Source organism: Sporosarcina saromensis (assembly GCF_054901285.1).
Genome location: NZ_CM142738.1, coordinates 1,667,844 through 1,725,514 on the forward strand (window position 1 = coordinate 1,667,844; position 57,671 = coordinate 1,725,514).

The window sequence follows — 57,671 nt, forward strand, 5'->3', positions numbered from 1 at the left end:
CCTCGGATGACTTGATCATCCTCTAATTGAATCTCGACTTTGCAACCAATCAGTTGTCGAAGGCGAAAGTTCAAGCCGTCTTGCAATCCGCCTAAACGGAGTCTGAAGTCATCATCGCAAATAAATCTTCTACATGAATGACGGTGGCAGCAAACACATCGGCATTGGTGGCGATGATGCTTGCATGAGGAATCGTGACAGCCTTTACAACAACGATCTTGATGGCAACATTTACAAGAATGACAGCTAGTAGCTTGGCAACCTCTGCAACTACAATCATCATGGTGACCTTTACAGTGGCACCCAGAATCATGCTGGTGGCAAGAATGACACTGTTCGTCGTCATCCTTTTCAGATGCGTAAGCACCCTCATAACCATTTTGATAAGTACGGTCGTGCATTTTATCTCTCCTTTCTGTAGTTTTATGAAAATGAAACGCTGGACAAGAATTGAGTTTTTGTTTGAATCATTACATTATATGAATAAATGTTTGAAACCCGTGGACAAAACGACTAGTATCAGATGATTTACCGGTTTTCCTTAATGCTTGTAGGAGAGCGGGTGTCTCGCTTCACGCGAGAGTGGATAACTTTTTCTTGCTGCGACGGATGAGCATTTGTTCTATTCTTTATTGTATGAAAACTTACTAGCATTAGTGGTAGAATAGGGAAAACCAATGCTTGAGGCATGTGCAAAAAACATTGCTATTCATCTAACCGATGTGAATGGTGATAGATTGCATTAGTGGATATGTATACTTCTTGAAGACTTGATTTCCCTTGGGAAGTAGGGGCTATTTGCTGCGTTGAGTTTGGAAGTAAACGATAAAAGGGGAGGAAACGTTTTGACTTTATTATTAAAAAATGTACGTTTGGAAACAGGGTATTTGTATGATGAAGCGTTTGTTACAGCTACGGAAACGAAGATCGTTGATGTTTTGATTGAAGATGGAAAGTTTGTTGAAATAGCGCCAACGATTGAGGCAAGCGGTGCAGTAGTGATAGATGCCAACAAGCAATTACTCGTTCCGTCGTTCAAAGAAATGCATATACATATCGACAAAACATACTTCGGTGGTGAGTGGAAAGCGCCAACTCCCGCAACAGAAGGGATTTTTACGCGTTTAAAAGAAGAAGCAACACTGTTACCGAAACAATTGGATGTAGCGGAAGAGCGAGCTCACGCAATGGTGCAGCATTATATACAAAATGGACATACACATATTCGTACGCATGTGAATGTTGACCCGCACATTGAGACGAAACATATGGACATCACGAAGCGTGTGTTAGACAGTTATAAAGCGCAAATTACGTATGAAATCGTTGCATTCCCGCAACATGGCGTATTGCGGAATGGCCCAGCATTTTTATCAATCTTTGAGAAAGCATTGCAAATGGGAGCGACGCATATTGGAGGGGTAGACCCCGCTTTAGTCGATCGGAATAGCGGAGAAGTGTTGAGAACAACTTTTGACTTAGCCGAAAAATACGACTTGGCCATCGACATTCATTTGCATGAACGCAATACATTAGGGGAATTTCAGATCTACCAAATCCTCAATGAAATGAAACAAAGGTCTTTCAACAAGGAAGTAACCCTCAGTCACGCATTCGCATTTGCAGACTTGCCGCAACAAGCATTAGACCATTTGATCGAGCAAGTGGCGGCAAATCATGTTGATGTGACAACAACGGTTCCAATTGGGGCAGCTCCGATTACCATCCCTGTGAAATATATGTATGATCGCGGCATAAACGTTTCATTTGGACACGATAGCTTAATTGACCATTGGTCGCCTTTTGGAAGCGGGGATACGATTCGAAAACTAAACCAGTTTGTTCAACGTTTTGGTTATATTGACGAGTGGCATATCGGCCAGTCGTTGAAATATGCGACAGGCGGATTAACGCCATTAACGGACACTGGCGAGCAACAGTGGCCAAAAGTTGGGGATGCAGCAAATGCACTACTCGTCGATGCCGTTAGCTCTGCGCATCTAATTGCGAGACAATGCCCGATTTCGACAGTCATTTCAAAAGGGACCATCATTCATGAAGAAGAGATCGAGCTAAAGGGGGAATTCCGATGAGCACATGGCTACGAAACGTTCGACTGGAAATTGGGGAAACAACATATGAAGATGGCAGTATTCAAACCGTAACCGATTTGTTTCATATCCAAGTGGTAGAGGGAAGCATTCAGACGATCATTCCCGCAACTGAAAATGTGCCAGATGAAGATGCAGTGGATATGGAAGGGAAATTGGCGCTTCCTGCATTCAAAGATCTACATAATCATTTGGATAAAACCTATCTCTCAATCGGATGGAGAGCTTGTCGCCCCGTAAAGAGTTTAGCTGAGCGATTGGCCCTGGAAGCGGCTGAGTTAGAGGAACTTGCTGAAACAGCGGAACAAAGAGCATCTGCCATGATTGAACTCCATTTGAGCAATGGTGTGAATCATATACGCACGCATGTCAATATTGATCCTTTCATTCAATTAAAAAATTTAGAAGGCGTTAAAAAAGCACTGAAAGCTTATGAGCAATACGTAACCTATGAAATTGTTGCGTTTCCTCAACATGGCTTGCTAGCGCATGAAGAAATGCCGGACTTATTAAGACAAGCATTGGCATCTGGTGCAACAATCTTAGGGGCACTTGACCCAGCTGGCATTGATAAGGACATCGAAAAGTCCTTGCAAGTTACGATGGATATTGCGAAAGAGTACAATGTCGATGTCGACATGCATCTGCACGACAGAGGACAAGTAGGTTTTTATACGATGGATAAATGGCTGGACATGGTGCAAGAACAAGACTATAAAGGAACCACTGCTTTTAGTCATGCATTTGGTTTAAGTGCCTTGACGCCTCCTATGCAAAAGCAATTTGCAAAAAAATTAAGCGAGCATAACGTGGAGATTATGTCTACCATCCCTATTTCTATAAACTCTCAGCTCATTCCGATCGATATACTGCGAGAGGAAGGCGTTAAAGTTGCATTAGGCTGTGATGGCTTTTTTGACTCTTGGAGCCCTTATGTTCCTGGAGATGTTCTGGAGAAAGTTCATAATTTCTGTGACTACACAGGGAAATCAAGCGAACGGTCGTTACGCGAAAGTTTAAGTTTGATTACACAAGGCGTAACCCCTTTGAATCGTGAAGGTGAACAAGTGTGGCCAAAGGTTGGCGATGAGGCTAGTTTTGTATTTGTAGATGCAAGCTGCAGCGCAGAAGCCGTTGCAAGACTACCGAAGAACAGACAGTTGATGCATAAAGGGAAGTTGTATAAATAGATTGTAGTGTATGAACTGAATTAAGTTACACGCAGGTGTCTGTTGCAAGTACTTTTTAGAAGGTATTACTTTTCAACATACTATGGGGGTTATTACTTGAAAGTATTGGTCATTGGTGGAACATCATTTATCGGTCGACATATTGTTGAGGAGTTGTTACTCAACGAACATGAAGTAGTTCTATTCAATCGCGGAAAAACAAATCCAGATTTATTTCCAACGTGCCGTCGCATTGTGGGGGATCGTCGTACGGATATGGATCAGGCTGCCCTCGAACATTGGGATGCTGTCATTGATACAAGTGGTTATACGCCGAATGATGTAAAACCTGTTATTGAGGCACTGAGAGAAAAGAGCGATCATTATACATTTATTTCAACGATTTCCGTTTATGATGATTTTTCAAAAGGCGATGTAAATGAGCATGGCACGATTATTACACATACTGTCGAGACGGATGAAGTGACGGGTGTAACGTACGGTCCGCTAAAGGTAATGTGCGAAAATGAAGTGAAGAATGGTTTAGGCGAAAAAGCTCTTATTGTTAGACCTTGCATTGTCGTTGGTCCGGATGACCCAACAGATAGATTCACCTATTGGGCTTTGCGAACTGTGGAGGAAGGGCCAATTGCCATACCGGGAGGAAACAGGAAAGTACAATGGATTGATGTACGTGATTTGGCAAAATGGATTGTCACCATGATTGAGGGGAAGAAAACAGGGACTTTTAATGCTGCTTCCGAACCTGTTGCATTCGAATCATTCATTGATGCATTAATTGCTAAACAAGGAATTGAGACAATCGCCATTTCGGATACGATTGTGGCAAAGATAGAGACGGATGCAAAACATCGTTTCCCATTGTGGATGCCTATTTCGGAACAGTTTCCACAAGGCTTTTTTATTGTAGATGCATCTAAAGCTGTGCAAGAAGGGCTTTCGATTCGTCCCCTTCATGACACTGCTGAGGACACAAGGAAATGGGCAGTGCATCTTAAATCCGAAACATGCAAAGTTGGTCCAACGACCGAAATCGAGAAATTATTACTTGAAACTGCTGCGAGAGACGGAATGTCAAATTGAAGACTGATTGTTTCGGTGCCTATGTGAGAAACATTCATGTTTATTCAACCAATATGTATGGTAATTTGGAAGAAATGAATTAGCCTAATCCCTATAACTTCGTGTTTGTATTCACATGTAATTGTAGTGTATTAACTGAATTGAGTTTTGTATAGGTACCTGTTGCAAGGCTTTGAGGGAATTAAACAGTTGACTGTATTGACGACCATTGAATATCAGGAATGGCATCTTGCTTTAAACCCTTTCGTCATCCAGACGAAAGGGTTTTTAAACAGCTGCCATTCAAGCATTTTTAACGTTTTGTCCCAGCCTTCTTCAAACTCGATTCATGTGTAAATACAAATAATTATTAATCACATGAATCGAAAATACAAATCTCTTGTTCTTTCATTTGCTCATCAATAAAATCTTTAAATTCTTTTAATGCTACTTCTAGATTTTCCATGTGTTCTTGTCTTTCAGTGTCTGTTCCTGCATCAACAAAAAAAAGAAACTCTTTATCCGTTGCAGACTCAAGAACTACAAAGTCATCTTGTGGAACTTGGGAGGTTAACATACTTCGCACCGAACCAGAGTGTTTAGAGATAACTGGATAAAGTTCAGTAATTGTTTTTAGCATGTTTTCTTTTTCCGAGCTATTCGTTTCGGCTATATATTTCTTTTCAATGTCTACGATTTTTTGATAGTTATCAATTAGTCCATAAACGCTCATGAAAAAGGATTCATTGTAAACAGTTAATTTATGGTTCTGTTCTTTTATTATAATTATTGAAATTAGGTTGGTCAGAACTAAGAGCGCAACTAGTATTTTTAAAAAACCTATCTTTTTCAATTAAATCATTCCTTTCATTTACATCTAAAGATACTATTCCGCGCTTTCCACAGATACAGGTTTAGTAACTATAGCTTGAGTTTCTTCTGAAAAGACTCCAACCACAAGCAACAAACCGACCCAAAAACAACTATTCCTTGTAGTATACATTTTTAAACACAGGATAATTTTAACTTGTATAGCGAGTAAAGTAAATAGATGGTTTTGTGAATTCATCAAAAACATTTTTATTGAATTAATGATATTAATATCAAAATATACTAGTGTTACTTTCAAAATAGATAATATTTGTAAGTACATACTCTTCAAAATTCTATTAATATAAAAATGAAACTTTTTAGTTTATTATCACGACTAATCGGTATAAGGGAGGGAAGGTCGATGAAAATAAGAAAAATCGCCATGGTTTTACTCGTCGCTCTTAGTTTAGCTGCTTGTGAAAATCAACAGGTAGTCGATGAAATCGGAGACATTAAACCAAATTATGAAGGTGCATATACAGCTCCTACCATCAATAATTTTGCTGGAATAGTAAACGGTGGAACTGCAAGATATGCAACTGGAAATGTATTTACAAGACACTCGCTCCAAGGAAGAATGAACCGGGCCATTGAGGTATATCCTGGATCTACATACGTACCAGATCTCCCGAAACTGCAGAAAGGCTATTATGCGGAAATCCTTTTTGAAGAGGTGAATAAACACGGAGAAAAACCAAAAGAGCTGTACGCCATAACGACGAGAGATCCAGAAGAAGCGAAAGTAGATATACCGGATAAGCCAGGTAAGCTTTTTCGCTATACCCTTACAATTCGAGATGAAAATGATGAATTTAAAGATCGCCGTTATGACCCTTTGTTCACAACATTTGAAGACTATAATTTTGTTATGAATGTCCGAAAACCTGTTTATAATCAGTATGAAAAAATCACTTTAAACATTGAAAATTGGGGACCCAATTATCTTTCTATTAGTAAGGATTGGAAATTATTCAAACTAGAAAGCGATGAGTGGATGGAAGTTGAATTTCTTATAAAAAATAAGACTGTTGGAGAACCAGCGATTGAGCCATCGGCATGGAATATGGATTATCTTGCTATTGGCCCAGATGCTGAATTGCTAGTAGCAGACACAGATAAAACTTTTGTGTTCAATCATGTTCATTTGCAAAAAGGCCTATATAAGATCCAAGGTAAAATGGGTTCTGCTGAGCATGTCTTTTATTTGGAGGATTCGTTTGAGGTTAGATAGGGTGTTAGAGCATAAGAACATGGGCAGATTCCCAACGTGGTCATAGTCTTTTGTATAATTTTATAGTTATTATAAATAAAGATATTGTACAGAGGACAGACTTCTGGACAATATCTTTTTCTCTAGTGGAAATTAGCTGCCTTGTTTTAACTACCTCTACATGCGGCACTCTATTAAAGCTTATCTTTCTCATAATCACTTGATACTTTTAACAAGTTCAATAAACAGATCAATCATCGGTGAACGGGCTTCTACATTCCAGGCAATGCAGTTCTTCATAGTAATATCACAGTTTTTTATAGGGAGGAATACTACTTCTTCTCGGTTGAAGTAGTTGACCAGCTCAGGAACTATCGCAATGCCCATATTGGCTGCGATTAGCGGGATGATGGTCTGTAGTTCATGTGTCCTTTTGCTGATGTGCGGATGGAAGCCTGCAGTATTGCAGATATTAATAATAGTGTCGTAATAAGCCGGACCGATTTCTCGTGGTGTCATGATGAAGTTTTCATCTTTCACTTGCTGTAAATCGATTCCTAAGACTTCTTTGGCTAACGGATGGCTAATAGGGAGAGCCACCTTGTATGGATACTCCGCTACCACATTCGACTCAATGTTCTTCTTTTTGATTGGTCCAGGAAGTAGCCCGATATGAATTTCTTTTTTCTCAAGTGCCATTAATTGTTCTGCTGTTGGCATTTGTTCCAATTGCAATTGAACATTAGGATGGTGCTGTTCATAAATTTTTAGAATTTTGGTCAACGTCCCATAGTCAGGACCAAATCCAATCTTTAAGGTTCCTAACATTCCATTATCTATCAGTTTCGTATTTTGTATGATTGAATGCAAGTTACGATTGATTTTTACGGATTCCTTGTAAAAATAGTGACCCGCTTCTGTCAGAACTACTTTCCGCTTCGTACGGTGAAACAGTTTCACTTCCAAATATTCCTCTAATTTAAAGATTTGTTGACTAAGAGGTGGCTGTGTCATACCTAGTCTCTTAGCCGCTCTTCCAAAATGAAGCTCCTCTGCTACTGCAATGAAATACATTAGTTGTCGAATTTCCATCATTTTCTCCTATTAATTCTTTTTACATATTAGTAGTTAACAAAAATCGTATTGGTAATATTTATTAGTATACCGTAAACTAAGTTTTATGAATAGTACGCAATCCATTATTATTATATGGAAGCGCATACAAAGGGGGGCATGTAATGGAAATGGAATTTAACCCGAATTTATTATGGTATGTGATCGGGTATGGCGTCTTCATGATTGTTCTGGGGATTATGTATTCCAAAAAAGTATCAACAAGTGATGATTTCATTTTGGCAGGAAAATCGCTAGGACCTGTCGTTTTGATGGGGACATTGCTAGCGACATGGGTCGGCAGTGGGACGGTCACTGGAGGACCTAATTCTCTTGCGTATTCTTATGGTCTCTGGCCAGCCGTAGGATATGTGTTGCCGTCTTTAATTGGGATTTTTGTTCTGTTTTTGATGTCATCTAAAATCAGGAATTACGGCAAGTACACAATTTCAGAAATTCTTGAAGTGAAATATGGGAAATTTGCAAGCATGGCAGCCGCTATTATCATTATCTTGGCTTATGTCGGAATTGTTTCCTATCAATTTAAAGGGGTCGGTTTCATCCTTCACGTATCTACAGGTGTTTCTGTAGAAACCGGTACACTAATAGGCGCGGTTATTATTATCTTCCTTGCTACGATTGGCGGACTGATGTCTGTTGCGCCTACTGATGCATTTAGCGCATTTTTGGTCTTGATTGGTTTGATTGTTGCAGTGCCTATCGTCATTTCAGTTGGAGGGGGCTGGGATGAGATTATAGCTACAGTACCTAGTGAAAATTTAGATTTATTAGGGAGTCTGACACCACTTCAATTTCTAGGATTCTATATCCCAGTCCTGTTCCTCTTGCTTGGGGATCAAAATATGTATCAGCGGATTGCTGCTTCGAAAAGTGACAGCACAACAAAAGTCGGTACAGCTGGCTGGATTATTGGCATGCTAATTTCAACTCCTCTAGTCGCTGTCATCGCTTTTAGCGCACGAGCGATTTTTCCAGAGATCGATCCGGGAATGGCCCTAATAGCTACAACGCTTGTTATACCGACATTTGTAGGTGGCTTGTTAATATCTGCCGTTACCGCCTTCATTGTCACAACTGGGAACTCGTACTTGTTATCAGCTTCAACGAATATCACATACGACATATACGGAAAGTACATTAATAAGAATGCAAATGATAAACAAAAATTGATTTTTACAAAGGTACTGATCCCGGTACTCGGAATCATTGCATATGTATTAACAACTTTCTTCCCATCTGTGCTTTCAATACAGATGTATTCTTATACGGTTTATGGTGCTGGTATTACGCCTGCACTACTCGCTGTTTTAATATGGCCAAGTGTCACGAAGCAGGCTGGAATCGCTTCTATGTTAGTAGGGATTGCGACAACATTAGGGTGGGAGCTTGCAGGAAATCCATTCAGCATTAATAGTGCTATAATTTCCATTCCAATAGCTATTATTGTGTTAATCATTGTTACTTTAGCGACTAAACAAAAGCAGTACAACGTTTCCATTTAATTTAGAAAGGATGATTTCATGAACCACAGAATTCAGACACTTCGGAGCGACTTTTCTTCAATAGGAATTGACGCTGCGATCATTATGAACTTCGAGAACCAATTCTACTATTCAGGACTAAAAGCAATCACATATTCGCGTCCCATTGTTCTTGGTATCGATCAAAATGAAACGCATTTAATTATCCCCTCTTTAGAGGAGGAACATGCTAAAGACAAGACTGATGTTGATAAATTGTATGTGTATCATGAAACAAAATTGGAGTCGAGTAGAGGGGAATCCTACCTAGATTACTTCGTACAGATGCTTGCCCAGTTCTCCCCAAATGCTCGTATTGGAATCGAATATTCATCCTGTCCAGTTATATTACGAAACATTTTAGCCGATAAAGGTTTTACGTTACTCAATGTGGATTCATACATCGCTGAAAAAAGGTTTATCAAAGATGATGTGGAACTCAATCTTATTAAAGAATCAGGTAGACTTGTCAGCTTAGCGTTAAAACACTCTCTTGAAAACGCGAAGGCTGGAATAACAGAAATTGAATTGGACCAATATGGGAATTCTGCTCTTTTCGATGAAGTGGCCAGGACACATCCGAACTCGACGTTAGATTTTTTTGTCATGTCTCCTTCAGGCGTCAAACGGACAAATATGCCACATGTATTCTCCAATACTAGAAAACTAGAAAATAACGATATTATTATCCATAGTAGACAAGTTGGTTTCAATGGATATCGGGCAGAGTGCGAAAGAACCTTCTTCATTGGAGAGCCGACAGCTGAGCAAAGGAAAGTATTTTCTGTTGCCGTCGAAGCACAATTGAAAGCCTTAGAGGAAATTAAAATAGGTATGAGAGCCAGTGAGGTAAACGAAATCGCACGACAGATCATTGCAGATGCGGGATACGAGAAATATATGAAACACCGGACTGGCCATGGAATTGGAATTGGTTTACACGAGGAGCCATCTCTACGTTTTGACAATGAACTAGTCCTACAAAAAGGAATGGTCTTCTGTGTTGAACCAGGTATTTATGTTCCTGGCATTGGCGGGTTCCGTCACTCAGATACAGTCATACTTTCGGATAAAGGAACTGAATTGATCACACAGTATCCTTATTCAATAGAAGAATTGATAATCGAAAAGCGGTGATATATAGAATGGTAGTGTGTCGGTGTGAGGAACATTCGTGTTAATTTAACCAAAACAAATGGTTATACGTAAGAGATTAATAAACCTAATATTTACCAAAAAACAGGTACCTGTGTACGTACATGCGATTAATTAACTAAATTAATTTCAACACACAGGTACCTGTTATTTTTCATATTTTAAATCTATTGTTCAAATTTTCTAGTAAAGTATATTTGTCATATTTTCACTGATACGCAGCACAAGTGCGCGTGATTCGAATGTCTTACTGCCTCTAATTTCAGCCTCTGCAACTCATTTTTGAACTATTTGGACAAAATACACGGAATTTAACTAAACACCCCTCACAAATACCGATCCAAAAACTCCCGTATAGCACGAAACCCAGTAACCTGATTCTCCCGCTTCGTAAATCCATGCCCTTCATCTTCAAAAATAATATACTCCACTGGTACGCCGTTTTCTTTCACTTTTTCTACAATGTCGTCGGACTCGGCTTGTAGGACGCGTGGGTCGTTTGCGCCTTGTAGGACGATGAGTGGTTTGTTGATGTTTTCGGCATAAAAGAGTGGCGAGATGCTGCGGATGTAGTCCGTTTGTGTGTAGGGATCGCCGATTTTTTTGTAGAGCAGGTCACGACTTGCTTCCCACCATGGCGGAATGCTTTTTAGTGTGCGTTCCCAGTTGGATACGCCGAATATGTTAACGCCGACATTGAATGCATCCGGTTGGAAGGTGAGGGCTGCAAGTGTCATGTAGCCGCCGTAACTTCCGCCGATGATGCCAATCCGGTTTTCATCGATTTTGCCGGTTTCAGTTAAGAATGTCTTCCCCTCAATACAATCCGCTAGGTCGACATCGCCGTGCTTTAAGTCAGCTGCCTTGAAAAAAGTCTTCCCATATCCTGAACTCCCTCGGTTGTTCACAGCGAGTACAGCATACCCGTGATTGACCAAATACTGGATCATCGGATTGAAATCGACGGTCGATTGGCCACCAGGTCCGCCGTGTACCCAGATGAGCGCAGGTGCTTTTTCTCCGTCTTCCAAGTGTGGTTCATAGTAAATGGCAGGTATGTCAAGGCCGTCGAAAGAAGGGAAGTGAACAACTTTTGCATGGACTAAATCGTTCTCGTCAATTTCAGGGTTCAGTGTGTTTGTTAAGCAATTTAGCGTTTTTGATTCAAACTCATATACATACAAGTTTGCAGGAGCTGTTGACCGGTTTACTAAAAACACCATATATTTCTCACTCTTTGAAATGGCTAAACCGCTAATTTGCCCTTCAGGAAAATCAGTAATTTCAACCGCTTTGCCTGTTGCTGTTTCTAGCACCTTTACTTCCGTTTTTCCGTCATGATTTACATAGTAATACAAGTATTTATGAGTAGGAGAGAAACGAGCGGCTACAATTCCCCAGTCTTCTTTCGCTACAACTTCTGTCTTGCCGGAAGTTAAACAAAGCCGCTTCAAGTATAAGAACTCATGCTCTTCGTCCGTTAAAAAGTATAAGAATTTGGAATCCAAATCGAATGCGACAGGTTGATAGTGAACGTCGCCGTCATGTTCTGACATGTACTTCACGCCGTCTTCTTTCGTATAAATAATCATATCGGAATCATTTGCTGTCCGTGGCTTGTGTAACGCAACGTATTTTTTGTCATGAGAAATCGCGGCAACGTAATAACCGTCTTCATTTGTAAACAGCAAAGTCGGTTCCAATGTGTCGATATTCATTTCATACAAATCCATATACCGAGGATCGCGCTTATTGGATTCATAGAAAAAGGAGTTCTCATCCAGACTCCATCGATGAAACTCGGCTTTCTCTTCTGTACCAGGTGTCAAATCGATCTGTTTTCCATCTTCCTTTTGCATATACAGATGCGTAATTTCATTCCCACCTTGGTCGCTGCTGAACAGAAACTTGCGGCCATCCGGGAAATACCCCTTCGGAATAATAAAATTGTCATCTGAGCTTGTCAGCTGCTCGACCTTGTCGCCCGAACGGGAAAACGCATACGTATTGTACACACCCGAACGGTTACTGCCTACTAGAATTTTTCCATCATCAGGAGAAATCGATACCCCTATCAAACTCTCGCAATTCACAAATTGCTCAATCGAATACTTCTTCTTCACACGAATCATTTCTTTAGCCCCTTCCTTTTTCCATACACCCACTTAAAATTTTATAGTATTTCGACTGTTTAAACAAATATTATTGAAAAAATAACCTAATATTTAATGAACATGGGAAATAATATTAACCAGCAAGGCAAGATAGTAATTATACAAAGCCATCTATCACTATTTTTACAAGTTGAAGTATAGTGTTATCGGAAAACAAGCATATTCTTTATAGACCAAACTACTAATAAAACAACAACCTAGCTTCTGTAACGTAAGCTACCATCGAAAAGAAGCATGATTGTCCACTTAGGAGATTCATGCTTCTTTTTTTGAATACAGGTTTATTCATGAATTCTGTCTCCGATTTCCCGCGGCTTGGCAAACAGCCGGTTTAATTTGACATTAGTAATTGCGAAAAGGGTATACAAGTGGAAAGGGAAAAACAAACATTTTCATCAAAGCTATGGTATAATTGACGTAATTAATAGACAGGCTTGCACATATACATACGTAAAAGGATGTGATATGTGTGTGCAATCGGGAGGGGAAAGATATGGCAATAAATATCAAAGAAGTGTATAAAGATACAGACGATAAGTTGATTGTTGATGCTAAAAAATACAATTCAAAAGTTCCCCGGATTGAAGTGGTTGACGGCAAAGTTAAAATAGACCTTAATGATCCTCTTCAAAAGAAATGGTTTGAGGAGTTCGAAAAGTAATTAATGGAATTAAAAATTGGCGATATCTTCTGGTTAAATTATATTAATCCTAGAAATAACGAACATGATAGGAGACCAGTAGTTGTCTGGGCATTTGAAGATGAACGTTTTCTAATAGCAGCTTTTGCAACAATTACTACATCAGAGATAGAGGACTTTGATGGTAAGTATGATAAATGGAAATCTCCTATTTTTAGATGGCGTGATGCGGGGTTGTACAAGGAATCTTATGTTAAGGCAAATTGTATAGCTAGTGTGGACAAAACAGCATTTATTTCTGAAGATTATATTGGTGAAATGGCTAGGGTTGATTTGAATAATGCTCAATCAAAAATAAAAGAATTTATCAATTCAGATGAAGAACCTTGGTAAGCATCCTCCATGGGTGCTTTTGTTTTGTAGATTAATAACATTATTATCCTAAAGTAAACAAGCGTCAATAGCCAAACCCAACACTAAATCAAGCACAATTTTTCGTCCGTGGAGATTGTGGATGCAGTTTACTCACACAACTCTAACCCCTATAATCTTTGAAAAGGGGGATTAACATGATCCGTTTATTAACTAAAAGAAATACGAAACAAGCTGCCACACTACTCGCGATGGCTTATCCAGGGATGCAAATCGCGGGTGAGGAAGCTCAACAAGCATTTATTGAACGACTCAACTTGGAAATTGAAACCGAAAATAACTTAAGCTTCTACGGGCTATTTACTGAACAAAACGAGTTAGTAGGCACATACAAACTTCATGATCTTCAAGGGAATGTAAATGGGAAGATTGTTCGTGTCTGGGGAATCGGCACTGTAGGCGTGCACTTTTTCCATAAAAAAGAAGGAATTGCGAAACGATTGCTGCAGCATTTTCATGAGGTGGCTAGAAGTGAAAATGTCGGGATCGTAGCGCTTTACCCATTCAACACGACTTTTTATCAAAAGATGGGGTACGGGTATGGACCGACACGCTATCAATATAAACTGAAGCCTGCAAGTTTTCCGAGCAGTGGCGATCGAAAAAAAGTGATCATGCTGTCTCCCGAAAATGAGGAAGAGATTGTTGCCGTGTACAATAAATTCGCATCGCTGCATCATGGCATGATTGAACGGACTTGGCATGAACGGAATTTGATTAAGAAAAAAGCGACATATTATGCGGGTGTTTATGAAGGCGATGAGTTGGTTGGCGCGCTTGCCTATGCATTGCTGCCTGTGAAAGATAGTCATTTTCTACATCATGAGATGACGATTTTTGAGTGGGTATGGACGAAGCCAAGTGCTTTCATGGACTTGTGTGCGTGGATTCATTCACAACAGGATCAAGTCGAACGTGTCATCGTTCGGACGCATGACGAGTCACTCATTTATCAACTGGAAGATCCCCGAAACGATAGCAATCATCTGATTCCGAGTGTTTATCATGAAATCGGAACGGTTGGCATTGGGCTCATGTATAGAATCAGCTCGATCGAGTCATTTGTCCAGCAAACTAATTTTCATTCCTTGGAGCGACCTGATCACCCTGCAACGATTTCTTTGTTCGTCCAAGATACATTTATTCCCCAGCAAAATGGGAGTTACCATTTGTCATTCAGCCAAGATCGTTGGAGCATAGAAAAGTCATCAGATTCTTTGGAAGAAGTCGATTTGAGCATTGCGATTTCAGATTTAAGTTCGTGGTGGATGGGGTGTGTCAGCATGGAACAGCTAGTTCACTATGGAAAAGTGAATGTGGATAAATTGTCGGCTAGGCAGTTGGATCGATGGTTTAAGCCTGAAGTGAAACCTGTTTGTTTGACTTCGTTTTGAAGAAGCTGTGAACATCCTAGTTCCATACCTTCCAGCAAACCATACTCACCTTTTCCGGAAAGTTATTGCCTGTTACCTCATTTATAAGCAGTGAAGCACAAATTCTTACCTTCGAGAATCTGTGCTTCTTTTTGTGATAGCAAGATATATCTTTCAAAGTCGTCGTAATTATCGTATAATTAACTTAATATGTATGTATCGACAAATCAAGGTAAGCAGTCCTGAAAATCATGGAAAGTAGTTTGAAGTGCTATTTTACGTAAAGGAGGTGTAAGACGAATGGTGAAAAAGCTGCTAGGCATTCTTGCGATAATTGGATTAATTGCAGCATGTAGTAACGAGGTTAATCAAACAAATAATAATCTTGAAGAAGAAGTGGAAAAAGAAATTCCAGAAAATGATAAAAATCAATCGAATTCAAAAGATGATGTGGTTGAAGAGAATGAATCCAGCATGGAAATTCATACAGGCTCTACAGAAACAATTAGTAGAAAGACTGAAGGTCAGGATCAGGAGATTAATGTTATTAATTATCATATAACACCATATGGGATTGCCTATCAATTAGACGAGGTATTTGGTGTTCCTGAAGTGGTCAACAACCAAATATATTACACATCTCAAAACTCTGGCTATAAGATTACATTAGAAATAATCGAACACACAAATCTCGAAAAAGCTGTATCGAACCTGCAAGAAAGATTTGAAAGCGAAGGATATGAAGAAAGTTTTGAAGACGGTTATGAATTGAAAAGCACGCCGGTTGAAGAAAATGGTTTGATAGGAAAAACACAATTATATGGCGATCATCCAATGACAGGATTTGTTGCATATGAGATTGATGAACATGCACTCGTGGTTACTTTTCAATATCAAGTAGAAGGTGCAGATGCGATGAACCCACTCTTAGAAGACTTACGAAAATCGATTCATATGCAATAATTATTTCACCAACAAAGCACGTTTTATCAATACTATCCATTTGCGTGCACGCCGAATGAAAAAGGGTAAAGTGAATGCTTTATCCTTTTTTTTAACCCCATTCATGTGGATTTTTTATTTTTAAAATCTTATTCGATCTTTATTTGTCGGAATTCCATTATTTACTTTTTCCCATTTGCCGTTGTTAAATCGTTCGTACTGTTTAAAAGCAAAAGGTAATCCATTTGCAGTAGCGATGTCACTACTGTTCCTCGTGTGATGAATGATTGTCCAATCTGATAGGATAGGTAAGTGAGAGGGGTGTTACTCATGGAACTAAGCAAAATTCCGTACTATGAAAAAGAGTCACTGAAATTTCAACCTATGAAACATATGCAAGGAAGGATTCAAGAAATGGAGCAGGCATCGAGTGAAGGAGCAGATGTTGCTAATCGCTGAAAAGACATTGTCGAGCAGCTTAAAGACGAAGTATATCCGGTAGTTCACCCGATCGGGCGGGAGACATTTTCGCTGTTTGCTGAGTTTCCGTCTGGGATCTTTGAGTATGCGCTGGATATTGACGAGGCTACTTCAATAATTAAGAGGAATCAGCTTAAACCGTTCATGTTTCAGCCTTCATCGGTTATAGAGTCGGTGGATGTGGGCAATGTCAACACAGACACGAGCAACATAAAAACAAACCACAAAAATCCTATCATGGTTCTTCAAAGTCAATATGTAACTGAGGGAAAACCTTATTGTATTAATGGAAACCACCGCATCACGGAAGCATTTAAAAAACAAGCGGATCACATTGGTGTATTTGTCTTTCGTGATTTGGAATTTGTCCCGTTTTTTTATGACAATCTGAGCAAGGCTATTTATTATTTGGAGATTGATTACCACAATGTCGTCAAGAATGAACGGCAGCTGTTGGCGGAACAGCAGACTGCGTTTGTATATGAATTCTAAATGATAAATGTTTGATGTAATCACGCTTACGATGTCGGAAAGCCGTTTAAACATATGACGGTGACTGATAGAATGAAGAAGCAAGTATAATAGATTTGATATTCTTATTGTGGAGGTGAAGTGAAGACATGGAATCGCTTTTTTCCGATATTGGCTATTATTTCATGCCGATATTAGCAATTGTTTTTTGTCTTAACCTAGTAGCCATCATAAAAAAAGCAAAGAACGACCAAACTACTACTTTAAATACATTTTTAATGACAACATCTTTTGTATTTATCGTATGGACCATTGCTTATCTCACTATGAATCGTAATTAATCGAATCAGATACGAGCGACAATCAACCATGCAATATGACGCGAAAAATTAGGAAGAATATACCGAAATGCTGGAAGATTATTGGCGGAAAGAGAAGCTGTTTGCTATTCGGCAAATTTACGGTTTCTTTGTCCGATCTTCACAGCATTCGCGTGATACAGATTTTTCGGTACATCGCTATGACTTTTTGGTTTTCGTTTTTCCATTCCTTGCTTCGCGTAGGAAGCTTGAATTGTTTTTCCATTTCGGCTTTTAGACCGGCTAACAGTATATCCTTTTTCGGTTGGTCGAAAAAAATGATTCGTTCATATTCTTTTTGGTAATCCGCTAGTGACTTACCTGTCATGTTATTGCCACCTTTTTTTGCAGTTAGGAAAAGATCAAATCTTTTGCAGTATTATCAACAACAAGGTTAAGACATCGTTTTTTCATCTAAGCAAGATCCAAGCAATTAGTGGTGCCAGTATGGAGCTCAGCAGGGCATTGAGTGACATGGAGACGGAGCCCATGGAAAATGCCAGCTCTCCATATTCGACAGCTTTTGCTGTTCCGAGTGCGTGCGAGGCGCTTCCGAGAGCGATTCCCCTTCCAACCGGGCTATGCACTTTCGCCCAATTTAAAAGGAGAGGCGCTAAGATTGAACCGAATATGCCGGCAATCATGACGGCGACGACTGCCATCGAAGCATTGCCGCCTATCCCATCTGTAATTGCGATTGCAACAGGTGTCGTGACGGATTTGGGAAGGATGGAAAGACTCAATGTATGGCCCAAGTTTGTTACTTTAGCAAGAATGGCGACGCTCAGCATTCCGATCGTTCCAGCGAAAGTGACACTGACAAAGATAACCACTGCATGCTTACGCAAGAACCTTCGTTGCTTATAAAGCGGATAGGCAAGTGCTACAACTGCCGGTCCAAGTAGCGAATTGATCCATTGACCGCCCTGCATATAGCTTTCGTAAGGGATTTGAAAGGCAACAAGGATAACGATAATTAATATTGTCGATGTCAACACAGGAAGTAAAAATGAGTAGTGGAATCGACTATAAAGTTTTGTCATAAAAAAATAACTGATGACTGTTAACAGAATCATGAGTGCTGCGAATAGGATTAGTTGCATTCGGATGCCTCCTTCTTCTTTTCTGTCCTTTTCTCCAAACGTTGGGTGAAAATACCTGAGATAACGATTGTAATCGCCGTACTTACTACGACAATTCCAAGTAGCAGCAATCCTTGCCACGATAGCAGGGAAGGGTAGTTCATGATGCCGACCGTCATCGGGACGAACAAAAGCGTTAAAATACCAAGTAAAAACCCTGCACCATCTTCAATCAATTCAACAGGAATCACCTTCAAGGTTAGGCAAATGAATAATAGGATTAACCCGATGATGCTCCCTGGAATAATGAGATGAAAAAGGTTTTGGATAATAGTACCGATATAAGAAAATATGAAAAGTATGCCGATTTGTAGGCAAATACGTATAACTTTCATCTTTACACTGTCTCTAAAGAGACAACTTCCTTCTTTCTGTATAAGAGTTGTTCCTTGTATGGTTATTTGCATGAAGTGAATGTAGTAGCAAGGATTTAGAGATTATATCACTAGTAAGTGTGAGGTTCAATGATACGAATGTCTGTGGCGGTATGAAAATGTGTCGGTGCCTGTGTGAGAAACATTCATGTTTATTCAACCAATATGTATGGTTATTCGGAACAAATCAATTAGATTAATCTCTATAACTTCTCATTTGTATTAACATGCAATTGTAGTGTATGAACTGAATTAATTTCATGCAGATGCCTAACAAAATATTACAATTAATAGTAGAAAATAGAATCAGATAGGAGCGACAATAAACTATGCAATATGACGCGAAAAATTATGAAGAATATATCGAGATGCTGGAAGAAGATTGGCGGAAAGAGAAGCTGCTTGCGATTCGGCACATGATTTTGGAGTATGCCCCTGAATTGGAGGAAGTGATTCGCTATAAGATGTTGAATTACGGGAAAGACGATCACTATATCTTTGCTCTTAACGCGCAGAAGCATTATGTAAGCCTTTATGTTGGGACCGTCGAGAAAGTGGAAAACTCTGAAACTTTATTAGCGGGTTATAATTATGGTAAGGGCTGCATTCGTGTGAAGAAGACGATTAAGATGGAAAATACCGGATTGGAGCAGTTTATCCACAAAACGATTGATATGTGGCGTGCTGGGGAGGATACGGATTGTTGATGGGCAAGACTTTGTCAGGATACATTGATAGTTTTTAGTATGTGAACTTTTTCGTTACATGAAAAAACAGGAAAATGGAGTTTGTATAGTGAAGAAAAATAAATTAATGAGCATCGTAACCTTATTAGCAATTGTGTTGGTAGGAACGTCAGCATGTGCCAATACCTCAAACGAGGCGCCAATCGAAGCAAATCCGTCAAAGTCTGGTGCAGTGGAAGGCAACAATGATGGTTCGGTCGATGCTTCTGCGAGCGCTGACGATGAAGAACTGGATACTACAAGTTCAGAGCAAAATGCGAGTGAACAGAAAACGCAAAAGAATGAAAGTGTAAATCCACTTTCTCAGTATTCGAATGAACACATTGAATACGCGCGTGTTTGGCTACAACTTGGACCGAATCAGGATATCGATGAATTAAATGTTCGCCATATTCCAGCTGGCGAACCGATAAACCCTGATGATGATGATACGAGTGCTGACTACCCAGAAGACGTTATTCAGTTAGCGGGGAGCCGCTTAGTAGATGGTTCCGTTACGTACAGTGGAAATGGCGATGGTACAATTACTGTTTATAATGTTCCATTAAGATGGGATGGAAACTATCCTGCTGGCGAAGATTTTTACAGAGATTTAATCAAAAATACCAAACTGGTGTCTATTGATCCACACGAGGATGAAAAAGTGATAGCGCTAATCAAATTGATAAATGTGCAGCAAAATTAGATGCGTTTAAAGAAAAAAAAGTAACTACCTTGCTAACTGGCCAGTAAGCAAGGTAGTTATTCATTCGTGCAATGATGGACCGCACTTCATGCGGACATCTGGTGGGTCGACTGGATGTTCGTTTACCCGGTCTTCTTAGGAAAATGTACGTTTATCTTGCCTCAACATTGCTTGGATTTCTTCTTTTGAGTAGTAAAATACTTACCCCTTGAGCAATAAACATGATGTAAATTAATAAAATCATATAATCCCTGTAAACGTCTATAGTGATATTATCAAAGAAACGATAATAAATTTCTATGAGTAACCATCCAATTGGGAAGACGGCCGCCGAATACTGATAAGATTTCAAAAGGATTTTTTTCTCTTGCTCGTCTTTTGCCTTACTCGCATATCTAAACGTTAACGATAAAAATAGCAAAAAGACAGGGATTAAAAATAGGATGATAGAAGATAGTATAGTCAATGTTTTCCTCCAATCTAAATGAGTTGTGGTTCTATATTCCCTATATATCAACTTAAATGTAAAATAATTATAGTTTAATTCAAGTGAAAAGTAAAGATTGTTTAAATATTATAGACTTGCGTGATAATTAGCTGTGCAATAAATAGTGAAGTAGGTTGAAGATGTTTGTGAACGTAATACATGATTCAACGGATACAAACAGGCGTGATAAATTCTTTTCAGATAGCTCCATGAAAGTTGGAGTCCATGGTTGAAGTCCGAACAATACTCGCGCTTACTTACCGACGACATAGAAAGTCGATAATGCAGGCTCATTCGTTAATGTACTGTAAAGTAAAGCACCCGTAAATCAGGTGATTTATGATCTTACTCTCACCAGTGAACTTGCAGTTTATTGCCACTTGGGTCGTAAAAGTGGAAAAAGGCATGGCCATTATCTTCTTTTATTGCCTCGACCTTTACTTGATGATCTGTTAAGTGTTGGTGAAACTTAGCTAATTCTGGACTTGTAAAGCCGATGCTAAATTCGGGTTCGTTCTCAATGGTGAAATGTGAGAATGTTTCATCCTTAGTAGGAACTAAAATTAGTAAAAAAGGTCCTTCATTTACTTTTACGATTGCACGTTCCTCCGTATGGGTTAGTAACTGAAACCCTAATACATCTCGATACCATTGCACAGATTCCTCCAAATCCTTTACAGGAATTCGAATGTAATGTACTTGATCGATGAATGATGGACGCATTGTTTTCACTCCTCGTTTGAGTTGGATTTTCGAATCGCCATTCCCTTTCCTCTAATTACACGGAAAATTTAGGTAATCATAGTTTAGCATAAGTTTTGTTAGTTGTGTCCGTACCTGTGCAAGAAACATTCACGTTTATTCAACCCAAATGTGTAGTTATACAACTAAAAAAGATGAATCTACTACATACGCATTTGTCTTTTATAAAACATGCAATTGTAGTGAATTGACTGAATTCAACCATGCACAGGCACCGTCACATTATCTGGTTACAAAGCCTACCGGGTACAAGCTAAATCTCGACAATAAATGAAAACAGAATTTGAAATAAATTCATTGAAACGCCGGCCACCTCCAAACAGGTGTCTGGCGTTTTGCTTGCTAGTAGACAATACAGCAATGCCATATAAATCGATTTTATCATTCCGTGCAAGTCAAAGAAACTACTCGACACGCTTACAACCGTGAATCATACTTTCTCTGAATGAGCACCGTCCACTACATGTCACAATTTTCCTGCCGACCGTTAGTAGGTTTCTTCTTTCGGGTATGCTAAACTTTGAAACGTTCAAGAGGTAATGAAGAAGGTGGAATTTAGATGAAAAGAACGGAGCATCAGCAGCAACAAAAACGCAAGAGGGCGGAAAAGAAAGGGACGATCATGAAAAGGGTTATCCGCATCTTATTCGCTGGAATTCTACTTGCGACGATTTGTAGCGTTATTATCATCAATCTATTAATTGCAACGAGTGATGTGAGTAAACTAGAAGAACCTGAACCAAGACCGACTTTTATTTATGATCAAAACGGGGAGGTTGTCAGTAAAATCTCTCATTCCAATATAGAAGGAGTTTCGCTGGACGACATTCCGAAAGAGTTGATTGAAGCGGTTATTTCTGTGGAGGATCAGCGATTTTACAAACATCATGGGATTAATTATGTCGGGGTTGCACGCGCTTTTATCAATAACTTGTTCGAAGGTGAGGTCGTTGCAGGTGGGAGTACCATTACACAACAGCTCACCAAGAATGTGTTTTTATCGCAGGAGCGGACGTATTCACGTAAGTTTAAAGAATTGATTCTTTCAAAGAAGATTGAGCGAACGTATTCGAAAGATGACATACTGGAACGTTACCTCAACCAAATCTATTTCGGTGAAGGGGCATGGGGTGTGCAACGAGCTGCGCACATCTATTTTGGGAAAGATGTCAGTGAGTTAACGTTGAGTGAAAGTGCGACGTTAGCTGGATTAATTAAGGCGCCTACTCATTTATCCCCTTATAAAAACTTGGAGAAGTCGGTGGAACGACGCAATGTTGTTTTATCGTTAATGAAAAGTGAAAAATACATTAGCCAAGCCGAGTTCGATAAAGCGATTGGACAAGAAATTGTTTTAGCGGATGCAACCATGACAAATTATAAAGGGAAATACCCCTATTATATTGACCAGGTTGTTGACGAGGCGATTCACACGTACAAACTAACGAAAAATGAAGTGCTAGCTGGCGGGTTACATATTTACACGGAAATTAATCCCGTCATTCAAGATGCGCTGGAAGAAGTGTATGCGGATGACCAATATTTCCCCGAAAGTCAGGCAGATCAACTCCTGCAAAGTGCGTCGGTTTTCTTGAATCCTAAAACGGGTGGCATTTCGGCATTGGTCGGGGGGAGAGGTGAGTACACATATGGGCGCTTTAATCATGCGACCGAGCTCATTCGGCAACCGGGGTCGACGTTAAAACCTCTGGCCGTCTACACAGCTGCGTTGGAAGAGGGCTATCAAATGGCGGATTTGCTTGTTGACGAACCGATCAACATAGATGGGTATTCCCCAAGAAATTTCGATCGCAAATATCGAGGGCAAGTGACCATGTACGATGCCGTCGCTCACTCGTATAACATCCCTCCCGTCTGGCTGTTGCAGCAAATTGGCATTGAAAATGGAGTACGCACGGTTGAACGGTTCGGCATTCCTTTGGCAGAAGAAGATCATAATCTAGGGCTCGCCTTAGGAGGCTTGCATAAAGGGACATCACCGTTGCGAATGGCACAAGCTTTTTCGGCATTTCCGAATGATGGCGTTATGATACAAGCTCATGCAATTGTAGAAATAAAAGATTCAGAAGGCAAAGTCCTTGGAAAGTGGCAGGAACAGTCAGTAGAAGTGACAGAAGCAGAAGTTGCCCAGCAAATGACGTATATGCTGCAAGGTGCAGTCGAAGAAGGTACGGCAAAGAAAGCACAAATTGCAGGTGTTGACGTAGCGGGTAAAACAGGTACGACCCAGCTCCCATTCGAAGGCGTGGACGGGTCAAAAGATCATTGGTTTGTCGGTTACACACCGGACATTGTTGGGGCAGTTTGGCTCGGGTATGATCAAACGGATACGACCCACTATTTAACGTCAACGAGTAGTTTCACAGCTCCGCCCATTTTCGCCGAAGTCCTATCAAAATCAAAAAGTGAATTGCCGACCAAGCAATTCGACTTACCATTACTCGCAAAAGCTAAAAAAGAGCTAGAGAAACAGCAGGATAATCAACAACGAAAGCAAGAAAAAGAGAAGAAGAAAAAGGAAAAGAAAGAAGAAAAAGAACGGAAAAAGCGGGAGAAGAAAGAAGAGAAGGAAAGGAAGAAGCGAGAGAAGAAAGAGGAGAGAGAAAAAAAGAAACGGGAGAAAAAGAAAGAGGAAGAAGAGGAAGAGGAAGAGGATTAGAAAATTTCGATAGTACATGACGATGAAGAATGTGAGGTGCTTTGATAAGTTGTTGCCAGACCAAAGCGGCATAGCACACGTGCTCTTAGCGAGTCGTCCTACTGATCACTTCATGAGCGATAAAGCATTTGGCTTTATCGCTCTTTTTGGGTTACTTTATAGGCTCACGGAAACCGTTCGCCTAAAGGCCATCTACTGTAAAGTAATCTCCTCCGAAGGACTTAATCTGTTAAAATACGAAACTTTATGAATAATAGAGCGTACAAGAGAGAAGGAATCGGGGAAGGAGATCAATCATTGGTAACTAGTCTATTCATGTTGTTCATACTCATCGTTTTACCGATAGTTACCATCTGGATGTTAGCGAGAGCAACCTATAAAACGAAGTTGGAATGGCTCCTCGATGCAGTAAAAACGGTAGCGTTGGTCGCGTGGCTAGTCCATACGCAGCCGTGGGACTGGATTGGCTATTATATCCGTTATCTATTGGTCATTTTGCTTGTTGTTGCGCTTTTCCTCTCATGGAAAAAGGTCAATGCGTTACCGTTTCGCGAAAATTATACGATGAAACGTACAAATACAATGGGTCTCAATATCGTGCTCATTGTCTTTTTTGGAGCAATTACTGTATCAAGTATCTTCAGCTATTCAGTCAAAGACAAAGCGATTGAACTAGCATTTCCGATGCACGAGGGCACTTATTATGTTGGTCATGGAGGAAATCACACGTCGATGAACTATCATCATGCATATGATGATCAGAAATATGCGCTCGATATTGTAAAGTTAAACAAAATCGGTACACGAGCAAATGGCCTTCAACCGAAGGAGTTAACCAAATACGAAATTTTCGGTGATGAACTGCTTAGTCCGTGCAATGGAAAAGTAAGCGAAGTGAGAGATGGTCTTCAAGACATGACACCTCCTAAAATGGATCGCGAACATCCGGAAGGTAATTTTGTAGCACTTTTTTGCGAGCAACATGACGCTACAATCTACATGGCGCATATGAAAGAAGGAAGTGTTGCTGTCGCAAAAGGGGATACAGTGACAACCGGGCAGCTGTTAGGGAAAGTCGGCAACTCGGGAAATACAAGCGAACCGCATTTGCATATCCATGCTGAACTGGATGGCAAAGGGGTGCCGCTGACGTTTGACGGAAGGTTTTTAGTGAGGAATCAGTTGGTGAAGACAGGGGGGAAGTGAAGGTTTGATTACCATACAGTTGAAGTGATTATGCGGGCGTTTGTCAAATAAGCTTGCAATGCTGTTGACGTATCGTACGTTAAATGGAAGCACTATTGTTGACAGTAAATCAAACAAAAGAGATGTAGAGTTTGCCTCTACACCTCTTTTGCTTGAATGGTATTTTTCTTCTTGTTATTGTATCCGAGAAGATCCAACAGCTCATTATTCTTTCGAGCCAATTCCCTTAATTGTAAATCCTTTGTAGCGCGTGTTAAATGTTGTGGGGTCGAACCAATGTATTTAATAATTTCCTTAGCCATTATACATCCCTCCCAAAATGTCTACCGCTAAATCGAATTGTTCTCTTTCATCCATTATAGCACTCAGTACTTGTCTTTCATAGTGCTCTACCCTTCTGCTGCTCCAGTTTTCGCCAAGTTGAAAATGACAAGTTAGGATAAGTTCTCCTCTTTTCTTTGCAAGGTAAACCATTTGCTTGCTTTCTGAATAGAATATGTGCTCTGTTTCGGGAGTGTTTTTCCGATATGTTGCTGACACGAAGGAATCTTCATCGTTTAAATGATAATATTCATCAGGCGTAATCGCACCAATGAACCCCAATAATTCAAAGTTGTCACTTATTCTTTTGTATAATGTGATGCCCAAGCAATTTGAAATAGTAGTTAGAGGTTTATCAATATATGCACTTGCGTTCTTTTGGATTTCACCGCCGGACAAATAGCCACTTAATGTTTTCAGAAACAATTTTAAGTTTAACTCTCCATTTTGGATACATTGCAAAAATAATGGTACAGATTCCTTATATGCAGTTAGTTGTTGAAATGCAGCAAGACGTTCTTTCACCTCATACTGTTGGTTAAAGAACGGCGCAACTTCCTGCAAAATTTTACTCAATGATTCTTTTACGAATTTACAAATCATTTCGGGGTCTTGAATCGTATAGTCGTATGTCCACGTATTTTGCCCATACACATCAAAAATAAATGACCAAATAAAGTCATCTACCCCAGATTCCTGAATTCTTTTATGCAAAGGGGAGTTTGTCATACTTAATTCACTTAACAGTTCACTCACAATTTCAGTTGTATACTCGGGTTCACTGTCATACAAGGATCTATACGTTTCGTATTTTTCCGTTATCAAGTCTTTTAAATGTTCTCTGTAGAAACTAAAAATATCCGTATCAATAACTGGGATAATGATTTTGTTAGTTTGTACAGCGGTTGCATATTCTGCATACGTAACAGTGATGTTCGGGTCTTTTTGTGTGAATGAACCAGCCTTATTTGAAATCAATAAAATAAAAACATCGCATTGTCTAACCTTTTTTAAACAATCTTCAATCGAATCTGGAGAATAAATACCGAAGCCGTTGTCCTCGAATAATAAAGGATTATGCCCAGCTTCTTTAAGAGACTCATGAAGTTTTTCCCTAACAATACGAAGTTCAGGCTGAGAAGAAGAACTAACAAATATTTTGGATGAATTATTCACTTACTACCCCCCATATCTTTTACTCGAAAGCGTCGCCGATCGTTACAACTATAGTAAAACAAATGTTCGTAATTATCAAGCTTGTAATCATTGGTTGGAGTCAAAATGTAGTGAACCGAGCTGCACGTATTGTCCGAATCGGCCAGAAACGCCGCTACCGAAGGGGTGAAAGCAGCTCATTAAAGATTGAAGGATATTGGAATTGGCTATGCATAATGGAAAGGTGGAGCACTCATGATTGTATGGTTTCGACATTTGCCGCAAATACGCTTGGAAGGGGCAGCATGGCAGCCTTTCATTCAACACGAATGGTTGCGTAAGCATTTTATGAAGATTGTTTATGGATTAATGGTCGCTTTTATTATATTGCCCTTTGTGTCTGGAGGGAGTCTTACTCCTGTGAAAAACTTCCCCCTCCTGTTCATCATTGTTGGCGTATTTGTCATTCACGAGGCGTTGCATATGCTTGTTATCCACAAGAAAGGCGACATGAGCTTAACGTTCAAGGGGATTTATTTTTGGATACATACAAATGCCATCCTCTCGAAAAAGAGGTATTGGGTTTTCATGACGTTACCCTTCATCAGTTTAACGATACTCCCGGCAATTGTGTCGTTTTTTGTTACGGGTGAACTGCAAGCACTCTTGTTGTTCATCGCTTGGTACAACTTAATAATCTCTGCAGCTGATATTGTGAATTCGATTTTGATTTTATTGAAACCGAATCGGACCGAATTTTGTAGGGGCTATTATCGGAAGAGAAGTCGGGAGGAAGTTGGCATGAAGGTTGTTGGGTGAGGTGTAGAATATGGAGGCGAAACTATAGAAGGATGAAATGAATTTCGATTAGCGACTGCTGTTCGTGAAGTTGGAGTTTAATCACGGAAGGGGACGAACGAAATGAATCTTAACAAGCCAATTGCTACAGGAAATACAGCAGAGATTTTTTTGTGCGAAAATACGATTGTAAAACTTTTCAAAGATTATCTTCCTGAAACCGAATCGTCTTATGAAGCAGCTAAGCAGAAGATTGCCTACGAGCTCGGCCTTCCGGTTCCGAAGATACTGGATGTTATAAAGGTTAACGGGAAGCAAGCGATTATCATGGAATATATAAAGGGAAAGACATTAGGGGAACAGTTTCTTGAAAATAGGGAGCAAGGAGAGTATTTTATCGAACTATCCATTGATATGCAACGAAGAATACATAGTTTGAAGGTAGAAAATCTTGAACCAATGGCTTCAAAATTACGCCGTCAGATTGAATCAGTCCATCGTCTTGATGAAAGACAAAAGTTCATGCTCTTGCAGAAGTTAGATTCATTCTCATTCGAAAATAGACTCTGTCATGGAGACTTTCATTTATTTAATCTTGTAGAATCAGATGATAACGTTACGGTCATAGACTGGGTTGACGCCAGTTCTGGAGATATACGTGCCGACGTTTGCCGCTCATATTTACTGTATAAGCAGTTTTCCGAAGATTTGGCAGAAATATATATAAGTATTTATTGCGAGAAGAGTGGATTGGCTAAAGACGAGATTGTGGAATGGGAGCCTATCCTGGCTGCTGCTAGGTTGGCGGAGAGAGTGGAGTCCGAAGTGGAAAATCAGCTAGTCAATATTGTGAATCATTACTATCCGCTAAATAAGTCCTAGAAAATGGAGGCGATCCCATTGGAGAATGAAGTGGAATTTCGATTAGCAATTGAGCAAGATTTGGAACGAATTGTTGAAATGCTGGCCGATGACAAGCTGGGTGCCACACGAGAGCAATTCGAATTGCCATTACCAGACGTGTATCGTGAAGCATTTCGTGCAATTGAAGCAGATCCTAATATCGAACTCGTCGTTGCCTGTCTTGGAAATAATGTTATTGGCGTCCAACAAATCACATTCACCCCCCATCTAACTCGACAAGGTGGATGGCGTGCAACAATCGAAGGAGTCAGGACTTACTCAAGCGTTCGCGGAAAAGGGATGGGAACAGAATTGATAAAGTGGGCCATTCAACGGGCAAAAGATCGCGGTTGCCATCTGATCCAGTTAACAACGGATAAAGAGCGGAAAGACGCCATCCGTTTTTATGAACGATTAGGGTTTCAAGCATCTCATGAAGGGATGAAGATGACATTGCATTAAAAAAGGGACTTGGATGAACGGACTGATTTCATCAATCCTTATACGTGTTCACGTCTTTTAGTAAATTGCCATTCATAAAATGCACATTTCTAATCGGACTTTCGTAGGCTACTAATAAATGAGCATAGCAATGGCATAAAGGAAGTGAATGGATGGATGATGGACATAAACAGCAACAAGACCAGTCTCCTGTTTCCTCTGAAGTGTATGCGGCGAGAATAGCGTTTCTCGGTTCGGTCCTGTCCGCATTAGGAGATGGACTTTCTGTAATCGCGGCGGGCATGGCGCTTCAACAAGCGGAAAGCCAAAGCGCACAAGAATCACCATATCCAGACGAACAAACAAAACAAATTGAATCCATGCAAAAGCAAATTGAACAATTGACTAAAAGAATTGAAAGCATGGAGAAAAGAGAAAGTTGACTATCACTCCGAACCATTGTCAGCTTCCGTCTCTGCTAACGATTGTGCGGTCATTTTTTTAGGAGCGCAATTTTTGAATGAACGTGCGTCAAATCACTGAAATGAGGCAATCAGACAGTACGAGCGCGGGTAAGAACTTTGGTTCTTCAGTAAACAGGGGGCATGCGTCTACAAGCCGCACCATTTATTTGCATTGTTGTTTTTTAGGCGGAAAATAAGGGAACGTCTAATTTGGACGTTCCCGTTCTTATTCCGTTTATGAAACAAGGTTACCAGTGTACTTGTAGTTTATTACCATTTGGGTCGTAAAAATGGAAAAAGGCATGACCATTATCTTCTTTTATATCCTCGACCTTAACTTGATGATCCTTTAAGTGTTGATGAAATTCTGGTAATTCTGGACTTGTGAAGCCAATGCTAAATTCTTGTTCGTTATTAATTGTAAAATGTGCAAACGTTTCATCCTCGGTAGGAACTAAGATAAGTAAAAAAGGTCCTTCATTTACTTTTATTATTGCACGTTCCTCAGTCTGATTTAGTAACTGGAGCCCTAAAACATTTCTATACCATTGTGCAGATAGTTCCAAATCCTTTACAGGAATTCTAATATAATGAACTTGTTCAATAAATGATTTACTCAAAGCCTTCTCTCCTTTAATCAATTCGGTATATGATATAGTTCGCTTCCTTTATCCCTTTTTCCTTCCGAGTCTTTAATGAACCAGCCCTGGTACATTAAAGCATGGTTAATGTCCCGCTCTCCTCGAATTTCTTCACTAACGGTACATTAAAGCACGTTTAATGTACTGCTGGCATCGATTTTCCTCGCTAACGGTACAATAAAGCACGTTTAATGTCCCGCTCTCCTCGAATTTCTTCACTAACGGTACAATAAAGGACGTTTAATGTCCCGCTGGCATCGATTTGCTTCGCTAATGGTACATTAAAGCACGTTTAATGTCCCGCTGGCATCGATTTGCTTCGCTAATGGTACATTAAAGCACGTTTAATGTCCCGCTGGCGTCGATTTTCCTCGCTAACGATACAATAAAGGACGTTTAATGTCCCGCTCACACCGAATTCATTCACCAACGGTACATTAAATAAAATACCAATAACAACTATCACTGCGACCGTCTGCATAGGATGACTAGAAAATAACTCCAAAAAGAAAATCGAACTAAACGATTGTAATCTTTGATGACGTATGTTATTATTATCTCGAATTCAAGACATTCTTGAGTTCCTTCTGCAAGTGAACATACTAATTCTGTCAGACATCATGGATTTTACATTTGTTAAATTTTTTTACTCATATATCTAGAATTCGAGATAATTTCATATTATAAAGGAGAGAGGACAAATGAAAGGTATCAAAGGGATTCACCATGTCACTGCCATTACGAGCAGCGCGGAAAAAAATTATGATTTTTTCACCTATACATTAGGGATGCGCCTAGTGAAAAAGACGGTTAATCAAGACGATATCCAGACGTATCATTTATTCTTTGCGGATGATAAAGGGTCTGCGGGTACCGATATGACATTTTTCGATTTTCCGGGCATCCCTAAAGGAACGCATGGAACAAATGAGATCTACAAAACGGCATTCCGTGTACCGTCGGATGCAGCATTGGATTATTGGTTGAAGCGTTTTGAAAAATATGGCGTGAAGAATAAAGGAATTCAAGAAGTGTTCGGCAAGAAGACGATTTCATTTGTCGACTTTGATGAGCAACAGTATATGTTGATTTCGGATGAGAAGAACGAAGGAGTCGCCGCGGGGACGCCATGGCAAAATGGTCCGGTTCCTTTAGAATTTGCGATTACTGGTTTAGGACCGATCCACGTACGCATTGCGGATTTTGATTACTTTAAAAAAGTACTTGAAACGGCGTTGGAATTTAGAGAAATCGCTAAAGAGGGCTCGCTGCATTTGTTTGAAGTCGGAGAAGGTGGAAATGGTGCACAAGTCATTGTGGAACATAACACGTTGCTACCGAATGGACAACAAGGATTCGGAACCGTACATCATGCGGCATTCCGTGTGGAAGATGCAAGTGTGTTGGACGAGTGGAATGCACGTATGCGAAAGTTAGGCTTCCCAACATCAGGCTACGTCGATCGTTTCTTTTTCGAATCCATCTATGTCCGCGTTGCACCTGGCATTTTGTTCGAATGGGCAACGGACGGCCCTGGCTTCATGGGAGATGAGCCGTACGAAACAGTTGGCGAAAGCTTATCATTACCGCCATTCCTGGAAGGGAAGCGGGCACAAATTGAGGCATCGGTACGACCAATCGACACAGTTCGAAGCACACTTACAATTGAAAAAGAGTACTTTTAAGGAGGTGAATTAGAAGCAAATGGGTTTTTTAAGTAAATTATTCGGAACACAAAATAAGGAGGAAACAACAATGACAAAACCAAATATAGGTATTATTTTAGGATCAACACGTGAAGGGCGCGTAAGTCCACAAGTAGGCGCATGGGTTAAAGAATTAGCAGATAAACGCGGAGATGCAAACTATACAATTATTGATATCGCAGATTATAAATTACCACTTTTAGGTGAAGCAGGTGACGCATCTGGTGCAGCTGCATGGTCGGACATCGTCTCAAAACAAGACGGTTTCGTATTCATCGTTCAAGAATACAATCATTCTATTACAGGCGCGTTGAAAAATGCTTTGGATTACTTGCGTGAAGAATGGAACAACAAAGCGGCGGGGATCGTTTCATACGGTTCAGTCGGTGGCGCACGTGCGGCAGAGCACCTACGCGGCATTTTGAGTGAATTGCTAGTTGCGCATGTTCGTGTACATCCAGCACTTTCATTGTTCACAGACTTTGAAAACGGAACAGACTTCAAACCTGCAGCAGTACAAGCGGCTTCCGTTAACCAAATGTTAGACCAAGTGATTCCTTGGACGAATGCAATGAAAACAATTCGATAATCAGATAACTAAAAACACAAAATGTGCATGGGCGCATTTTGTGTTTTTTAGTTATGAAAAGTTGCTTGTATCAGAGTTGGAATCATAGGCGTCCAACTAATCACCATTAGCCCCACGACCTCATTTGATTCATTCAATAAAACTGCCTGCCACCAATTGTAATTTGGCGCAGGCAGTTCCTTTTAGTCTCGCAACATAACTTGTAACGTCTTCTTGTTCCATTTCGTTTGAAAATAAATATACTGCGCGGTGAAATTCACGCAGAAGGCGACCGAATAAGAAACCCAAACCCCGTTCAACTCAAGGGCAGTATGGTGCGATAGGAAGTAGGCGATTGGTACTTCGCATGCCCAAATGGTGAGTACTAAAAAGACGGTCGGCCAAAAAACGACTCCGGTTGCGCGCATCGTCGCAGTGACCGTTTGCATATGTCCGAAAATGAGATAACTCCAAAATGTGATGAATAAATAGTCTTTTGCAATGGCTAGCGTTTCGGCATGGTCGATGAATAGACCTAAAATCGGTTGTGCAAACAGATACATGATGAGGATGATAATGCCCCCAAGCACATAATTCAGGCGCACGCCGATCTGGCGGATCTTTTGAATCATTTCTGTCGAACTCGCACCGAGAGCTTGCGCCACGAAAACGGATGTGGCAATCGCAATACTCATCGCCGGCATTTGAGCGTATCCGCCAATCTGATTGACGACTCCATATGCCGCTGTCGCACTCGAGCCATAGACGTTTACAAATCCGATTATTGCGATTTCCGCAACTGAAATTGCAACCATGCTGATGCTCGCTGGGATGGCAAGTTTCAAAAGGGAAGAGAGAATGTCTTTCTTCAAATTGAAGTGTTGTAAGACGGTTTTATCCAATCGTAAACTGTGTTTCTTTTTATGCAAATAGAGCAGGAGTAAAACAAGTGTAACGAAGTTTGACAACACAGATGCATACGCAGCACCGTTCAAGCCTAAACTTGGTATGCCAAACCATCCGAACATGAGAACAGGTAGGAAAGCGATGTTCGCTACGACACTAATCACAAGGAATATGAACGGCGTCTTTGAATCGCCAACCCCTCGTAAGAACGTCGTGTATACCATATAGAGAAACATAATAGGTAACGTGAAAAATAAAATGCGTGCATAAGAAACACTTTGGGCAAATATATTTTCTGGTGTTTGCATAATGCGTAAAATCGTTTCAATGAAGAGACCACCAAAAATTGCAACGACAACGGATAAAATTGTCGTTGCAGCTAACGTCACACCGACGACTTGTTTCATCTTCTCAATATTGCCAGCGCCATATGTTTGCCCGACCAATATCGAACTCCCTGAGCCAATGCCGATTGCAAAGGCCATTAGGAAAAAGAAGAATGGAAAGAAAGCGGAAATCGCTGCTAACGCATCCACTCCTAAATGTCTCCCGACTAAAAACATCCCGAAAATCTGTCCAAGGGACTGTAAAATATTCGCAAACATGATGGGCAGTAGAAAGCTAATAAAGGCTTTCTGCAACGCTTTTTCATCACGTACTAGAGCTTCGTTCATAATCGTTTCCTCTTCCGTTTTTAATTAATAGCCCATTTCCTTCAATACGCGTGACAGCGTACGCAAACGCTCGCCGATCAATTCACCATCATCACTCAACGCTTGGTTGAACAATTGAATGTCTTCTTTAATCTGATCATTTTCCGTGCAAACTTCGACTGTCATCGCATCACCTTGCAACCCGACACGCTTTACGACCGGGTTTTCAGAATCATACAAATCTTCATAACGATAAGCATCCTTAAAATACAGCTGTGCCTCACATACCAAAATGGCAAGATCGAGTACACGATGCAGCGGCAACTCCTCTGACTGGCGGGACCACTTTCCACCTGTATGACGCCACACCTTCGCGGAAATATCCACTTTCCCACGGTCATTCCACTGTGCCAATCCAAGCGACAAGCCTTGAGCATCTGTCTTATAAGCCGTACGACCATCAATATTCGCATAATTCTCCGCAATAATCACCGGTTTATGCTTCAAATGAGTCGGTATTTTCATACAAATTCCTCCTTACTGATTTACTAATTTACTAAATTACTGATTTAGTAAATATACGCTTGCTTGCCGCGAATATCAACAGCGCGGTTGTGCCGAATTATGTATGGATTTAGATTGAACGAGAGACTCAACAATTAGCGAGCGGACAGCAATAGGAGTTGTAATACATTGCTGATTAGGATGTTTATGTTATCGTTAAACACAAGTATAATAACGAGGGTGTCGATTCATGAATGAGGAGTGTCTAACAATCTGAAAATCCTTACGTTTTCGCTCTGCAGTCTAGTCAGCTTTTCACACGGAAAAAGACCGTCAAATGACGATCTACGTTCTTCCTTCAACGCACCCGTTAGTTGAATAAACGTCTGTAAACAATCACGCCTAGTTCTGATTTATCCGTTTAACTCAGGACAGATAACTAAGAGGTTGGACAACCTCGCAAAGTTCGCTTTCTTCCATAAAATTTGTAACAATCGAAGAGTGCCCCACACCTACAAGGAATAAAATACGATCTTCTTCAGAATCAATAAGACGGGTTAAATTTGCAAACATTATTAGATTTCTTTTATACCACCAACTTAACCAGTTCATACCAATATAATTATCTAAATCGCCAATGCGTGCAATATTCAAATGAAGTTTTTGTACATTGTTAACTATGGCGGAATCGTTTAGTTCTTTGTAGTAGTCTATTACACTTTTATCATCCGACAATTCAGGGGCCACGAGCTCTTCATATATTTCCTTTAGAAGTTCTGGTTGATTTTCTTCCGCCCACTTCACAACTTCCCCATAACTCATATTTGCATCGCCCATCCAATCAGTCGGATAAATCTGTTCATGATCAAGCTTTAATCCTAACCGAAAAGCGACTTGGTATATTTCATTCATAGGTAGTTTGTATGTACCTAGTTTATATTGATTAAATTCTTCGTTAAATGATTCACTATCCTCTGGAACCATTTCAACTGCAATCTTTGTCGGGTTAAACCTTTCCAGTTTGGACACTAATTCCTCTATTTCACTTTGTCTTTTTTCTGAATCTAGCCCCTCATATTCAGCCATATGAAAACTCCCAAGTACAAGAACTTTCGCTTTTTCCTGTTTCAATTAAATTCCTCCTTAATTGCCGTATTTTCATACACTAACTCCCAATCATTTACTTAAACAATCTGATCCAAGTATTGGATATTATTATCTTATAGCACTAGTGATTTTCTGGTAATGGGCCTGGGGATGATTCTCAAATAGGGCTCGAGGCTTATTAAACTAAATGTTTGTCTTATTATTCATATACAATTCTATTGACTATATTTAATCGGACACAGTCACTGTAATAATTCTTGTTTTGAAATACAGAAAGCGGTATGATTATTGGCGTATTACAGTAGGAGGTGTTGTGAAGATGGCAATTTTAATGGCATTGCCAGCTTCTAAAAAGACTCATGCAAAGCCGATTTCTGAAGTGGCGATACTTTGCATGGGGCGAATGAAAGACTAATCGCTTGCGAAAGAAGCTTCTCCATTTCTACAATTGTGGCTTTGCGCATTGTTTGCAACCCACAAATACGAAGGAGCTGACATGATGACTAACGAACGTTTTATACGAAACGACCAATATAATTTTATTAAACGACAAGTCCATCAACTCGTGTATGGCCATGCAACCGTGAATGATCAACACGTTATTGGTGCTCTCGAATCGCTCTCCATTGAGAGAGTAGATGAATTGTTTACAGAGTTATCGAATGAACAAAAAGAAATGTTGTACCGTATGGAGAACATAGCGGAAAAAGAAACAGCGGAACAATTTCTTCTGGAGCTAGAGCCGTATATTATCCCGTTCAATGAACCTTCGGAACAGCGTATGAAAAAGCTCTTTCCGAAAGTGAAAAAGTTGAAAATGCCTAAAGAAGGCTTGGACTACACAAAAATGACGTATCTCAGTTTTGACGATATCGGCACGAAAAAGAGATACATTGTCGCGCCTGCCAACAAGGGCTTGATAGGACTTGCAGGTACTTACGAAGAGTCTCAGATCAAACAAATATGTGCGATTTGCAACCGTCTCACTACTGTCATCCTTTTTATGACGAAAACAAAAGGGGAAGCAATCGGCACATACACGAAAAAAGGGAACTATATTTGCAAGGATGCAGACAATTGCAATCATCACCTGCTTACCTTAGAAAAACTACATGATTTTGTAGAAAACATGAAATAGAAAGTTATAATCAGAACGAAGTACTCAACCTAGATGTAGGGGATTTTCGAATAAAAGGCACGCGGCACACAATTCCTTGAAACTGTATTTACTATAAGAAACATTCATCCTTGAGCCTCGGCTCCTATAGGGTGGATGTTTTTTTATGTATGAATAGAACTCTTTTTAAAGAGAATCTGTTAATTCATAGTGAATTACTTCCATTATAAAAAATAGAATTGAAGCATGGCTCTCTGACATAATAAATGTTTTTTTACTATTAAGAAATCTATATGCTTTCTTCCTATTAACTGCTAAAATATACCTAACAAGCAGCATGGGGGAGATTCATTGTGTGGAGAAGATTAATTGCAAGTTTGCTCGTCATTTCTTTATGTCTCGTACAATTTAGTAGTGTTACATATGCACAGTCAACGTACTTTATTAACACACCAAAACAAGTGTATACATATGAAAAACTGACGAAAGATATTCAACAGCTGGCGAAGGATTATCCCGACTTAGTCTCCTATCATTCTGTCGGCAAGACGGCGTATGGGAGAGACATCTGGGCAATGAAAATCGGAAAAGGTGAATCTACACTTCTCGTTACCGGCGCTCAACATGCGAGGGAATGGATGACGACCATTTTAACGATGCACATGGCGAATAAATACGTGACAGCTTATGAAACGAACCAATCCATTCAAGGATATGACGTCAAAAAAGTACTCGACGAGACAACGATTTGGTTCATGCCGATGGTCAATCCCGATGGCGTGACATTGCAGCAAAAAGGGTTAGCTGCTTTCCCGAAGAAAGACCATCCGAAACTACTTCGCATGAACGATGGGAGCAAAGACTTTACGCGTTGGAAAGCAAATGCACAAGGCATCGATCCGAATCGAAACTATGACGTTGACTGGAAGCGCATCCAAAACAGTCCGACAAAACCTTCATGGCGCAATCACAAAGGTACGAAGCCTGGACAAATTGCTGAAGTAAAAACTGTCATGAAAGTGGTGGATGAAGTGAATCCTGAAATGATTTTGGACTATCATAGTTCGGGCGAAGTATTGTTTTGGGATTATAAAATTGATTATAAAAATAAACAACGCGACCGCGTCATTAGCAATAAAGTCGCAAGCATGACCGGCTATTCGCTCATGTTCGCACAAAATCGTGCAACCGGCTCATTGACGGATTGGTTCATGTATCGGTACGACAAGCCGGCATTGACGCCGGAAGTCGGCAAGTTTGCCGGACAGACGAACGTTCCCCTTCAAGAGTTTGATAGGATTTGGAAGCAGAACGCAGCAGTGCCAATGTATGCGGCAATGGAGAGTCGTCAACTGTGGTTCAACAAACAACCACTCGTCCAATTGCGCGATGTCCAAGTCGATTTGCTCAAACCGATAACTTTGTATGCGCAACCGTTCAAACCAACGAAACAAACCATCCAACCTCAAAGAGTTTCAGCCGTCGGAGAAAAAGCGGATTGGTATGTGATTAAGACGGATAAGGGGAATAAATGGATTAAGAAACAGCATACAAAAGAATATACCGTTCAAGGATTCACCGATTATAAAGAGGGGGCTTATTGGTCCGAACCGACCTTGTGGGCTGTCAATAATGGGCTCATTGCCGGCAACGTTGTCAATGAGCGAAAGTATTTAAAGCCAATGGACGACTTGACCGAAGCGCAATTTTTAACGATATTATTCCGCTATGCAAAACCCGAAGAGCTCGCAATGACTGCGCCGACATCCAACTTTTGGGCGGCCGTACCGTATCAACTAGCTGCGCATTATAACCTGCCAGTTGCAGGAAGTCTTGCTCATGTAAAACCGGCAAACGCCCCGATTACGCGAGGGAAAATGGCACAAATACTCGCTGCACTGCATTTCGGGAATCCGGCCATAACTGTTGAGGAATCAGTAGCTTTCATGTACGAAGCAAACATTTCCCAGGGCTATGATCCGTTCAATCAAACCTTAGCAAACTTCGGTGTAGATGAAATCCTAAAACGCGGTCAGATTTCAACATTCTTTATGAACTACGACGCTTTTTTACAACAAGAAGCCCTTGGTGACGAATCGATTGAACAAACGGAGGAGTGAGGACAATAAGATTGAAAAGATTCATCATTTACAACGTGTTGATTTGTCTAATCGTGTGCATAAGCGGCTACAGTTACATCAAAAATCATGCCCGAAGTACAATTGCTTCTACGTACGCTTTACAATACACAGCCGACAAATATGGACTGGATGAAGGAGAACTAGAGCTACTTGACGTAACGTATAGGAGAGGTATGGGCGTTTATGAGATCACCCTGCAATCGAACGTCACAAAAGAGGAGTTTGCCAGTGAAGTCAGGATGGCAAATGCCCATCTTGTTTCTCATTTTTATGATCAAACAAAAGAACATCGTAAACAGCAATCCGAGGAGCGATGAGAGGATCGATGAAAAAAATCATACTAATCGTCAACATTCTGCTGTGCCTAACGGTATTATTTATTAGCCATCATCATTTCCACCGCCAACAACAAAAGGCAGCAGCCTATCATCATGTCCTATTAACTGTCAGTGAAAAGTATGAGGTGAACGTGGATAGATTGGATAGAAAACAAGTTGAGTATCTACCTGATGAAGAATACTATGCTATCCAAATTGAAGTGAAAAAGACAGGCGATGTGCTAACTTACAAAGTTGGCGTAAATGAAGACTATGCAGTGACGCATGTTGAAGAGATTTTAGTGGAGTCTGAATGAAATGCCTGATGTTATAAATGTATAATTAATAAAGGTGCCATGTAATCCAGTACTAGATAAATAAGTAAAACAGGCAAGCCGTGTGATATGCGGCTTGCCTGTTTTATAAATGATATCTGCGCAAGATAGGAGTCTCCCGCGTCGATAAGTCATGCTTAATGACGCTCGAAACCGTAAATTGGAGTCTCCCGCGTCGATAAGTCATGTTTAATGACGCGCAATCCGTGAAAAAGGAGCTTCCCGCGTCGATAAGTCACGTTTAATGACGCGCGATCCGTGAAAAAGGAGCCTCCCGCGTCAAGAAACCATCTTTAACGACGCGCACCCCGTAAAAAAGCAACTCCCCACATCATAAACACACATTCAAAGTCACTCCACAACATTCCAGTGAAATAACATACCTTCATCCGTAACAATCCCGCAAAATACCCTATTCAACCGCGCAACCAAGCACAGCGCAAAAGCAACCTCAAAGCACCTTACTTACCGCACGCGCTGCTTCCGCATCCACTGCGTCGCAACCCACTTCTCGCCGATCTCCACAGGCGCACCGCCGTGCAACGTCAAATCATTCAACGCCGGATCATTGTAGAAATACTCGAAGTACACCGCCATCCCTTTGCGCGGCGCAACCGAAAAATTCAAATGCGGGAAAAACGTCTCGCCGCCTTGCTCCACATCATTCAAATACATCACAAGCGTACTAATCCGATTATTCGTCACGTTGCTCTTCGCCGAAAAGAAATCATGATGCGCCTTATACTGCTGCCCCGGCGTATACCGAAGGATCTGCAGCCCCTCACCATGCGCAATCGGGATATTCATCACCGCTTCAATGCGCTTTTCAATTCGTGCAACAACGACATTTTCCGTCTCGTCAATGAACGTGCTACTACTCGTCCGGACCTCATTCTCCTCGCGTGTCGTTCCAATCTTAGAACGCTTCAACCCATCCGCCGACAAACGAATCAGTTCATCACACTCTTCCTCACTCAACATATTCCCTAACACAACAACCAACGGCTCATCGATTCTTGCAATAATGTCAATCTCTCTATCTGTCACGATCTTCTTGCCAACATGACCGAAAATCGTCTGCTCTCTATTCTCCGCTATCAACTTCCAACACCTCTTAATTGTTTACTTTGTAAAACAAAAACGTACTCGGGCAATTTATATACAGCTAATAACGGTCCTCTCTCGTCCGGTTCACACATCCTTTTGGAAGTAAATTCAATATATTGTAGCACGCAGAAAACCGTATCGTAAATTACTTTTTTTGTACAAAGGGTAGGCCGATGGAACTGTTTTTGCGGGCAAAATTTTCGTGCGTTTTTTCTTTGAATCGCGATGGAAAAAACAAACGCACGGCAGCTACGACACGAAAAAAATTGTACAACAAAACGACCGCAGCGCACGTGTGAAGTACCGTATGCCAAACATCCGCAAGCATTTCTCCCAAGCAAAAAAAATTCTTTTTTATTTTTTGTATCCTTTTATACATTCCGCGTCTATGTAATGTGTGAGAGCTATGATCATAAAAGTAAAGGTGGAGAATGGAATGGAAATGGAAAGGGAAATGGAAAAAGGATGGTTTAAAGTATATCGGAAGCTGATCTATAAACCGATTTGGAGAGATGCGAAGCCTCATCAACACACTGTGCTCATCACGTTGCTTTCGATCGTCAATTTTGAAGAGAAGCAATGGGAATGGAATGGCAAAGTGTATACAGCGCAATCGGGACAAGTCATTACGTCGCTGGCGTCATTGAAAGATATATGCGGCAGACATATCAGTATCCAACAACTTCGGACGGCGTTAAAGCGTTTTGAAAAATACGGATTTCTAACAAACGAATCAACAAACCAAAATCGGCTCATAACCATTACCAATTGGGACGTTTACCAGCAAAACGGCAAAGGAAAAACAAGGCAAGCAACAATCGAGCAACAAAGCACTAACAAGCAAGTAACAACTAAGAAGAACTATAAGCATTATAAGAACTTAAGAATAAAACCTTTCGCGTATGCGAATCCAGTGCAGGAATACCAGCTCGATTTGACGAAGGGGGAAGCGCTATGATGGCAGAAAAAGCGGTACTGGGCTCGATGATGAAAGAAAACTACCTCATTACGGATGCGAACTTGTCGGTCTCGCACTTCGCAGATCCTGTCCATAAGATTATTTTCCAGTCGATGAAGGAGCTGCGGGCGAGTGGAAAGGGGGTCGACTTCATCACGTTGTTGACGACGTTCCACCCGCAAGACATCGGAGGGGCAAACTACGTCCGAGAGTTAGCGGACTATGCGCACCTTCCAACGTTTGACGACCATGTGACTGTCATGCTCGATGCATGGCGGGAACGGGAAACGCGCAATGTGCTGCACATCGCCATGCAAGAAAACTGGCCGATCGACCGCATTATGAATGGATTGGACGCACTACTTGATAACCGCGTGACCGATTATGCCTCTTTGAGTGCCTTGCTAGCGGACGTCTATGAGGACCCGTACATCAAAAAAGAGATAGCAGAAGGGGCAAAAGCCGGAATCGGGGCGCTCGATACGATGACGGACGGCTTCAAAGACGGTGAGCTGACGATTATCGCGGCACGGCCAAGCATGGGGAAATCGGATATTATGCTGCATATCGCAAAGCACGCCGGCTGGACAAACCGGCTGCCGCTCATCTTTTCGCTTGAAATGTCCGCAACGAGTTTACGAGATCGCCTGCTTGCGTCAACCGGTCGTTTTTCACGCATTCGTATGCGCGATCCCTACACGATGTTGAACGACAAACAGAAAAACGACTGGCCTCGCACCGTCGGCCGACTTGCGGAATCGAACATGCACTTCTTCGACCGCAGCAAACAGACCGTTGCTGAAATCCGCATGAACGTCCGCAAAATGATCCATACGTACCCGGACAAGAAACCGATCATCTTCATCGACTACTTGACGTTAATTCATTCGGAGGACAAAAGCAGCAGCATGCACTTGCAAGTGTCCAAAATTACGAAAGACTTAAAAGCGATGGCGCGCGAATTCAATTGTCCCGTCATCACACTCGCCCAGCTCAGCCGCGCCGTCGAACAACGACACGACAAACGCCCACTCATGTCTGACTTGCGCGAATCGGGCTCCATCGAAGAAGACGCTGACGTCATCGTCTTCCTGTACCGCGACGCCTACTACTCGAAGAAGGAAAACGACCTAACAATGGAACTCATCGTCTCCAAAAACCGCAACGGCCCGGTCGGCACCGCCGTCGCCATGTACAACAAATTCACAGGGGAGGTCATCGGCAATGCCTAAACGTACGATCAAAGAAGAACTCGAGGACGCCATCAAACTCGACGGTTCTTTCGTCGCACACGCCATCTACTACGCCCTCCAAAAAGGGCTCGTCCAACTCGACGACCCATCAAGCAGCCTACCATACCCCTTCCTTGACTACGACATCATCAGGAATTGGAGGGATGCAAACTACTTGCAACTGTGCACGGTTAAGCTGTTCACGATTCCCATGGGTCAAAAACGGCACGCCCTGTACTTGGCACATGCAGAAGACGAAGCCAGAGCGCAACACTACAAGATGTACGGCTACCGTGCCGAGCGTATTAGTGAAGCCCCGCATGAAATGGATACGTCGTTGTATTGCGAGGAGACGAGGAAGCACCGGGTGATACGGGATATGAAGCGGAAGATGGTAGAGTTTCCTTGTTGGGTGGGGGAGGTGGGGCTGCCAAGCATGCATGCATAATAAGCCTGACGGCAGGGGGGCGCTAGGCATTAAAAAACGCCAGATGTATTCAAATCTGAGCGTTTTTGTTTTCTTTCTTTCTTTCTTTCTTTCTTTCTTTCTTTCTTTCTTTCTTTCTTTCTTCTTATCGAAGCAGCAACACCAATCAACATTCTCATTCAGATCGGTAGCAACATAATTAGGCACAACCTCCTGTCTTCGATTGAAATATTCCCCGCCGTGATACGCTTCAATCGCATCCAGCCCGCTACCTGTCTTCAACAACAACTTCCACGGTAGCCGACCTCATCCACAACTAGCAAATCCGTCCACCGATCCCCAAAATGACATACCAGCATAAATTCAGCCTATTCTCCTTCGCGGCCCGAAGCAACATTCCTGACGAAGGCTTCCTGCACGAACAGCACTTCGCTGGTGCGTGCGGACGAACGTAAAGCCAGTCAAAACCAAAGCCCCTCACAAGCTATAAACAATAAAAGGAGAATTATGAGATTTATTGCAGAATATAGATTATAATTATATTAGAACGCTAATAAATGTAATTCATACTTGGATATTAAGAAAGAGTCTTAACTAATTTGGATATAGAATAGTTACAAAAATACTTAAAGGGGTGTTAATAATGTTTACAAATCTGTTGATTGGTATTTTGGCAAGTATAATTGCAGGTGTGATAATGGGGCTAGCGACATATAAATTGGTTGTGAAAAATAGAAATAAAAACACAGGTATTATTCAAGAAAAGGGTAGCAATCAGATTGCATTGATGAAATCCAAAAATAACTCAATAAGAATTGGAGTGACTTCGGATGAAAAAGAGAGAAAAAGGGATAAACCAAATTAACGGTGCTAATCAAGTGGCTATGATTAATTCAAGCAATAATAACGTGACTATTATTAATAATCCAGTCGAATATATGTCTTACTTAATTAAAAATGGGAAACTTGAAGAAGTGGTTGAGTTGCTTTCGGAGGTCAACAAAAAGACAGAGACATTACATCCTATGTATCCACATTATACGTATAATCAAGTGAAAATTGGTTCGAAGATTGCTTTTAAGCATACTCCAGTAAATGAAATAGCTGCTAAGAAATATCCTCTGAAATTCAAAGGTAAACTATCAATCACAGATCCGGATTTTAACAATAATGAAACTATTGAAGAATTTTTAACACGAAAACACTTTCTACAAGAAAAGGTCAGTATAGATGTGAAATATATTGAAACATGGATTGGTGAACAACTTATCCAAGATTCAATCTCTCTTGAACAGCAGGCAATAAAGGATGGAGAATGGTTTATAATCCCAAAAGAGCTTCCTTCCCCCGTTAAAGCTAAATTAGTAATGACTGAAGAAACAGACATAGTTATTATTGATTACCTTGAACTAAGAGTTACAAATATAGATAAGAGTGGAAATAAGCTCGAAATAAGCAATAGCTTTCAAAAAAACTCTCCAATACAATTAGTTTTAACAATCCCTATTTCAAGTTTTTTTGATGATAACTCTTCAGTTGTAAAGAACTCTAAATTTAACATTCAAATTAGAGAAAACTTTGAAGGTAAGTTAAGTGCAGAAAAAATCTTCTTGGAATTCATGAAGTATGCTGGTTTAAGTTCAAAAATGAAATTCATTGATATAGAGAAAAATAAAGTGTTTTTTTCGTCAGAAAACCTTCATTTAGATAAACCGGAAGACTTTTCAGAGGTTGATGATAGGATATCACTGCTTAAAGATCTGAAGCAGATTCAAGATGAGTTAGACGTTGAATTTAAATTGTCAGAAATAATATATGAGCAAGACTTTGAAATGATACAAATACTAAAGTCTATTATTGAAGATAAAGAGGTAATAACTAAAATAGAAAACCTAAACGCTATTATTGATAATAAGGAGGCATTGGAAAAATTAATAAGTGATGTAAGAGGAAAACCTTTTATGATATCGGGACAAGAGGAGAAAGTTATTAAGCTATTCGGTGTAAGTATTAATCTTAACATTCAATATAAATTTGAAAACCTGGTTGTAAAAGATTTAGAGAGGGTAAAGAGAAAACTTGAAATCTTGGAAGAGGGAGAAACAGCAAAGATTGACTTTGTCCCAGGAACAAAGAACAAAGCTATAACTCGCTATAGTATTTTGGAGAGGGAGTAAAGACTAAACTCGTAGCTTTTGTTGCTCTATCCACCAATAGAAAAATGTAACCACCCTCCGCTAAAGTCCAAGTAAGCAGGGTAGTTACTTTCTGTGAAAATACCCTATTACCGGCCAACCCCAGGTCAAGTGGTATGTCCGTTGCAATGACTGGACGTTGTCGTGTCCGGTCATTTTTAAACTACATCAAGGTTACCACAATATAGATACTATCCACGAATAAAGAGCGCAATGGAGACGAAGGATGAACGAAAGAAGAACACAGGCATTTTTTCAGTGCTTAACTTGTCTTTAATCAGCAGAAAGGAGTACACAACCATGATCAGTGAAATGAAGTTACTCTACGACACTTGGAATAAAAACCAATTGCAGCTTGATGATCATGAAGACTTTATTTTAGTGACAACGCCATTCCTTGATTTGCACCATGACTTCCTACAGCTTATTTTCACGAAGAACGGAGCGGAAGAATACAGGCTGTCCGACGATGGCTTCGTCCTATCTGAATTGGAAATGCTAGGAATCGATATTTTCAGCTCTCAGAAGCGCAAAAGTTTCTTTGACATGACGCTTCGCATCTTTGGAGTAACACATAATCGAGCTACAGGTGAACTTTCCGTCTCCTTCAAGTCACTATCCGAGTATCCTAAAAAACAGAACAACCTCATCCAATGCCTTCTGCGCGTTTCTGATATGCTGCTGACTGCAAGAAATACTGTCATCGGCATTTTTGCAGAAGAAGTTTCCAACTATTTTATTGAGAATCAAGTGTTCTTCTCGGACGATATCGGTTATACCGGAAAATCGGGCAACTATCAAAGCTTCGACTTTGTCATTCCCGCCGCAAGGGGTAAAAAGGAAAAAATTATTAAAGCTATCAACAATCCAAAAGCAGATAACTACAAGCAACCTTTGTTATCGTTTGTAGATATACAAGAGTTGAAACCGAACTCGCAATTCATTGTATTAGGCAATGACTCCATCCAACCGATATCCGAGACGTTCTACAACTCATTATCGAACTACCAGATCCAAGTACTTCCTTGGTCAGAACGGGATCGTTGGGTTGGTGATTTGCGAATACTATAGAGACACTTTTGAAGTGCCGAAATGGGCTTTGAAAGTGGTTTTTTTGTAGGTGGTTTTTGGGATCACTTATTTTTAAAATTTCTTATTCTATATTGGAGGTGAAAGAGATGGAGATTATGCCGGCAATTCTTGATGGATACAAACTGCAACCTAATGAAGAACAAGCATTGGAGAGTCAGAATGCAAAGGATTTCGTCAAAATAATGATGCTACAAGAAGAGCTTGAGAGAGAAAAAGAAAGGCTTTATCAAGCGTTAAGTGAACAAGAAAAGATAGAAGCTTTTAACGTTCTCAGTACACAGTTCAATATTCCCGATTTCATTACGGTACGCGAAGCATCTGGAATTCTAGAAATTACTCCTCAAATGGTTCGCAGATACTGTGCCGATGGAAAACTCCGTGGTCACCAAACGCTACAAGGAAGTGGAAAATGGAGGCTTGATACAGAACAATTTATTGGTAAGCCGAATTGGGATAAGTTTATCGAAAAAAGAGCAAGGATAAAAAAACAATCCGTCAACATTGCGAATAATATTTTGGATTACTTAGATGATCTGAAGTAGGGAATTCATAAATATATAGGAAAGACACTAGTAAACAGGGGTGTAAGATATGAAGGAAGGGTATATCGTAACAGATCCTGAAGAGGAGAGATTGTTGATAGCTGAGTTAAATGAATCGAATCCAACACTGACGGATGAAGAAATTGATGATATGCTCGGGTTGGATGGAAGACTATTGATTGGAAGAAATCCTTAGTTTCTGGACGTGGCAAAATAATATGGCTAGTAATTTAATCAGTACAGGTTGACACTTTTGGAGTTCCTTATTGGGCTTCAAAAGTGTCTTTTGTTGTGCGCCCGGCATGGGCTATAACTTGGTGGTGAAAGTCCACTACAGGCTTGGCAGTAGGAACTGTTAGCTTAAGGCAAGGGTGTTCATCGTGAGGTGGAATCTGAAGGAAGCCGGCGGCAAAATCCCGAACCGACGGACAGAAACTGCATATAAGGCTGAATTGGAACGGACGAGTTTGCAACACAAAACGAAGTCCAATACTGCCCGAATTCCATACAGTAAATGCAGCGGTTACATGGGAGGAAGGTTATAGCTCTTACCCGGGGAGGTCTTACAGGGGTTCCCGACAAGAGGAATGGAATATTCCACAGGAACAAACCCGACAGTGATGACGGGTTGAACTGTAAGAAGTCAGCAGAAGCCATAGTAGTCCATTAGGATGAAGGGCTGAACAATAACAATTCTGAAATGAAATGGAGGTAAAGACAGTGCAAAGACCACAGAAAACATCGTCAGATGGCTGGCCGCAAAGGGATAGGTTGGAAACTGAAAAGTATGCGGGAGCGTGCAGTCCTGTCTTTACAGAAATGGAACGACAGGATGGTATCGATTTGATTGATAAAGTAGTCGACATCAACAACCTCTTTAACGCATGTAAGAAAGTAAAGGCAAATAAAGGGGCGCCCGGTGTCGATGAAATGACAGTAGATGAGCTATTTGGACATGTAGCCAAATACCGAACCCAACTGATTCGGAAACTGAAAGACGGTTCGTACGAACCACTACCAGTAAAACGTGTTGAAATCCCAAAGTTAGATGGTTCAATGCGAAAACTCGGCATACCGTGTGTACGGGATCGAATGGTTCAACAAGCCATCTATCAGGTGATTGGTAAAATCATTGACCCTCATTTTTCAGAGGGAAGCTATGGTTTTCGTCCAAGACGGAACCAACATCAAGCTATTAAGCAGGCCATCACATATTATGAACAAGGTTACAGGGTGGTAGTCGATTGTGATTTAAAAAGTTACTTCGATACCATTAATCATCAGAAGCTGATGGAGTATCTAAAGGAGTTCATAAATGACAAGATTGTCCTAAAGTTGATATGGAAGTTTCTAAAGAGTGGCATCCTAGAAGATGGACTTATCAGTCCAACAGAAGAGGGTGCTCCGCAAGGTGGTGTACTTTCCCCGATTCTTAGCAATGTCTATTTGAACCAATTGGATAGAGAACTTGAAAAACGTGGGCATAAATTCGTACGATTTGCGGATGATTTCTGCATCTATGTGAAAAGCAAGCGTGCAGGGGAACGTGTTCTGGAAAGCATTACAAAGTTTCTTGAACATGACTTGAAATTAACGGTAAACCAAGAAAAGAGCAAGGTGGGTTCACCGGTAAAACTCAAGTTCCTCGGTTTCTGCCTCCATTCCACATCTAAAGGTGTGGGTTGTAGACCCCATCACTCCGCGAAGAGTCGATTCAAAACGAAAATAAAGAAAATCACCAAACGGAACCGCCCGGGTCGCTTCGAAGAGATTGCCAAAGAAATCAACCAAGTGACAGTAGGCTGGATAAACTATTATGGAATAGGCTTGATGAAAAGTTTTATAAAATCCATGACACAATGGCTGAACCATCGGCTACGGCAACTGATATGGAAACGTTGGAAGAAGATATGGACAAAATACCGTCAGTTGCGAAGACTGGGAATTTGGCATGACGAAGCTTGGAAGGTAGCAAATTCCCGAAAGGGATATTGGAGAATTTCCAAAAGCGAAACGCTACACAAAGCAATCAAAGCAGAAACGCTCACCAAGTGGGGTCTGAAAGACTTGAATCACTTGTATGAGCGTCGGTACTTAAGTTATTGAACCGCCGTATACCGAACGGTACGTACGGTGGTGTGAGAGGACGGGAGTTAATCACTCCCTCCTACTCGATTAAACGATAAGAATTAGATTTGGTGAGTGAGTCGAGGTATGGAAATTTATGACAATGTATATTGTTAATCCGCACAGATAAAACCCGTATACAGGGAGTTTTCATACATATATAACCTATCAAGAATTCTTGTTCTTTAGGGAAAATAGTCTTGCGGTAAATGAGGAATTGTAAGACAATGGAATTAGTAAGTTGTTAAATAATATTGAATTGAATCTTAAATACTAGAGTGTTTGCTAGATGATAGAAAAACAAAAAGTTGGTGTTTTCATGATTATTTATGAATCGACAAAAGAACAATTTGTCGGTGATGTTGTCAATGAACTACTTATTGACCGACTCTACAATTCCTATCAAAAGAAAATAGGACGTACCTCTAAAGCTGAAATTCGTTCTTGGGAAAATTCGTTGCAAAAAATGTCCAATGTCATGCAGGATGATGAAATTCCGAATGACGCATCAGTTGCTATTGAGTTTAATATTCCGAACACTTCTAAACGAGTGGATTTTTTAATTGCCGGCAATGATGGCAGTCAAGATCACGTCGTTATTGTAGAGCTGAAGCAATGGGAACAGGTAGAGAAAGTAGCCACTAGAGATGCCATTGTACGAACGTATCTTGGTAAAGCCAATCGTGAAACGACTCATCCGTCTTATCAAGCATGGTCGTACGCTGCACTCATAGAAGATTTTAATGAGAATGTGCAAGAAAAAGAAATTCAGTTAAAGCCTTGTGCATATTTACATAACTATCGAAAAACTGAAAACGACCCTCTAACAGATCCACATTATAAGGAGCATATAGTGAAGGCGCCTGTTTTTGCAAAGGGAGAAATACAAAAACTTCGAGCTTTTATTAAGAAGTACATTCGAAAAGGCGATCAGAATCACCTGATCTATCAAATTGAAAATGGTAGAATCCGACCTTCAAAGTCTCTTCAAGATGCACTGAATAATATGTTGAAGGGCAATGAGGAGTTTATTATGATTGACGAGCAAAAAGTGTTCTTTGAAGAGGCATTTCACAAAGCGATAGAGGCAGTTAAAACAGATACGAAGCAAGTGATGATCGTAGAAGGGGGACCTGGCACAGGGAAGTCTGTGCTAGCAATACACCTCTTAGTCAAACTAATCGACCAAGGGCTTGTCGCCATGTATGTCACAAAGAACTCAGCACCACGGAATATATACTCCACAAAGCTTAAAGGCGATTTTAGAAAGACGCATATTGATAATTTATTTAAAGGATCTGGAAGCTTTACAGAAGTGGATGAGAACGAATTTGACGTACTGATTGTTGATGAAGCGCATCGATTGAACGAGAAGTCAGGTATGTTTCGTAATAAAGGCGAAAACCAGGTGAAGGAATTAATCAAAGGCTCGAAGTTCACGATCTTCTTTATCGATGAAAATCAAAAGGTTACGTTGAGTGATATCGGCAGTGTAGACATGATCAAACACTACGCCAGACAATACAATGCCGACATTATCTCCTGTGCACTTACTTCGCAATTCCGTTGCGATGGGTCTGACGGGTATATCGCATGGCTAGATGACGTGCTACAAATTAGAAGTACTGCAAATACGAACGATTTAGGAATGGATTATGATATTAGACTTTATGATGACCCGAATGAGATGCTTGCGGAAATTGAAAAGCTGAATGAACGAAACAATAAATCCCGTGTGATGGCGGGCTATTGCTGGGAATGGCCGAAGAACAATCGTCAGGACGTCAATCATCACGACATTACAATTCCAGAACATGATTTCGGAATCAGTTGGAACATCGAAAACACCTGGGCTATCGAGAATTCTTCAGTTAGAGAAGCCGGCTGTATCCATACCGCACAAGGATTGGAGTTTGACTACGTTGGCGTTATTATTGGCGACGATATGCGTTTTGAGAACGGGCAAATTATCACGGATTATACAAAACGCGCTAAGACAGACCAGTCATTAAGGGGTATTAAAGGAATTGCAAAAGAGGCCCCGGAGAAAGCACATGTGTTAGCTGATCCGATTATACGGAATACGTATAGGACGTTGATGACACGGGGGCAGAAGGGGTGTTTTGTTTATTGTACGGATCCTGCGTTGCAGGCGTATATGGAGGAGCGGTTGGAGAAGGTTTCGCTCTATCGTAGTGAGAGGGAAGAGCTGTTGTATTTGGTGGATGAATTGAATGATTATCAATTTTGGAATTAGATATTTTTGATGAGGAATTTTTTGTGGTCGTTATTATTTCACACCTAAAAACTTGGTGATATTTTGGATGAAATATGGTAACATAGAATCAAAAGGTACATTTACGAGATAATTCCTTGAATAATTTCCAATTGTTGTTTTATCGTGAGAAAAAACTTTGACCTAGTAAGTAGTTTGACTATTTATTTTGAGGGGAGATACTAGTGCAGCTATCGAACTTACTGAGTAGAGCTGATGAATTTACAATCCAGCAGATGATGGGAACACAAACTGTTAGGATTTTAAGATTGCTGAATGAAGAAACTATTTATAATAGTCACTTTAAGAAATTAATACTACGATTACATAGTTCACAGGTTTTGCTGCTTACAAAAGTATATCGAGATGATTTAATAGATTTGATGAAAGAGCCAGAGATAAAGGCTTTAGCAAGAATATTGGGGCTTTATTCACCACATGAACCAATAAGTCGTATATATAATAAGGTTAAAAATGAAAAGTTTAGACTTGGATCTAAAAAACAACAAAGTCTTTTTGAGTTTTTTAATATAAAGTTATCCAAGCAAGAAAATGAAAAAGTTGAAGTTTTGAATAAGGTAATAGGGAGTTATAGCCTATTCCCACACCAGCGTGTTGCCGCGAAAAAAACAAGTGATTTGTTATTAAGGCATCCTAATAGGGTTTTACTTCACATGCCGACAGGGTCAGGGAAGACTAGAACTTCCATGAATGTAATATGTGATTATCTTCGAAGGAACGAGCCTACCGTAGTAATCTGGTTTGCAACGACTGAAGAATTATGCATACAGGCAATAGAAGAGTTTAGCAAAGCATGGAGAAATTTAGGTAATAGAGAAATAAATACATATAAATTCTGGGGCGATGCCGAATTAGACTTGAATGATGTAAAGGATGGTTTTATTGTAGCTGGGCTTCCAAAAATGGTAAGTAGATTTAAAGCACAGGGAGGTAAAGAATTCATTTCCCAACTTGCACACAAAACGACTTTTATTATTATGGATGAAGCTCACCAGGCAGTAGCACCAACTTATGAATTTTTACTAGATACTCTAATGTCGATAGGTAAACAAAAATCTTTATTAGGTTTAAGTGCTACGCCTGGAAGAACATATGATAATAAAGAAGAAGATTTGAGACTGGCAAACTTTTTCTCAAGGACTAAAGTGAAGTTAGAAGTAGAGGGATACACTAATCCTGTAGATTATCTGACAGAAGCTGGATACTTATCTAAGGTAGTGTATTATCCTCTAATTTATAATAATACTGACCTAACTGAAGCTGAGAGACAGAGTATCATGACTTCTAAAGACATTTCCAGTTCTATACTCAATAAATTAGCAGAAGATGAAAAAAGAAATCTTTTAATAGTAAACGAAGCTATTCGTTTGTCTAGGAATCATAAACGAATAATTTTGTTTGCTCCTTCTGTTAAAAGCTCCAATATGATCTCTTTTATTTTAGAATCACAAGGGTTGCATTCAAGGTCATTAACTGGATTAACGGATAAGTCACTAAGGCAAGAAATGATTGATGATTTCAAAAATGATGATGACAAGCCAAAAGTCCTGTGTAACTATGGAGTATTGACTACTGGCTTTGATGCACCATCGACGAGTGCGGCGATTATTGGTAGACCGACCTTATCTTTAGTTCTTTATAGTCAGATGGTAGGCAGAGCAATTAGAGGGATAAACGCAGGAGGAAATGAGGAAGCAGAGATAGTTACAATTGTTGATCAGGAATTACCTGGATTTAGATCTGTTTCTGAGGCTTTTGAAAATTGGGAGGATGTATGGTGATGAATCAAAATACAACATTAATAGATAAATCTTATGTACCTGCTCATTTAGCCATTGAAGCAATGAGAGATAATGGTTATAAAAACACAGCATATGCAGTTGCAGAGCTAATAGATAACTCTATCCAAGCAAATGCGAATTACGTACAGTTAATGTGTAAAGAAGTTAATACTACGACCGGCCAGCGAAGTATTGCCAAGATAGAACAGCTTGCAGTATTAGATAATGGCGATGGAATGAACAGAGATGTTTTAAAGCTCTGTTTACAATTTGGTAACGGAACAAGATTAAATAAGAATCAAAGAACAGGAATTGGTAGATTTGGAATGGGTCTTCCGGCTTCATCAATATCCCAATGTACCCGTGTAGATGTTTGGAGTTGGCAAAATGGAGTTGAAAATGCAGGACATGTCTTTTTGGATATTGCTGAAATCAAACAGAGAAAGACAAATGAAATACCTGAAGTGACTTCTACTCCAATCCCTGATCTCTGGAAGGAAAAGGGGTATGAATTTGGTGAGTCGGGAACATTAGTCGTATGGTCTAATTTAGATAGGATGATGTGGTCAAAAGGACAAACGCTAGTAAATCATTCCGAACAATTAATTGGCCGCATGTACCGAAAGTTCTTATATGACGGAAGCATTAAAATTAACTTTACTATCTTTAACGACGAGCGAAATGTAAATGAATCTACTTTTGCTTTACCAAACGATCCGCTTTATTTAATGGCAAAAACAAGTTGCCCCGAACCATTTAATAATAGGCCTATGTTTGAACCTTATATGGGTGAGGATAATTTCGAGAAGATTTTTGATATTCCGTTTCAGGGTAACATTCATAAAGTATTCGTACGCGCCTCACATGCTAGAGATGAAGCGAGAGAAGGTGTAAACGCTGGAGGCCGTCCACATGGGAAGCATGCTAATAAAAACTTGGGCATATCTATATTAAGAGCAGGTCGCGAATTAGACATGGACTTAAGCTTGGTTAATAATTATGATCCAACCGAACGGTGGTGGGGGATTGAAATTGAATTCCCTCCTTCTCTAGATGAACTGATGGGTGTTTCTAATAATAAGCAGTCTGCTAGGAACTTGACAGATGTTTTAAGTATGATGGATGAGATAAAAAAAGAGCAAGATAAAGGGACTACTTTATTAGAAATTATTGAAGAATATACTGAAGAAGGTGATCCTAGAGCACCTTTGATAGAAGTATGTGAGCATATTAATCGTCTACTGCATAATCACCTTAGGAAGATTATTAAAGGGCAAAACCAGGGTAGTAGAGTTAATCTTAAACGACATCAAAACGATAGAGTGGAAACTGAAGCCACTAACATTACCGAAGTACGAAAACAGAAAGGCTATTATGGTACTAGCGATGCAGATGAGAATCAACCGCTCGAAAAAAGAAGAGAACTTATAATAAAGGATTTAGTTGAGAGTGGACTAGATAATGAAAGTGCAGAAGAAGCTGCTACAGAAGTAGTTACAAAAGAATCCAAGTACTCTTTCATCGAATCACCCTTTGAGGGCGATGCATTTTTTACTGTAAGGACAAAAGGCGGTAAAATTAATATTCTCTTAAATAAGTCACATCCTGCTTATGAAAATTTACTTGAAGTCCTTGATGAGAGGGATGATGAAAATAGTGTCCCGCAGCTTAAAAAGAGACTTGAAAAAGCTTCTGATGGATTAAAACTACTTTTGGCTGCGTGGGCGAGATATGAGGATGAAACCCCCGATGGTCCGCGTCGTGACGATATACAAGGAGTAAGACAAGATTGGGGTCGTTATTCAAAGGAGTTTTTAAGAAGGCGGGATTAATATGAGCGCAATCTTCCATTCTACAGACATATATCCGCATATCAAAAAAGAATTAATAGCTGTAGAAACTGAGTTGCTAATTGTCTCGGCGTTTGTCAAATTAAATGCATTGAAACAAATAGATGCAGATTTAAATAATTCATTAAAAGTGTGTAAACGATTATTGGTTAGGTTTAGAAAAGAAGATATATTGCATGGAAGCACTGATCTCAATTTATTTTATTACTGCTTATTAAATAATTGGGAATTATATATAGACTTTGATCTTCACTCCAAAATCTTTATATTTGATAAAAAACGATTTTGTATAGGTAGCGCTAACGTAACGCTTTCAGGTCTTGGACTTATTGAGCAATCTAATATTGAAACTGTTTGTCATGGTGATTTAGGATGGGAAGATTATCAAGGGATAGCTGATTTTTTTCAGAATGCAACTTTATTAGATGCAACATTATTTGATAAAATGTTATTTGAATGTAAAAATGCAGAAGTTAGTTCAACAAAGACCCCATTAAAGTGGAGTAAGGAGTTAATGGATTTGGTGGTGTCAATACCGAATAAACTTTGGGTATCTGACCTGCCTTCTAGTAGCTCACCATACGATATGAACAGCGCAGATAGAGCACTGCTAGGTGTGAATTTAGATGAGTCTACTGATTTATCTTTAGTAAGAAATAGATTTAAGGGCTTGAAATGTTATGCCTGGCTATCTAATGCTTTTGATAAGGAAACATATTACGGGCGTCTCTCTGCTGAATTACATGCAGCTTTAGTAGATAATCCTAATTTATATAGGAAAGACATTAAGGTTTTGCTCAGTAATTTACTGAATTGGATTAGTGAGCTAGGAGTTGAAGAAATTACAGTCGATAGACCAAACTATTCACAAAGAATTAGAAAAAATAAATGAAGTTATTTTTTGATAACTTCTTTTATTTTTATGAAATTGTCTACTGGACTACACGTCCAGTAAATCGGAGGAAGGAAAATGGGATACAATCAACATCAAAGTTTCTATCTGAGAGATCGTTGGCTAAGTAAAGCAATCCGTAACACTCTAAAACAACCATCCTTTCTATATGAGAAAGATGCATTTGAAAAAATAGGGCTTGGGAAAAATATGGTTCAATCCCTAAGATATTGGGTTAAAGCAACAGGGATTATGGAAGAGGATAGGAAATCAAAGGAATATAACCTCACTGCATTAGGATTATGGTTAACAGAACAAGACTTAACAGTACAGCATTTTGAAACAGCTGCTCTTTTGCATTATTCACTAGCGAAGGAAAAGGAGCCTAGCTCTACATGGTATTGGTTCTTCAATGTGTATCAAGAAACTGTTATGACGAAAGAAGAAATCATACATGAATTATCCCAGTGGGTACAGGGCGTCGAAGCAAGAGTCATATCTGTAAACTCTATCAAACGTGATGCCGATTGCTTAGTTCGTATGTACACGGCTGGCGGGAACAACGAAGACCCGGAAGAAGTGACACTCAGTCCTTTATACAAGCTAGGTCTACTTGAAGAGCGCAATGGTACAATCTTTAAGAAGGAGCCGATAATACCAAGGGGTAAATACAACTTCTTGCTATATGCCCTGCTAGATTACTGTCGAATGAATGACAGATATGAAATCGATATAGAGGAAGTAATTGAAGGAGAGGGCATGTGGGGTAAAGTGTACAATTTATCAAGAGTGACGATAGTCAATATATTGAATGAATTGACATTGCATTCGCAATATCCAATAACTTTTATTCGGACTAACAACTTAGATATGCTTAGAGTCCCAGCTGTTGATCCAGATGAATTTCTTATCGAAGTGATGAAATTGAGAGGTTGAAAAAAATGCAAGCAAAAACGGCATTCAAAACAAGTGTGAATATCAAATTCGATATTGGTAATAAAGACTTTCTAGAAAGATATCTTCCAACTCCATCTCATGCAGAATCCTTGATAGGCTTGGCGGAAGGCTTTGTAAATAGCGAGTCAAATAAATCGCATATTATGATTGGACCTTATGGTAGTGGGAAATCACTAGTAGCGTCCATCATTGCAAGTGTTGTTAGTAAAAGCGTTTCTGATTATGCAATCGGAAAACTGATCAACAAGTTCGAAAAAGTCCATCAAGATATCTATAGCGTAATCTCTCAATTACCTAAAATGGAAAAACGATATATCCCTATTACCTTAACCGGGCATGAAGGGACGTTCAGTGAAGCTATTGTCAATGCAATTAATAGGGCTTTTGAGAAGAGTGGAATTAAATCTAACTTATCTTCTGACATTGATTCCATAAACTCAATCGTCATGAAATGGAAAAAAGAGTTTCCTTCTACATATGATAAATTTTTAAAAATTTTAGAAGATGAGAAGAACTTATCCATAGAGGAATGGTATATCCTACTTGATGATCAGCTGAATCAGGAGCTATCTTGGTTCAAAGCGGTCTATCGCCATTTAACAGCAGGTGCTATATATAAAGTGGACAATAGCGAATTATTCTTAGAAAAGATGGAGGATTTACTCGAAATCTTGCGCGACAAGCAAATTGGTGTCTTTATTGTTTACGATGAGTTCGGACGTTTCCTACAGAATTTGAAATCAGAAGAAATTTATAGGACAATGCAAGATCTACAGGATCTGGCTGAACTATCCGCCCGATCCGATAACTTAGTGCATTTTCTATTGGTTTCCCATAAAAGCATGCCACAATATATGTCGGCGTTAAATGAAGAATATAAATCAGAGTTTCAGAGGATTGAGAAGCGGTTCAATTCATATTTCGTAGAGA

Annotated in this window: 58 protein-coding genes (1 of these 58 only partly in view); 42 read left to right on the plus strand and 16 right to left on the minus strand. The window is 40.1% G+C overall.

Going from position 1 to position 57,671, the window contains the following annotated elements; all coding sequences use genetic code 11:
- Nucleotides 1-91: 91 nt before the first annotated feature.
- The gene (locus ACVHUV_RS08280) at nucleotides 92-280 is read right to left on the minus strand and encodes a hypothetical protein (protein ID WP_462086694.1); all 189 of its coding nucleotides are present in this window, start codon (nucleotides 278-280) and stop codon (nucleotides 92-94) included.
- Nucleotides 281-845: 565 nt separating this feature from the next.
- Here ACVHUV_RS08280 and ACVHUV_RS08285 point away from each other — a divergent pair.
- The 3 genes from ACVHUV_RS08285 to ACVHUV_RS08295 all read left to right on the plus strand — a co-directional run bounded on the left by ACVHUV_RS08285 (nucleotide 846) and on the right by ACVHUV_RS08295 (nucleotide 4,384).
- Entirely contained in the window at nucleotides 846-2,093 is a 1,248-nt protein-coding gene (locus tag ACVHUV_RS08285) for an amidohydrolase (protein ID WP_462086695.1), read from the plus strand.
- Nucleotides 2,090-3,301 carry an amidohydrolase gene (locus tag ACVHUV_RS08290; RefSeq protein ID WP_462086696.1) on the plus strand — a complete coding sequence of 404 codons (1,212 nt, stop codon included), beginning with the start codon at nucleotides 2,090-2,092 and terminating at the stop codon, nucleotides 3,299-3,301. The genes ACVHUV_RS08285 and ACVHUV_RS08290 overlap by 4 nt, the downstream gene beginning before the upstream one ends.
- A 96-nt stretch (nucleotides 3,302-3,397) precedes the next feature.
- Nucleotides 3,398-4,384, plus strand: coding sequence for an NAD-dependent epimerase/dehydratase family protein (locus ACVHUV_RS08295; RefSeq protein ID WP_462086697.1), 987 nt, complete (start codon nucleotides 3,398-3,400; stop codon nucleotides 4,382-4,384).
- Between the two features lie 349 nt (nucleotides 4,385-4,733).
- On the opposite strand, the gene ACVHUV_RS08300 is transcribed toward ACVHUV_RS08295, so the two are convergent.
- Entirely contained in the window at nucleotides 4,734-5,216 is a 483-nt protein-coding gene (locus tag ACVHUV_RS08300) for a hypothetical protein (RefSeq protein WP_317945446.1), read from the minus strand.
- A gap of 381 nt (nucleotides 5,217-5,597) precedes the next feature.
- Between ACVHUV_RS08300 and ACVHUV_RS08305 the strand changes: the two genes are divergently transcribed.
- Nucleotides 5,598-6,467, plus strand: a complete 870-nt coding sequence (locus ACVHUV_RS08305; protein ID WP_462086698.1) for an immunoglobulin-like domain-containing protein — start codon at nucleotides 5,598-5,600, stop codon at nucleotides 6,465-6,467.
- Nucleotides 6,468-6,662: 195 nt separating this feature from the next.
- On the opposite strand, the gene ACVHUV_RS08310 is transcribed toward ACVHUV_RS08305, so the two are convergent.
- A complete protein-coding gene (locus ACVHUV_RS08310) occupies nucleotides 6,663-7,538 on the minus strand; it encodes a LysR family transcriptional regulator (protein WP_462086699.1) in 876 nt (291 codons plus the stop codon).
- A gap of 146 nt (nucleotides 7,539-7,684) precedes the next feature.
- Between ACVHUV_RS08310 and ACVHUV_RS08315 the strand changes: the two genes are divergently transcribed.
- On the plus strand, nucleotides 7,685-9,082 hold the full coding sequence (locus ACVHUV_RS08315; RefSeq protein ID WP_317945441.1) for a sodium:solute symporter family protein: 1,398 nt from the start codon (nucleotides 7,685-7,687) through the stop codon (nucleotides 9,080-9,082).
- Nucleotides 9,083-9,100: 18 nt separating this feature from the next.
- On the plus strand, nucleotides 9,101-10,237 hold the full coding sequence (locus ACVHUV_RS08320; RefSeq protein WP_317945440.1) for a M24 family metallopeptidase: 1,137 nt from the start codon (nucleotides 9,101-9,103) through the stop codon (nucleotides 10,235-10,237).
- 344 nt (nucleotides 10,238-10,581) lie between these two features.
- On the opposite strand, the gene ACVHUV_RS08325 is transcribed toward ACVHUV_RS08320, so the two are convergent.
- Entirely contained in the window at nucleotides 10,582-12,387 is a 1,806-nt protein-coding gene (locus ACVHUV_RS08325; protein WP_462086700.1) for a S9 family peptidase, read from the minus strand.
- Between the two features lie 535 nt (nucleotides 12,388-12,922).
- Here ACVHUV_RS08325 and ACVHUV_RS08330 point away from each other — a divergent pair.
- The 6 genes from ACVHUV_RS08330 to ACVHUV_RS08355 all read left to right on the plus strand — a co-directional run bounded on the left by ACVHUV_RS08330 (nucleotide 12,923) and on the right by ACVHUV_RS08355 (nucleotide 16,788).
- Entirely contained in the window at nucleotides 12,923-13,090 is a 168-nt protein-coding gene (locus tag ACVHUV_RS08330) for a hypothetical protein (protein ID WP_462086701.1), read from the plus strand.
- Between the two features lie 3 nt (nucleotides 13,091-13,093).
- Nucleotides 13,094-13,462, plus strand: a complete 369-nt coding sequence (locus ACVHUV_RS08335; protein WP_462086702.1) for a type II toxin-antitoxin system PemK/MazF family toxin — start codon at nucleotides 13,094-13,096, stop codon at nucleotides 13,460-13,462.
- A 176-nt stretch (nucleotides 13,463-13,638) separates the two neighbouring features.
- Entirely contained in the window at nucleotides 13,639-14,895 is a 1,257-nt protein-coding gene (locus tag ACVHUV_RS08340; RefSeq protein ID WP_462086703.1) for a GNAT family N-acetyltransferase, read from the plus strand.
- A gap of 279 nt (nucleotides 14,896-15,174) precedes the next feature.
- A complete protein-coding gene (locus ACVHUV_RS08345) occupies nucleotides 15,175-15,837 on the plus strand; it encodes a hypothetical protein (RefSeq protein ID WP_462086704.1) in 663 nt (220 codons plus the stop codon).
- Nucleotides 15,838-16,146: 309 nt separating this feature from the next.
- The gene (locus ACVHUV_RS08350; protein WP_462086705.1) at nucleotides 16,147-16,275 is read left to right on the plus strand and encodes a hypothetical protein; all 129 of its coding nucleotides are present in this window, start codon (nucleotides 16,147-16,149) and stop codon (nucleotides 16,273-16,275) included.
- Between the two features lie 201 nt (nucleotides 16,276-16,476).
- Complete coding sequence (locus ACVHUV_RS08355; protein ID WP_462086706.1) at nucleotides 16,477-16,788, plus strand: hypothetical protein; 312 nt, start codon at nucleotides 16,477-16,479, stop codon at nucleotides 16,786-16,788.
- 459 nt (nucleotides 16,789-17,247) lie between these two features.
- Here ACVHUV_RS08355 and ACVHUV_RS08360 read toward each other — a convergent pair whose 3' ends face one another.
- The 3 genes from ACVHUV_RS08360 to ACVHUV_RS08370 all read right to left on the minus strand — a co-directional run bounded on the left by ACVHUV_RS08360 (nucleotide 17,248) and on the right by ACVHUV_RS08370 (nucleotide 18,603).
- On the minus strand, nucleotides 17,248-17,454 hold the full coding sequence (locus ACVHUV_RS08360; protein ID WP_317945424.1) for a hypothetical protein: 207 nt from the start codon (nucleotides 17,452-17,454) through the stop codon (nucleotides 17,248-17,250).
- 82 nt (nucleotides 17,455-17,536) lie between these two features.
- Complete coding sequence (locus ACVHUV_RS08365; RefSeq protein WP_462086707.1) at nucleotides 17,537-18,229, minus strand: LrgB family protein; 693 nt, start codon at nucleotides 18,227-18,229, stop codon at nucleotides 17,537-17,539.
- Nucleotides 18,220-18,603 carry a CidA/LrgA family protein gene (locus tag ACVHUV_RS08370; protein WP_462086708.1) on the minus strand — a complete coding sequence of 128 codons (384 nt, stop codon included), beginning with the start codon at nucleotides 18,601-18,603 and terminating at the stop codon, nucleotides 18,220-18,222. The genes ACVHUV_RS08365 and ACVHUV_RS08370 overlap by 10 nt, the downstream gene beginning before the upstream one ends.
- A gap of 368 nt (nucleotides 18,604-18,971) precedes the next feature.
- Here ACVHUV_RS08370 and ACVHUV_RS08375 point away from each other — a divergent pair, with 368 nt between their 5' ends.
- Both ACVHUV_RS08375 and ACVHUV_RS08380 read left to right on the plus strand, forming a co-directional pair.
- A complete protein-coding gene (locus ACVHUV_RS08375) occupies nucleotides 18,972-19,349 on the plus strand; it encodes an iron chaperone (RefSeq protein WP_462086709.1) in 378 nt (125 codons plus the stop codon).
- Nucleotides 19,350-19,437: 88 nt separating this feature from the next.
- On the plus strand, nucleotides 19,438-20,073 hold the full coding sequence (locus tag ACVHUV_RS08380) for a YdeJ family lipoprotein (protein WP_462086710.1): 636 nt from the start codon (nucleotides 19,438-19,440) through the stop codon (nucleotides 20,071-20,073).
- Nucleotides 20,074-20,224: 151 nt separating this feature from the next.
- On the opposite strand, the gene ACVHUV_RS08385 is transcribed toward ACVHUV_RS08380, so the two are convergent.
- On the minus strand, nucleotides 20,225-20,539 hold the full coding sequence (locus tag ACVHUV_RS08385; protein WP_317945410.1) for a hypothetical protein: 315 nt from the start codon (nucleotides 20,537-20,539) through the stop codon (nucleotides 20,225-20,227).
- A 372-nt stretch (nucleotides 20,540-20,911) separates the two neighbouring features.
- Nucleotides 20,912-21,283 (minus strand): VOC family protein, encoded by a 372-nt coding sequence (locus tag ACVHUV_RS08390; RefSeq protein WP_462086711.1) that lies wholly within the window; start codon nucleotides 21,281-21,283, stop codon nucleotides 20,912-20,914.
- Between the two features lie 598 nt (nucleotides 21,284-21,881).
- On the opposite strand from ACVHUV_RS08390, the gene ACVHUV_RS08395 reads away from it, so the two are divergent.
- Together ACVHUV_RS08395 and ACVHUV_RS08400 are read left to right on the plus strand one after the other, a co-directional pair.
- Nucleotides 21,882-24,002 carry a transglycosylase domain-containing protein gene (locus ACVHUV_RS08395; RefSeq protein ID WP_462086712.1) on the plus strand — a complete coding sequence of 707 codons (2,121 nt, stop codon included), beginning with the start codon at nucleotides 21,882-21,884 and terminating at the stop codon, nucleotides 24,000-24,002.
- Between the two features lie 297 nt (nucleotides 24,003-24,299).
- Nucleotides 24,300-25,208 (plus strand): M23 family metallopeptidase, encoded by a 909-nt coding sequence (locus tag ACVHUV_RS08400; RefSeq protein WP_462086713.1) that lies wholly within the window; start codon nucleotides 24,300-24,302, stop codon nucleotides 25,206-25,208.
- 137 nt (nucleotides 25,209-25,345) lie between these two features.
- Here the strand turns inward: ACVHUV_RS08400 and ACVHUV_RS08405 are convergent, their stop codons facing one another.
- Both ACVHUV_RS08405 and ACVHUV_RS08410 read right to left on the minus strand, forming a co-directional pair.
- Nucleotides 25,346-25,510 (minus strand): hypothetical protein, encoded by a 165-nt coding sequence (locus ACVHUV_RS08405; protein ID WP_462086714.1) that lies wholly within the window; start codon nucleotides 25,508-25,510, stop codon nucleotides 25,346-25,348.
- A complete protein-coding gene (locus ACVHUV_RS08410; RefSeq protein WP_462086715.1) occupies nucleotides 25,503-26,705 on the minus strand; it encodes a DUF4062 domain-containing protein in 1,203 nt (400 codons plus the stop codon). Before ACVHUV_RS08410 ends, ACVHUV_RS08405 begins: the two co-directional genes overlap by 8 nt.
- Nucleotides 26,706-26,939: 234 nt before the next feature.
- Between ACVHUV_RS08410 and ACVHUV_RS08415 the strand changes: the two genes are divergently transcribed.
- The 4 genes from ACVHUV_RS08415 (at nucleotide 26,940) to ACVHUV_RS08430 (ending at nucleotide 29,269) form a co-directional block, all read left to right on the plus strand.
- Nucleotides 26,940-27,503, plus strand: coding sequence for a DUF3267 domain-containing protein (locus ACVHUV_RS08415; RefSeq protein ID WP_462086716.1), 564 nt, complete (start codon nucleotides 26,940-26,942; stop codon nucleotides 27,501-27,503).
- 102 nt (nucleotides 27,504-27,605) lie between these two features.
- The gene (locus tag ACVHUV_RS08420; RefSeq protein ID WP_462086717.1) at nucleotides 27,606-28,364 is read left to right on the plus strand and encodes a phosphotransferase family protein; all 759 of its coding nucleotides are present in this window, start codon (nucleotides 27,606-27,608) and stop codon (nucleotides 28,362-28,364) included.
- Between the two features lie 18 nt (nucleotides 28,365-28,382).
- On the plus strand, nucleotides 28,383-28,847 hold the full coding sequence (locus ACVHUV_RS08425) for a GNAT family N-acetyltransferase (protein ID WP_462086718.1): 465 nt from the start codon (nucleotides 28,383-28,385) through the stop codon (nucleotides 28,845-28,847).
- A gap of 152 nt (nucleotides 28,848-28,999) precedes the next feature.
- Nucleotides 29,000-29,269 (plus strand): hypothetical protein, encoded by a 270-nt coding sequence (locus tag ACVHUV_RS08430; RefSeq protein ID WP_462086719.1) that lies wholly within the window; start codon nucleotides 29,000-29,002, stop codon nucleotides 29,267-29,269.
- A 269-nt stretch (nucleotides 29,270-29,538) separates the two neighbouring features.
- Here ACVHUV_RS08430 and ACVHUV_RS08435 read toward each other — a convergent pair whose 3' ends face one another.
- A complete protein-coding gene (locus tag ACVHUV_RS08435) occupies nucleotides 29,539-29,910 on the minus strand; it encodes a VOC family protein (RefSeq protein ID WP_462086720.1) in 372 nt (123 codons plus the stop codon).
- Between the two features lie 722 nt (nucleotides 29,911-30,632).
- On the opposite strand from ACVHUV_RS08435, the gene ACVHUV_RS08440 reads away from it, so the two are divergent.
- Nucleotides 30,633-31,616, plus strand: a complete 984-nt coding sequence (locus ACVHUV_RS08440) for a ring-cleaving dioxygenase (protein ID WP_462086721.1) — start codon at nucleotides 30,633-30,635, stop codon at nucleotides 31,614-31,616.
- 19 nt (nucleotides 31,617-31,635) lie between these two features.
- Nucleotides 31,636-32,226 (plus strand): NADPH-dependent FMN reductase, encoded by a 591-nt coding sequence (locus ACVHUV_RS08445; protein WP_462086722.1) that lies wholly within the window; start codon nucleotides 31,636-31,638, stop codon nucleotides 32,224-32,226.
- A gap of 182 nt (nucleotides 32,227-32,408) precedes the next feature.
- Here ACVHUV_RS08445 and ACVHUV_RS08450 read toward each other — a convergent pair whose 3' ends face one another.
- From ACVHUV_RS08450 to ACVHUV_RS08460, 3 genes are all read right to left on the minus strand, one after another.
- Nucleotides 32,409-33,785 carry an MATE family efflux transporter gene (locus ACVHUV_RS08450; protein ID WP_462086723.1) on the minus strand — a complete coding sequence of 459 codons (1,377 nt, stop codon included), beginning with the start codon at nucleotides 33,783-33,785 and terminating at the stop codon, nucleotides 32,409-32,411.
- A gap of 24 nt (nucleotides 33,786-33,809) precedes the next feature.
- Complete coding sequence (locus ACVHUV_RS08455; protein ID WP_462086724.1) at nucleotides 33,810-34,289, minus strand: DUF6530 family protein; 480 nt, start codon at nucleotides 34,287-34,289, stop codon at nucleotides 33,810-33,812.
- A gap of 405 nt (nucleotides 34,290-34,694) precedes the next feature.
- Nucleotides 34,695-35,399: a DUF5694 domain-containing protein gene (locus tag ACVHUV_RS08460; protein WP_462086725.1), complete on the minus strand. Its 705-nt coding sequence runs from the start codon at nucleotides 35,397-35,399 to the stop codon at nucleotides 34,695-34,697.
- Between the two features lie 475 nt (nucleotides 35,400-35,874).
- Here ACVHUV_RS08460 and ACVHUV_RS08465 point away from each other — a divergent pair, with 475 nt between their 5' ends.
- The 4 genes from ACVHUV_RS08465 (at nucleotide 35,875) to ACVHUV_RS08480 (ending at nucleotide 39,267) form a co-directional block, all read left to right on the plus strand.
- Nucleotides 35,875-36,513 (plus strand): FusB/FusC family EF-G-binding protein, encoded by a 639-nt coding sequence (locus ACVHUV_RS08465; RefSeq protein WP_462086726.1) that lies wholly within the window; start codon nucleotides 35,875-35,877, stop codon nucleotides 36,511-36,513.
- Nucleotides 36,514-36,845: 332 nt separating this feature from the next.
- The gene (locus ACVHUV_RS08470; protein ID WP_462086727.1) at nucleotides 36,846-38,612 is read left to right on the plus strand and encodes a M14 family zinc carboxypeptidase; all 1,767 of its coding nucleotides are present in this window, start codon (nucleotides 36,846-36,848) and stop codon (nucleotides 38,610-38,612) included.
- 11 nt (nucleotides 38,613-38,623) lie between these two features.
- Nucleotides 38,624-38,950, plus strand: a complete 327-nt coding sequence (locus tag ACVHUV_RS08475; protein WP_462086728.1) for a hypothetical protein — start codon at nucleotides 38,624-38,626, stop codon at nucleotides 38,948-38,950.
- A gap of 8 nt (nucleotides 38,951-38,958) precedes the next feature.
- Nucleotides 38,959-39,267, plus strand: a complete 309-nt coding sequence (locus tag ACVHUV_RS08480) for a hypothetical protein (protein ID WP_462086729.1) — start codon at nucleotides 38,959-38,961, stop codon at nucleotides 39,265-39,267.
- A gap of 483 nt (nucleotides 39,268-39,750) precedes the next feature.
- On the opposite strand, the gene ACVHUV_RS08485 is transcribed toward ACVHUV_RS08480, so the two are convergent.
- A complete protein-coding gene (locus ACVHUV_RS08485; RefSeq protein WP_317945368.1) occupies nucleotides 39,751-40,386 on the minus strand; it encodes a 2OG-Fe(II) oxygenase in 636 nt (211 codons plus the stop codon).
- A 442-nt stretch (nucleotides 40,387-40,828) separates the two neighbouring features.
- On the opposite strand from ACVHUV_RS08485, the gene ACVHUV_RS08490 reads away from it, so the two are divergent.
- The 16 genes from ACVHUV_RS08490 to ACVHUV_RS08565 all read left to right on the plus strand — a co-directional run.
- Nucleotides 40,829-41,350: a hypothetical protein gene (locus ACVHUV_RS08490; RefSeq protein WP_462086730.1), complete on the plus strand. Its 522-nt coding sequence runs from the start codon at nucleotides 40,829-40,831 to the stop codon at nucleotides 41,348-41,350.
- Nucleotides 41,347-42,582: a replicative DNA helicase gene (locus tag ACVHUV_RS08495; protein ID WP_462086731.1), complete on the plus strand. Its 1,236-nt coding sequence runs from the start codon at nucleotides 41,347-41,349 to the stop codon at nucleotides 42,580-42,582. Before ACVHUV_RS08490 ends, ACVHUV_RS08495 begins: the two co-directional genes overlap by 4 nt.
- A complete protein-coding gene (locus tag ACVHUV_RS08500) occupies nucleotides 42,575-43,030 on the plus strand; it encodes a hypothetical protein (RefSeq protein WP_462086732.1) in 456 nt (151 codons plus the stop codon). Before ACVHUV_RS08495 ends, ACVHUV_RS08500 begins: the two co-directional genes overlap by 8 nt.
- 622 nt (nucleotides 43,031-43,652) lie before the next feature.
- The gene (locus ACVHUV_RS08505) at nucleotides 43,653-43,874 is read left to right on the plus strand and encodes a hypothetical protein (protein ID WP_462086733.1); all 222 of its coding nucleotides are present in this window, start codon (nucleotides 43,653-43,655) and stop codon (nucleotides 43,872-43,874) included.
- The gene (locus ACVHUV_RS08510; protein ID WP_462086734.1) at nucleotides 43,840-45,186 is read left to right on the plus strand and encodes a hypothetical protein; all 1,347 of its coding nucleotides are present in this window, start codon (nucleotides 43,840-43,842) and stop codon (nucleotides 45,184-45,186) included. Before ACVHUV_RS08505 ends, ACVHUV_RS08510 begins: the two co-directional genes overlap by 35 nt.
- Nucleotides 45,187-45,504: 318 nt before the next feature.
- Nucleotides 45,505-46,275, plus strand: coding sequence for a DUF1829 domain-containing protein (locus ACVHUV_RS08515; RefSeq protein ID WP_462086735.1), 771 nt, complete (start codon nucleotides 45,505-45,507; stop codon nucleotides 46,273-46,275).
- 107 nt (nucleotides 46,276-46,382) lie between these two features.
- Nucleotides 46,383-46,838, plus strand: coding sequence for a helix-turn-helix domain-containing protein (locus ACVHUV_RS08520; RefSeq protein ID WP_462086736.1), 456 nt, complete (start codon nucleotides 46,383-46,385; stop codon nucleotides 46,836-46,838).
- A gap of 49 nt (nucleotides 46,839-46,887) precedes the next feature.
- A complete protein-coding gene (locus tag ACVHUV_RS08525) occupies nucleotides 46,888-47,034 on the plus strand; it encodes a hypothetical protein (RefSeq protein WP_462086737.1) in 147 nt (48 codons plus the stop codon).
- Between the two features lie 184 nt (nucleotides 47,035-47,218).
- Nucleotides 47,219-47,383: a hypothetical protein gene (locus ACVHUV_RS08530; RefSeq protein WP_317946918.1), complete on the plus strand. Its 165-nt coding sequence runs from the start codon at nucleotides 47,219-47,221 to the stop codon at nucleotides 47,381-47,383.
- A 274-nt stretch (nucleotides 47,384-47,657) separates the two neighbouring features.
- Entirely contained in the window at nucleotides 47,658-48,944 is a 1,287-nt protein-coding gene (gene ltrA, locus ACVHUV_RS08535; protein ID WP_317946919.1) for a group II intron reverse transcriptase/maturase, read from the plus strand.
- A 340-nt stretch (nucleotides 48,945-49,284) separates the two neighbouring features.
- A complete protein-coding gene (locus ACVHUV_RS08540; RefSeq protein WP_462086882.1) occupies nucleotides 49,285-51,222 on the plus strand; it encodes a DNA/RNA helicase domain-containing protein in 1,938 nt (645 codons plus the stop codon).
- 203 nt (nucleotides 51,223-51,425) lie between these two features.
- Nucleotides 51,426-53,042, plus strand: a complete 1,617-nt coding sequence (locus tag ACVHUV_RS08545) for a DEAD/DEAH box helicase (protein WP_462086738.1) — start codon at nucleotides 51,426-51,428, stop codon at nucleotides 53,040-53,042.
- Nucleotides 53,042-54,874, plus strand: a complete 1,833-nt coding sequence (locus tag ACVHUV_RS08550; RefSeq protein WP_462086883.1) for an ATP-binding protein — start codon at nucleotides 53,042-53,044, stop codon at nucleotides 54,872-54,874. Before ACVHUV_RS08545 ends, ACVHUV_RS08550 begins: the two co-directional genes overlap by 1 nt.
- 1 nt (nucleotide 54,875) lies before the next feature.
- Complete coding sequence (locus ACVHUV_RS08555; protein ID WP_462086739.1) at nucleotides 54,876-55,784, plus strand: phospholipase D-like domain-containing protein; 909 nt, start codon at nucleotides 54,876-54,878, stop codon at nucleotides 55,782-55,784.
- Nucleotides 55,785-55,862: 78 nt separating this feature from the next.
- The gene (locus ACVHUV_RS08560; RefSeq protein ID WP_462086740.1) at nucleotides 55,863-56,720 is read left to right on the plus strand and encodes a DUF4007 family protein; all 858 of its coding nucleotides are present in this window, start codon (nucleotides 55,863-55,865) and stop codon (nucleotides 56,718-56,720) included.
- 5 nt (nucleotides 56,721-56,725) lie between these two features.
- Nucleotides 56,726-57,671 carry the 5' end (the start) of a DUF6079 family protein gene (locus tag ACVHUV_RS08565; protein ID WP_462086741.1) on the plus strand. It continues 2,495 nt past the right edge of the window, so only the first 946 of its 3,441 coding nucleotides appear in the window; it begins with the start codon at nucleotides 56,726-56,728; the stop codon falls past the right edge of the window.

Bases quoted from the DNA above. Each gene is read 5' to 3' on its own strand.
- ACVHUV_RS08280 (WP_462086694.1), bottom strand. From the start codon at position 280: ATGATTGTAGTTGCAGAGGTTGCCAAGCTACTAGCTGTCATTCTTGTA.
- ACVHUV_RS08290 (WP_462086696.1), top strand. From the start codon at position 2,090: ATGAGCACATGGCTACGAAACGTTCGACTGGAAATTGGGGAAACAACA.
- ACVHUV_RS08305 (WP_462086698.1), top strand. From the start codon at position 5,598: ATGAAAATAAGAAAAATCGCCATGGTTTTACTCGTCGCTCTTAGTTTA.
- ACVHUV_RS08310 (WP_462086699.1), bottom strand. From the start codon at position 7,538: ATGGAAATTCGACAACTAATGTATTTCATTGCAGTAGCAGAGGAGCTT.
- ACVHUV_RS08315 (WP_317945441.1), top strand. From the start codon at position 7,685: ATGGAAATGGAATTTAACCCGAATTTATTATGGTATGTGATCGGGTAT.
- ACVHUV_RS08320 (WP_317945440.1), top strand. From the start codon at position 9,101: ATGAACCACAGAATTCAGACACTTCGGAGCGACTTTTCTTCAATAGGA.
- ACVHUV_RS08325 (WP_462086700.1), bottom strand. From the start codon at position 12,387: ATGATTCGTGTGAAGAAGAAGTATTCGATTGAGCAATTTGTGAATTGC.
- ACVHUV_RS08330 (WP_462086701.1), top strand. From the start codon at position 12,923: ATGGCAATAAATATCAAAGAAGTGTATAAAGATACAGACGATAAGTTG.
- ACVHUV_RS08335 (WP_462086702.1), top strand. From the start codon at position 13,094: ATGGAATTAAAAATTGGCGATATCTTCTGGTTAAATTATATTAATCCT.
- ACVHUV_RS08340 (WP_462086703.1), top strand. From the start codon at position 13,639: ATGATCCGTTTATTAACTAAAAGAAATACGAAACAAGCTGCCACACTA.
- ACVHUV_RS08345 (WP_462086704.1), top strand. From the start codon at position 15,175: ATGGTGAAAAAGCTGCTAGGCATTCTTGCGATAATTGGATTAATTGCA.
- ACVHUV_RS08350 (WP_462086705.1), top strand. From the start codon at position 16,147: ATGGAACTAAGCAAAATTCCGTACTATGAAAAAGAGTCACTGAAATTT.
- ACVHUV_RS08360 (WP_317945424.1), bottom strand. From the start codon at position 17,454: ATGACAGGTAAGTCACTAGCGGATTACCAAAAAGAATATGAACGAATC.
- ACVHUV_RS08365 (WP_462086707.1), bottom strand. From the start codon at position 18,229: ATGCAACTAATCCTATTCGCAGCACTCATGATTCTGTTAACAGTCATC.
- ACVHUV_RS08370 (WP_462086708.1), bottom strand. From the start codon at position 18,603: ATGAAAGTTATACGTATTTGCCTACAAATCGGCATACTTTTCATATTT.
- ACVHUV_RS08375 (WP_462086709.1), top strand. From the start codon at position 18,972: ATGCAATATGACGCGAAAAATTATGAAGAATATATCGAGATGCTGGAA.
- ACVHUV_RS08390 (WP_462086711.1), bottom strand. From the start codon at position 21,283: ATGCGTCCATCATTCATCGATCAAGTACATTACATTCGAATTCCTGTA.
- ACVHUV_RS08395 (WP_462086712.1), top strand. From the start codon at position 21,882: ATGAAAAGAACGGAGCATCAGCAGCAACAAAAACGCAAGAGGGCGGAA.
- ACVHUV_RS08405 (WP_462086714.1), bottom strand. From the start codon at position 25,510: ATGGCTAAGGAAATTATTAAATACATTGGTTCGACCCCACAACATTTA.
- ACVHUV_RS08415 (WP_462086716.1), top strand. From the start codon at position 26,940: ATGATTGTATGGTTTCGACATTTGCCGCAAATACGCTTGGAAGGGGCA.
- ACVHUV_RS08420 (WP_462086717.1), top strand. From the start codon at position 27,606: ATGAATCTTAACAAGCCAATTGCTACAGGAAATACAGCAGAGATTTTT.
- ACVHUV_RS08430 (WP_462086719.1), top strand. From the start codon at position 29,000: ATGGATGATGGACATAAACAGCAACAAGACCAGTCTCCTGTTTCCTCT.
- ACVHUV_RS08440 (WP_462086721.1), top strand. From the start codon at position 30,633: ATGAAAGGTATCAAAGGGATTCACCATGTCACTGCCATTACGAGCAGC.
- ACVHUV_RS08445 (WP_462086722.1), top strand. From the start codon at position 31,636: ATGGGTTTTTTAAGTAAATTATTCGGAACACAAAATAAGGAGGAAACA.
- ACVHUV_RS08450 (WP_462086723.1), bottom strand. From the start codon at position 33,785: ATGAACGAAGCTCTAGTACGTGATGAAAAAGCGTTGCAGAAAGCCTTT.
- ACVHUV_RS08455 (WP_462086724.1), bottom strand. From the start codon at position 34,289: ATGAAAATACCGACTCATTTGAAGCATAAACCGGTGATTATTGCGGAG.
- ACVHUV_RS08465 (WP_462086726.1), top strand. From the start codon at position 35,875: ATGACTAACGAACGTTTTATACGAAACGACCAATATAATTTTATTAAA.
- ACVHUV_RS08480 (WP_462086729.1), top strand. From the start codon at position 38,959: ATGAAAAAAATCATACTAATCGTCAACATTCTGCTGTGCCTAACGGTA.
- ACVHUV_RS08490 (WP_462086730.1), top strand. From the start codon at position 40,829: ATGGAAATGGAAAGGGAAATGGAAAAAGGATGGTTTAAAGTATATCGG.
- ACVHUV_RS08495 (WP_462086731.1), top strand. From the start codon at position 41,347: ATGATGGCAGAAAAAGCGGTACTGGGCTCGATGATGAAAGAAAACTAC.
- ACVHUV_RS08500 (WP_462086732.1), top strand. From the start codon at position 42,575: ATGCCTAAACGTACGATCAAAGAAGAACTCGAGGACGCCATCAAACTC.
- ACVHUV_RS08505 (WP_462086733.1), top strand. From the start codon at position 43,653: ATGTTTACAAATCTGTTGATTGGTATTTTGGCAAGTATAATTGCAGGT.
- ACVHUV_RS08510 (WP_462086734.1), top strand. From the start codon at position 43,840: ATGAAAAAGAGAGAAAAAGGGATAAACCAAATTAACGGTGCTAATCAA.
- ACVHUV_RS08515 (WP_462086735.1), top strand. From the start codon at position 45,505: ATGATCAGTGAAATGAAGTTACTCTACGACACTTGGAATAAAAACCAA.
- ACVHUV_RS08520 (WP_462086736.1), top strand. From the start codon at position 46,383: ATGGAGATTATGCCGGCAATTCTTGATGGATACAAACTGCAACCTAAT.
- ACVHUV_RS08525 (WP_462086737.1), top strand. From the start codon at position 46,888: ATGAAGGAAGGGTATATCGTAACAGATCCTGAAGAGGAGAGATTGTTG.
- ltrA (WP_317946919.1), top strand. From the start codon at position 47,658: ATGGAACGACAGGATGGTATCGATTTGATTGATAAAGTAGTCGACATC.
- ACVHUV_RS08540 (WP_462086882.1), top strand. From the start codon at position 49,285: ATGATTATTTATGAATCGACAAAAGAACAATTTGTCGGTGATGTTGTC.
- ACVHUV_RS08550 (WP_462086883.1), top strand. From the start codon at position 53,042: ATGAATCAAAATACAACATTAATAGATAAATCTTATGTACCTGCTCAT.
- ACVHUV_RS08555 (WP_462086739.1), top strand. From the start codon at position 54,876: ATGAGCGCAATCTTCCATTCTACAGACATATATCCGCATATCAAAAAA.
- ACVHUV_RS08560 (WP_462086740.1), top strand. From the start codon at position 55,863: ATGGGATACAATCAACATCAAAGTTTCTATCTGAGAGATCGTTGGCTA.